The sequence below is a fragment of the Methylobacterium sp. P1-11 genome (assembly GCF_008329595.1).
Taxonomy (GTDB): domain Bacteria; phylum Pseudomonadota; class Alphaproteobacteria; order Rhizobiales; family Beijerinckiaceae; genus Methylobacterium.
In genome coordinates, this window is sequence record NZ_NPKS01000004.1 from 169,885 (window position 1) to 225,520 (window position 55,636).

Annotated in this window: 58 protein-coding genes, 1 tRNA gene and 1 pseudogene; 40 read left to right on the top strand and 20 right to left on the bottom strand. The window is 67.7% G+C overall.

Going from position 1 to position 55,636, the window contains the following annotated elements; translation table 11 throughout:
• The first annotated feature begins 14 nt into the window (after positions 1-14).
• Positions 15-830, top strand: coding sequence for a universal stress protein (locus CIW48_RS06095; RefSeq protein WP_149309979.1), 816 nt, complete (start codon positions 15-17; stop codon positions 828-830).
• A 176-nt stretch (positions 831-1,006) separates the two neighbouring features.
• Here CIW48_RS06095 and CIW48_RS06100 read toward each other — a convergent pair whose 3' ends face one another.
• The 10 genes and pseudogenes from CIW48_RS06100 to CIW48_RS06150 form a co-directional block, all read right to left on the bottom strand.
• Complete coding sequence (locus CIW48_RS06100) at positions 1,007-2,440, bottom strand: GGDEF domain-containing protein (protein ID WP_173009188.1); 1,434 nt, start codon at positions 2,438-2,440, stop codon at positions 1,007-1,009.
• A gap of 387 nt (positions 2,441-2,827) precedes the next feature.
• Positions 2,828-3,181: a hypothetical protein gene (locus CIW48_RS06105; protein ID WP_149309984.1), complete on the bottom strand. Its 354-nt coding sequence runs from the start codon at positions 3,179-3,181 to the stop codon at positions 2,828-2,830.
• Between the two features lie 59 nt (positions 3,182-3,240).
• A complete protein-coding gene (locus CIW48_RS06110; protein ID WP_149309986.1) occupies positions 3,241-4,050 on the bottom strand; it encodes a universal stress protein in 810 nt (269 codons plus the stop codon).
• Between the two features lie 116 nt (positions 4,051-4,166).
• Positions 4,167-4,256: pseudogene (locus CIW48_RS34695) on the bottom strand (ornithine aminotransferase); the annotation flags it as partial.
• Between the two features lie 478 nt (positions 4,257-4,734).
• Positions 4,735-4,950 carry a hypothetical protein gene (locus tag CIW48_RS06125; protein ID WP_149309988.1) on the bottom strand — a complete coding sequence of 72 codons (216 nt, stop codon included), beginning with the start codon at positions 4,948-4,950 and terminating at the stop codon, positions 4,735-4,737.
• A gap of 83 nt (positions 4,951-5,033) precedes the next feature.
• Complete coding sequence (locus CIW48_RS06130; RefSeq protein WP_149309990.1) at positions 5,034-5,552, bottom strand: potassium channel family protein; 519 nt, start codon at positions 5,550-5,552, stop codon at positions 5,034-5,036.
• A gap of 307 nt (positions 5,553-5,859) precedes the next feature.
• A complete protein-coding gene (gene aqpZ / locus CIW48_RS06135) occupies positions 5,860-6,600 on the bottom strand; it encodes an aquaporin Z (RefSeq protein ID WP_149309992.1) in 741 nt (246 codons plus the stop codon).
• 482 nt (positions 6,601-7,082) lie between these two features.
• Positions 7,083-8,108 (bottom strand): HlyD family efflux transporter periplasmic adaptor subunit, encoded by a 1,026-nt coding sequence (locus CIW48_RS06140; RefSeq protein WP_149309994.1) that lies wholly within the window; start codon positions 8,106-8,108, stop codon positions 7,083-7,085.
• Entirely contained in the window at positions 8,092-9,792 is a 1,701-nt protein-coding gene (locus CIW48_RS06145; protein WP_149309997.1) for an ABC transporter ATP-binding protein, read from the bottom strand. Before CIW48_RS06145 ends, CIW48_RS06140 begins: the two co-directional genes overlap by 17 nt.
• Positions 9,793-10,135: 343 nt before the next feature.
• On the bottom strand, positions 10,136-10,414 hold the full coding sequence (locus CIW48_RS06150) for a hypothetical protein (protein WP_149309999.1): 279 nt from the start codon (positions 10,412-10,414) through the stop codon (positions 10,136-10,138).
• Positions 10,415-10,753: 339 nt separating this feature from the next.
• Between CIW48_RS06150 and CIW48_RS06155 the strand changes: the two genes are divergently transcribed.
• Entirely contained in the window at positions 10,754-11,641 is an 888-nt protein-coding gene (locus CIW48_RS06155; RefSeq protein ID WP_149310002.1) for a LysR substrate-binding domain-containing protein, read from the top strand.
• Between the two features lie 621 nt (positions 11,642-12,262).
• Positions 12,263-12,496, top strand: a complete 234-nt coding sequence (locus CIW48_RS06160) for a hypothetical protein (protein WP_149310004.1) — start codon at positions 12,263-12,265, stop codon at positions 12,494-12,496.
• A gap of 2,246 nt (positions 12,497-14,742) precedes the next feature.
• Here the strand turns inward: CIW48_RS06160 and CIW48_RS06175 are convergent.
• Positions 14,743-14,991, bottom strand: coding sequence for a hypothetical protein (locus tag CIW48_RS06175; RefSeq protein ID WP_149310006.1), 249 nt, complete (start codon positions 14,989-14,991; stop codon positions 14,743-14,745).
• Between the two features lie 532 nt (positions 14,992-15,523).
• Positions 15,524-16,159, bottom strand: a complete 636-nt coding sequence (locus CIW48_RS06180) for a hemerythrin domain-containing protein (RefSeq protein WP_149310008.1) — start codon at positions 16,157-16,159, stop codon at positions 15,524-15,526.
• A 645-nt stretch (positions 16,160-16,804) separates the two neighbouring features.
• On the opposite strand from CIW48_RS06180, the gene CIW48_RS06185 reads away from it, so the two are divergent.
• The 4 genes from CIW48_RS06185 (at position 16,805) to CIW48_RS06195 (ending at position 18,744) form a co-directional block, all read left to right on the top strand.
• Entirely contained in the window at positions 16,805-17,065 is a 261-nt protein-coding gene (locus CIW48_RS06185) for a hypothetical protein (RefSeq protein WP_149310010.1), read from the top strand.
• 86 nt (positions 17,066-17,151) lie between these two features.
• Positions 17,152-17,385 carry a hypothetical protein gene (locus CIW48_RS06190; RefSeq protein ID WP_149310012.1) on the top strand — a complete coding sequence of 78 codons (234 nt, stop codon included), beginning with the start codon at positions 17,152-17,154 and terminating at the stop codon, positions 17,383-17,385.
• A gap of 535 nt (positions 17,386-17,920) precedes the next feature.
• The gene (locus CIW48_RS33155; protein ID WP_173009189.1) at positions 17,921-18,076 is read left to right on the top strand and encodes a hypothetical protein; all 156 of its coding nucleotides are present in this window, start codon (positions 17,921-17,923) and stop codon (positions 18,074-18,076) included.
• A 461-nt stretch (positions 18,077-18,537) separates the two neighbouring features.
• On the top strand, positions 18,538-18,744 hold the full coding sequence (locus CIW48_RS06195) for a hypothetical protein (protein WP_091777655.1): 207 nt from the start codon (positions 18,538-18,540) through the stop codon (positions 18,742-18,744).
• Positions 18,745-18,860: 116 nt separating this feature from the next.
• Here the strand turns inward: CIW48_RS06195 and CIW48_RS06200 are convergent, their stop codons facing one another.
• The 4 genes from CIW48_RS06200 to CIW48_RS06215 form a co-directional block, all read right to left on the bottom strand.
• Entirely contained in the window at positions 18,861-19,082 is a 222-nt protein-coding gene (locus tag CIW48_RS06200; RefSeq protein ID WP_149310014.1) for a hypothetical protein, read from the bottom strand.
• Positions 19,083-19,185: 103 nt separating this feature from the next.
• Positions 19,186-20,013 (bottom strand): cobalamin B12-binding domain-containing protein, encoded by an 828-nt coding sequence (locus tag CIW48_RS06205; protein ID WP_149310016.1) that lies wholly within the window; start codon positions 20,011-20,013, stop codon positions 19,186-19,188.
• Between the two features lie 714 nt (positions 20,014-20,727).
• A complete protein-coding gene (locus tag CIW48_RS06210) occupies positions 20,728-20,937 on the bottom strand; it encodes a cold-shock protein (protein ID WP_149310018.1) in 210 nt (69 codons plus the stop codon).
• Between the two features lie 642 nt (positions 20,938-21,579).
• A tRNA-Met gene (locus tag CIW48_RS06215) sits at positions 21,580-21,656 on the bottom strand.
• Between the two features lie 257 nt (positions 21,657-21,913).
• Here CIW48_RS06215 and CIW48_RS06220 point away from each other — a divergent pair.
• From CIW48_RS06220 to guaA, 8 genes are all read left to right on the top strand, one after another.
• Positions 21,914-22,369 carry a CHRD domain-containing protein gene (locus CIW48_RS06220; protein ID WP_149310020.1) on the top strand — a complete coding sequence of 152 codons (456 nt, stop codon included), beginning with the start codon at positions 21,914-21,916 and terminating at the stop codon, positions 22,367-22,369.
• Between the two features lie 75 nt (positions 22,370-22,444).
• Positions 22,445-22,783: a hypothetical protein gene (locus CIW48_RS06225; protein ID WP_149310022.1), complete on the top strand. Its 339-nt coding sequence runs from the start codon at positions 22,445-22,447 to the stop codon at positions 22,781-22,783.
• A gap of 115 nt (positions 22,784-22,898) precedes the next feature.
• The gene (locus CIW48_RS06230) at positions 22,899-23,804 is read left to right on the top strand and encodes an aldo/keto reductase (RefSeq protein ID WP_149310024.1); all 906 of its coding nucleotides are present in this window, start codon (positions 22,899-22,901) and stop codon (positions 23,802-23,804) included.
• Positions 23,794-24,537, top strand: a complete 744-nt coding sequence (locus tag CIW48_RS06235; RefSeq protein ID WP_149310026.1) for an NAD(P)-binding domain-containing protein — start codon at positions 23,794-23,796, stop codon at positions 24,535-24,537. The genes CIW48_RS06230 and CIW48_RS06235 overlap by 11 nt, the downstream gene beginning before the upstream one ends.
• A gap of 90 nt (positions 24,538-24,627) precedes the next feature.
• Positions 24,628-26,016 (top strand): MFS transporter, encoded by a 1,389-nt coding sequence (locus CIW48_RS06240; RefSeq protein WP_246695148.1) that lies wholly within the window; start codon positions 24,628-24,630, stop codon positions 26,014-26,016.
• A 407-nt stretch (positions 26,017-26,423) separates the two neighbouring features.
• Entirely contained in the window at positions 26,424-26,810 is a 387-nt protein-coding gene (locus tag CIW48_RS06245) for a hypothetical protein (RefSeq protein ID WP_149310028.1), read from the top strand.
• Complete coding sequence (locus CIW48_RS06250; RefSeq protein ID WP_091777497.1) at positions 26,807-27,226, top strand: hypothetical protein; 420 nt, start codon at positions 26,807-26,809, stop codon at positions 27,224-27,226. The genes CIW48_RS06245 and CIW48_RS06250 overlap by 4 nt, the downstream gene beginning before the upstream one ends.
• Before the next feature lie 281 nt (positions 27,227-27,507).
• The gene (gene guaA / locus CIW48_RS06255) at positions 27,508-29,064 is read left to right on the top strand and encodes a glutamine-hydrolyzing GMP synthase (RefSeq protein WP_149310030.1); all 1,557 of its coding nucleotides are present in this window, start codon (positions 27,508-27,510) and stop codon (positions 29,062-29,064) included.
• Between the two features lie 136 nt (positions 29,065-29,200).
• Here the strand turns inward: guaA and CIW48_RS06260 are convergent, their stop codons facing one another.
• Both CIW48_RS06260 and tsaA read right to left on the bottom strand, forming a co-directional pair.
• Positions 29,201-29,893, bottom strand: coding sequence for a GDSL-type esterase/lipase family protein (locus CIW48_RS06260; protein WP_149310032.1), 693 nt, complete (start codon positions 29,891-29,893; stop codon positions 29,201-29,203).
• A complete protein-coding gene (gene tsaA / locus CIW48_RS06265; RefSeq protein WP_149310035.1) occupies positions 29,890-30,387 on the bottom strand; it encodes a tRNA (N6-threonylcarbamoyladenosine(37)-N6)-methyltransferase TrmO in 498 nt (165 codons plus the stop codon). Before tsaA ends, CIW48_RS06260 begins: the two co-directional genes overlap by 4 nt.
• Before the next feature lie 113 nt (positions 30,388-30,500).
• Here tsaA and CIW48_RS06270 point away from each other — a divergent pair, with 113 nt between their 5' ends.
• From CIW48_RS06270 to dprA, 21 genes are all read left to right on the top strand, one after another.
• Positions 30,501-31,994: an AMP nucleosidase gene (locus CIW48_RS06270; protein ID WP_149310036.1), complete on the top strand. Its 1,494-nt coding sequence runs from the start codon at positions 30,501-30,503 to the stop codon at positions 31,992-31,994.
• Positions 31,995-32,143: 149 nt separating this feature from the next.
• On the top strand, positions 32,144-32,740 hold the full coding sequence (locus CIW48_RS06275; protein ID WP_149310037.1) for a hypothetical protein: 597 nt from the start codon (positions 32,144-32,146) through the stop codon (positions 32,738-32,740).
• Positions 32,741-33,173: 433 nt separating this feature from the next.
• A complete protein-coding gene (locus CIW48_RS06280; protein WP_149310104.1) occupies positions 33,174-34,475 on the top strand; it encodes an SLC13 family permease in 1,302 nt (433 codons plus the stop codon).
• Positions 34,476-34,604: 129 nt separating this feature from the next.
• The gene (sdhC, locus tag CIW48_RS06285) at positions 34,605-35,006 is read left to right on the top strand and encodes a succinate dehydrogenase, cytochrome b556 subunit (protein ID WP_149310038.1); all 402 of its coding nucleotides are present in this window, start codon (positions 34,605-34,607) and stop codon (positions 35,004-35,006) included.
• A 10-nt stretch (positions 35,007-35,016) separates the two neighbouring features.
• The gene (gene sdhD, locus CIW48_RS06290; protein ID WP_149310039.1) at positions 35,017-35,436 is read left to right on the top strand and encodes a succinate dehydrogenase, hydrophobic membrane anchor protein; all 420 of its coding nucleotides are present in this window, start codon (positions 35,017-35,019) and stop codon (positions 35,434-35,436) included.
• Between the two features lie 31 nt (positions 35,437-35,467).
• Positions 35,468-37,285, top strand: coding sequence for a succinate dehydrogenase flavoprotein subunit (gene sdhA / locus CIW48_RS06295; RefSeq protein WP_149310040.1), 1,818 nt, complete (start codon positions 35,468-35,470; stop codon positions 37,283-37,285).
• An 85-nt stretch (positions 37,286-37,370) separates the two neighbouring features.
• On the top strand, positions 37,371-38,195 hold the full coding sequence (locus CIW48_RS06300; protein WP_091777513.1) for a succinate dehydrogenase iron-sulfur subunit: 825 nt from the start codon (positions 37,371-37,373) through the stop codon (positions 38,193-38,195).
• Positions 38,196-38,366: 171 nt separating this feature from the next.
• Positions 38,367-38,951: a protease inhibitor Inh/omp19 family protein gene (locus CIW48_RS06305; RefSeq protein WP_091777515.1), complete on the top strand. Its 585-nt coding sequence runs from the start codon at positions 38,367-38,369 to the stop codon at positions 38,949-38,951.
• Between the two features lie 88 nt (positions 38,952-39,039).
• On the top strand, positions 39,040-40,905 hold the full coding sequence (locus tag CIW48_RS06310; protein WP_149310041.1) for an ABC transporter ATP-binding protein: 1,866 nt from the start codon (positions 39,040-39,042) through the stop codon (positions 40,903-40,905).
• A gap of 182 nt (positions 40,906-41,087) precedes the next feature.
• On the top strand, positions 41,088-41,672 hold the full coding sequence (gene petA / locus CIW48_RS06315; protein ID WP_173009191.1) for a ubiquinol-cytochrome c reductase iron-sulfur subunit: 585 nt from the start codon (positions 41,088-41,090) through the stop codon (positions 41,670-41,672).
• Between the two features lie 14 nt (positions 41,673-41,686).
• Positions 41,687-42,973, top strand: coding sequence for a cytochrome b N-terminal domain-containing protein (locus tag CIW48_RS06320; RefSeq protein ID WP_091777520.1), 1,287 nt, complete (start codon positions 41,687-41,689; stop codon positions 42,971-42,973).
• Between the two features lie 18 nt (positions 42,974-42,991).
• A complete protein-coding gene (locus CIW48_RS06325) occupies positions 42,992-43,903 on the top strand; it encodes a cytochrome c1 (RefSeq protein ID WP_149310042.1) in 912 nt (303 codons plus the stop codon).
• A gap of 296 nt (positions 43,904-44,199) precedes the next feature.
• A complete protein-coding gene (locus tag CIW48_RS06335; protein WP_149310043.1) occupies positions 44,200-45,075 on the top strand; it encodes an S-methyl-5'-thioadenosine phosphorylase in 876 nt (291 codons plus the stop codon).
• An 84-nt stretch (positions 45,076-45,159) separates the two neighbouring features.
• Positions 45,160-45,747 (top strand): imidazoleglycerol-phosphate dehydratase HisB, encoded by a 588-nt coding sequence (gene hisB, locus CIW48_RS06340; protein ID WP_149310044.1) that lies wholly within the window; start codon positions 45,160-45,162, stop codon positions 45,745-45,747.
• A 67-nt stretch (positions 45,748-45,814) separates the two neighbouring features.
• Entirely contained in the window at positions 45,815-46,300 is a 486-nt protein-coding gene (locus CIW48_RS06345) for a DUF2628 domain-containing protein (protein ID WP_149310045.1), read from the top strand.
• Between the two features lie 19 nt (positions 46,301-46,319).
• On the top strand, positions 46,320-46,979 hold the full coding sequence (gene hisH / locus CIW48_RS06350; RefSeq protein ID WP_149310046.1) for an imidazole glycerol phosphate synthase subunit HisH: 660 nt from the start codon (positions 46,320-46,322) through the stop codon (positions 46,977-46,979).
• Positions 46,980-47,016: 37 nt separating this feature from the next.
• Positions 47,017-47,760 carry a 1-(5-phosphoribosyl)-5-[(5-phosphoribosylamino)methylideneamino]imidazole-4-carboxamide isomerase gene (gene hisA, locus CIW48_RS06355; RefSeq protein WP_149310047.1) on the top strand — a complete coding sequence of 248 codons (744 nt, stop codon included), beginning with the start codon at positions 47,017-47,019 and terminating at the stop codon, positions 47,758-47,760.
• A gap of 32 nt (positions 47,761-47,792) precedes the next feature.
• Positions 47,793-48,596: an imidazole glycerol phosphate synthase subunit HisF gene (gene hisF / locus CIW48_RS06360; RefSeq protein WP_149310048.1), complete on the top strand. Its 804-nt coding sequence runs from the start codon at positions 47,793-47,795 to the stop codon at positions 48,594-48,596.
• Positions 48,593-49,897, top strand: coding sequence for a dihydroorotase (locus CIW48_RS06365; RefSeq protein ID WP_149310049.1), 1,305 nt, complete (start codon positions 48,593-48,595; stop codon positions 49,895-49,897). The genes hisF and CIW48_RS06365 overlap by 4 nt, the downstream gene beginning before the upstream one ends.
• On the top strand, positions 49,897-50,499 hold the full coding sequence (gene plsY, locus CIW48_RS06370) for a glycerol-3-phosphate 1-O-acyltransferase PlsY (RefSeq protein ID WP_149310105.1): 603 nt from the start codon (positions 49,897-49,899) through the stop codon (positions 50,497-50,499). Before CIW48_RS06365 ends, plsY begins: the two co-directional genes overlap by 1 nt.
• Before the next feature lie 36 nt (positions 50,500-50,535).
• A complete protein-coding gene (gene dprA, locus CIW48_RS06375; protein WP_149310050.1) occupies positions 50,536-51,747 on the top strand; it encodes a DNA-processing protein DprA in 1,212 nt (403 codons plus the stop codon).
• Here dprA and ruvX read toward each other — a convergent pair.
• Positions 51,737-52,243: a Holliday junction resolvase RuvX gene (gene ruvX, locus CIW48_RS06380; protein ID WP_091777541.1), complete on the bottom strand. Its 507-nt coding sequence runs from the start codon at positions 52,241-52,243 to the stop codon at positions 51,737-51,739. The two genes, dprA and ruvX, sit on opposite strands and share 11 nt — an antisense overlap.
• Positions 52,240-52,809 carry an SMI1/KNR4 family protein gene (locus CIW48_RS06385; protein WP_149310051.1) on the bottom strand — a complete coding sequence of 190 codons (570 nt, stop codon included), beginning with the start codon at positions 52,807-52,809 and terminating at the stop codon, positions 52,240-52,242. The genes ruvX and CIW48_RS06385 overlap by 4 nt, the downstream gene beginning before the upstream one ends.
• 173 nt (positions 52,810-52,982) lie before the next feature.
• Here CIW48_RS06385 and CIW48_RS33160 point away from each other — a divergent pair, with 173 nt between their 5' ends.
• From CIW48_RS33160 to CIW48_RS06400, 4 genes are all read left to right on the top strand, one after another.
• Positions 52,983-53,123, top strand: coding sequence for a hypothetical protein (locus CIW48_RS33160; RefSeq protein WP_173009192.1), 141 nt, complete (start codon positions 52,983-52,985; stop codon positions 53,121-53,123).
• Between the two features lie 193 nt (positions 53,124-53,316).
• Positions 53,317-53,604, top strand: coding sequence for an Asp-tRNA(Asn)/Glu-tRNA(Gln) amidotransferase subunit GatC (gene gatC / locus CIW48_RS06390; protein WP_149310052.1), 288 nt, complete (start codon positions 53,317-53,319; stop codon positions 53,602-53,604).
• A gap of 85 nt (positions 53,605-53,689) precedes the next feature.
• Positions 53,690-55,168 (top strand): Asp-tRNA(Asn)/Glu-tRNA(Gln) amidotransferase subunit GatA, encoded by a 1,479-nt coding sequence (gene gatA, locus CIW48_RS06395; protein WP_149310053.1) that lies wholly within the window; start codon positions 53,690-53,692, stop codon positions 55,166-55,168.
• Positions 55,165-55,464 carry a hypothetical protein gene (locus CIW48_RS06400; RefSeq protein ID WP_149310054.1) on the top strand — a complete coding sequence of 100 codons (300 nt, stop codon included), beginning with the start codon at positions 55,165-55,167 and terminating at the stop codon, positions 55,462-55,464. Before gatA ends, CIW48_RS06400 begins: the two co-directional genes overlap by 4 nt.
• Positions 55,465-55,636 lie beyond the last annotated feature (172 nt).

Here is a 55,636-nt window from a genome sequence, read left to right on the forward strand (position 1 = left end):
GACGGGAGGCGACCATGCGGATATCGAACATCTTGGTCTCGGTCGATCTCGGGGCAGCGGCCAAGGATCGTGTCCGACTCGCCACCGACATCGCAGCGCGCTTCGACGCCACTCTGACCGGCATCGCCGCGCGGCAGCTCGTCACCATGATCCCGGTCGACAGTCCCGATGTGTCGGAGCGCATCGTCGAGATCGAGGAGACGCGGGCGAAGGAGGAACTGGCCGAGGCGCACGCGCTGTTCCTGCGCGAGACCGGCGGCCGGGTCAGGACCGCCTGGCGGGGAGCGCTGGCCGAACCTCTGGCCTATTTGGTGGAACAGGCGCGCGCCGCCGACCTCGTCGTGGTCGGCCGCCTGGGACCGGCGGACGGCGATCCCGGGCTCATGGGTGTCGCCCCGGGGAGCGTGCTGATGGAGGTGGGTCGTCCCGTCCTCGTCGCACCACCCGGCGTCGAGAGCCTTGCGGCCAAGCGGGTCGTCGTGGCCTGGAAGGATAACCGTGAGGCGCGCCGGGCCGTTCACGACGCCCTGCCGCTCCTGGTGCGAGCCGATCAGGTCCATGTCGCGGTGGCGGGACCGGAGGCGAGGCGGGAGGGTGCGGCCGACGTCGCCGCGTATCTGTCGGGCCACGGCGTCACCGTCACCACCCATCTGCTGAACAAACCCGAGATCGGCGCCGCGGACGAGATCCTCCGGTTCGCCCGGCGGGAGGACGCGGACCTCATCGTCATGGGCGCCTACGGGCATTCCAGGCTGCGCGAGTGGATCTTCGGTGGCGCCACCCGCGACATGCTGCAGGGCACGTCCCTCTGCTGCCTCATGAGCCATTGACGCGCCCGGCAGCGATCCGTCTCGCCGGCGCTCCGGCTGGTCCTCACCGGCGCGCCCGCGGCACCTCGGGAGGGACATGTGCGACAAGGCGAAACCGTCGCCCGGACCAACTGCCTGCGATGCCATACGGTCGGGTGCGTCGGGGAACGGCTCGCCACAGGCCGGCATGGCCGCGATCAGGCAGCCCATCGGATCGTATTCCGACCCGCCTCCTTCGCATCGTACATCGCGCGATCGGCGCGCTCCATCAACAATTCATAGGCTTCGCCCGGACGTGCCGAAGCCACCCCCATGCTCAGGCTGATGAACGCTACGGATCTGGCATCGATCGTGAGCGGCGAACCGTGGGCGCTGGCACGGATCCGCTCGCATACCGCTTTTACGAGTTCGAGATCGCTGTTCAGAAGAAGGACCACGAACTCGTCGCCACCAAGACGTGCGACAAGATCTCCCGCGCGGACATGGGATGTGAGCAGCGATGCCAGGTGCTGAAGCGCCCGATCACCGGCCAGGTGCCCCCAACGGTCGTTGATCTGCTTGAAATGATCGAAGTCTATAGCGATCAGGCTATGCGATGGCGGAGCCTGTCTCGGCAATAGCCTCCTGATTTCTGCCTCGAAACCTCTCCGGTTCAGGATCCCCGTCAACGGATCCGTGAGGGCACGCGCCGTCATCTCAAGGTCATGGGCGGCCAGAGCCGCCGTCAGCCGCGCCCGAGCGGAGACTTCGGCAGCGACAGGCAGACAGGTCAGCAGTATGACGGCGAGGAAGACTTGAAAGGCCCGAGCCTGCGTGGCGGCATCCGCGGCAATCAACACCATCGGTCCCTGGCCATGCATCGTGGCGATGCCTCCGATAATCGCCACGACCATGACGGCAGCCTTCGCACCCAGCCGTCCGAGTCGGAAGCTGACGAACATCAACGGCGGAAAGATCGCGAATAGCAACGGACGATCCGTGCCGAAGAAAACGAAATACGTGACGCCGCCTGCGAGAACGAGCACGGCAACCGCCTCCACCCTCTCCAGCCAAGTCATGCCGGCGAAGCAGGTCACGAAGTCGCCGCGAAATGCGGCCGCGAGAAAGGGCGTAAAAACGACGAGGCCGAGCCCGTCGCTTGCAGCCCAGGCACCGAAAGACTTCAGCAGCGGCTCGCCGAAAACGAAGAAGGCGGTCGAAGCGCCTACGACGCCGCTTATCGCCGGCGCCAGCAACCCTGCGATGAAGAGGAAGCGGACGACGGACCGCGTGGATTGGAGAATGCCGTCCCTCCCACCCGATCTTCGCAAGAAGAATACCGCCAACGATACCTCTGCGAGATTCGCGCATCCGTAAAGAAGCGGACCGACGACGGTACCTCGCATGATCAGGTTTGCTGAAACATTGGCAACGAAGCCGGCGCTCAGCACGGTGATCCATCGCGGTCGAGCATCCGCCAGCAGCAGGGCCACCAAGATCGCATTGGCTGGCCATATGCAGGCTATGTCTCGCCCATTGCTTGTTAGATAAATCGTCAAGGCAGCGGCACCGAAACAAAGTGACGCTGCCGTGAGCCACAAACGGCTATCTTCTTTCGCTTCGTTGTAACGGCCGAGACTGTCGCTGCTCATGACCATATCATGAACCGACGTCTGTAAATTAGTCGTTAACTGTAGTCAACTAATAGTTAGTAATATATATTGGAAACAGCCGCAGGTGAGCAACTCATCGACAACTACCGATTGAATGCACACAACCAGCCGCACGCAGTTGAGCGATGATGCGATCGAAATCGACGCATCATTTTTTCGCAGCTCATGGACCGCGCGGTGTCGAAGACTGCGCATCGACGTCAAAGCGAATCGACAAGAGCTCAATACCAATCCCAGAGGGCAGGCGGATGAACGCCTAAAATCCGGCCTGAACCAACGGGAACGCATCGGACCTTCGGGCGGGTTGGAGCATGGCTCTGTGCAGCGGTACGAGGCTGGGCAGCCTTGTCCGCGAGGCCAAAGATTTCAGCGTGGCTCTTCGTTGCGCAGTGCATCCTGAGCTTTGCCGCCGTCGAGAACGATCAGGGCGCGGCCATGGGCCGCTGTGCTCCGGCAGTCCAGGCTTTCGAGCAGGTCCGTAATGACGTCGTCTAGCTCAGATGCAGCCGTACCGTAGAGCTCGAACGCGTATTGGTGGCATGCACGCTCTTTCGGGTCGAGCGCGGCCGCCACCGCGATCATCTCATCCGACCCTCTCCGGCGCAGGTCCGCCGCCAGTTTCCGATACTGTGCCAGGATGTCGGCGCCGACCTGCGCGGCTTTGGCTTCCACAGCCGCATCGGCCGCCCCCAGCAGGTGCGCAATGCCCGGTCCTTCCATCGTCAGCCTCCCGCAAGTTGACGTCCGCGATGCCGCGGGATGTGAGAGCCAGCGTTCGGTCAATGGCTCATCAGGCAACAGACGGGACTGCCCGCGAGCAGCGCGCGGGTCACGCCGCCGAAGACCCACTCGCGCAGGCGGCCGTGGCCGTATGCGCCCGTGACGATCAGGTCGGCGCCGTGCTGCACGGCCGCCTCAACAAGCGCCTCGGCGGCCCCGATCCCCTGGGCTTCCGCCCGAACCGACGTTGCGCAGACGTCATGGGCCTGGAGAAAGGCGATGACGTCCCGTGTGTCGTCGGTGCCGTGTCCCGTATCGACGGTCACCACCACAGCCTCGGATGCCCGCTTCAGAAATGGCAGGGCATCCCGGACAGCACGGCGCGCCTCGCACGTATTCGTCCATCCGACGGCCACCCGCTTCGCTGCGAGACGGCCGACCTCGGGCGGGACGATCAGTGCCGGACGGCCGAGGCCCATCAGGATGTTACCGGGATCGACGCACAGACATGGGTTCCCGTCGCCGCCCCGACCAAGGATTACGAGGTCAGCGGCGGCGGCCTGTGACGCCAGAAACGCCGAGGGAAAATCGAGGTTCGAGCGCCATTCGACCCGGCTCTGCCCACCTGCAGCCGCCTGGAATACGGCTTGGGCGCGCTTGAGGTCGTCCAGCACGGCCTCTTGGATCGAAGGGATGCAATACGCACCGCCCGGCGTCGGTCCCACGGGGCAGCCGCCGTAATCCGGCATCTCCGCCGCGACGCCGATGAGGCGGGCCTGGAAATCGTCGGCGAGCTGTGCGGCAAGACGGACGCGGTCGCGCGCAGGCTCACCCAGGTCGACCGCAACCATGATGTTCGCGATGGTCATGCAGGCACTCCGGAAAGCGGTGACGGAGCCGGGACGGGCGCGGGGCGGTGCCCGCCCCCGGCGGCAACCCGCTGCGCGCAGGCCCCGACAGACCCCGTGAGGGTGACGATGCCCTAGTCGACCGCGACGCCGATATGGGCCGCATCCACGCCCGGCTCGACGTCGAGTTCGTCGATGACGTTCTGGCGGATCAGCTTGTCACACACCGTGGCACTCCTCGAAGGACCCAGGTCTCGCCAGGTCGAAGCCGACGCTAAAACCGGCACGCGGCCCGACATTGATCCAGCGCAAACAGCGCCGGTGATCAGGCCGGGCCCGAGGACCCACAGCAGGCGCGGCTTCGACATGCTGGCGGCGGGGCTGGGAACCTCAGGGCTGCCTTCATCCCCGAGGACCGGAAGAATCGGACTTGGGCCGCTGACGGCGCCGGCCGCGACGAAGGGCCCCGGCATCGGGCGGAGGGTGCGCGTGATCTTCAGGGCGGCGAGCAGATCCTCGCGGTCCGTCCCGTAGCCTCGGTGAAGGGCATCGAGCCGCGGTGAGGGTCCATCGCCCGCGCTTCGGATCTCGACGAACGGCACGTGGTAAATGCCGTCCAGCGCCTTGATGGCGTGGCCGGTGACGGCCTATTGCCATCCCTTCCAGTGAACCGGCTGGGCCGGATGACGACTCATCGGGATGTTCTCAGGCGACCAGTTCGGCGAGTTCGACGACCTCGCAGCTGTCGGCCCGCAATCGCCAGTCGATGATGCTGGCAGCCTCACAGAACATCGCCTTGGCGGCGAGGGCGGCCGAGCTTTCGCAGCCGGCGATGACGACGGCCTGCCGCTGCACCGCATCGTGTTCGTGCCCGCTGTCATCGGGAACGAGTTTGCGGAAGGTGACGAGGTACTTGCGCATCGCGTGCCTCCGTCTCTGCACCGTCGGACGATAAGGACCGTCAGAACCGACAGCCTTGATCCAGCGCAACGAAGACTGCGCGTTCACGCGCCCGGCGCCGGCGGGTACAGGCGCGCCCGGCCCGGCTTGGCCGCGCGTCCTGGGCGAAGCTCGGCCGGCATGGGCGCCCGTGTGGTGCCATGGAGCGGCCAGTATCGTTCCATGGCAAGATAGGTGAACGAAGCCGACCATCCGATCAGGAGCAGGCCGTTCAGTGCCTCGACGCCGGCGAGCAGCCGGGTGTGCGAGGTCGGAAAGTGATCGCCGAAGCCGAGGGAGGTATAAGCCACCACCGAGAAGTACAGGCAATCCTCGAATGACGTCACTGGCGCGCCCGCGAAGGCGCCGACGCCGAGACGGAGCACGAGCAGCCAGTAGGCGCCGGCGTAGATCCAGACCGCGACGGTGTGGCCCACGAACGTCATGAGCACGACGGCCAGGATGCGGAAGCGCGGCGGGACCGGCAGCTCCGACAGGTGCTCGGAGGTCAGCCGCAGCGTCTCGTAGAGCACCAGGATGGTGGACATGACGAGGACGACGCTGGCCGTCATGGCGAGGATCATGGCGTTGTCCCGGATGGATGTTACCGGGGGGCGAGCCTGCCGGTTGGCGCGGATGTGTCATTGACCTGGCTCAAGACGCCGATCGCCCGGAGTGATCCGGATCAATGCGATCTCCGGCTCGGCTGGACCTGCCGCAGGGCGGTGGAGAACTCGTCCGTGACGGGTGAGCCTCCGGTTGCATGCGGGACGACCGGCCGGCATTCGCGGCCGGTGGACGTCGTTCGCGCCGCGCCGACTCCGCGGCGCGGGCGCGATGACCTGGATAGGAATCCGACCCTGGGGCTTCTCCGTTCCGGGAATGCGCGAATTACACCGCAGCCCGCTTCTCGACTACGCTCGTCTCGGCGATGTCCGCAGGCTCGTACAACCACCGAGCCAAGGCCCCCGCCGCCATGGCTCCCATGATCGGCGCGACCCAGAACAGCCAGAGCTGCGCCATGGAATCGCCGCCTGCGATCAGAGCCGGCCCAGTACTGCGGGCCGGATTGACCGAGGTGTTGGTCACCGGGATGGAGATCAGGTGGATCAGCACTAGGGCAAAGCCGATCGGGATGCCGGCAAAGCCCACAGCGGCGCCCTTCGACGTGGTACCGATGATGATGAACAGGAAGAAGAACGTCGTCAGGCATTCGGTGATCAGACAGGCGGTCAGGCCGTACTTGCCGGGGCTGAGTTCGCCGTAGCCGTTCGAAGCGAAGCCGTTCGGCACCCAGCCCGGCTTCCCGGATGCGATGCTGTAGAGGACACCCGCCGCGAAGACGGCCCCGATCACCTGCGCGACGATGTAGGGCAGGACGTGCCGGTTCGCACAGCGATGGGCCGACCAGAGCCCGAGCGTGACAGCTGGGTTGAAGTGGCCACCCGAGATATGGCCCACGGCATAGGCCATTGTCAGCACGGTGAGACCGAAGGCGAACGCGACACCCAGAAAACCGACCCCGAGTTCGGGAAATGCGGCGGAGAGTACGGCGGCGCCGCAGCCGCCGAAGGTCAGCCAGAAGGTGCCGAAGAACTCGGCTGTCGCTCGGCGCATCGTATCGTGGTCCATATCGACACCTTCCGTTGCTGGCCTCACCCGCCGTCCAGGGTCGACGGTGAGGCTCCCTCCTTGCGCACATCGCGAGACCGGATTGACTGCATCAAGACAATAATACGGACCCGAACAGCGCGCTAGCACTGAACATATCGGGTCAATAAGCAACATTCGGCGCACAATATATTCTGAATACGCCGGAGCAGGCTGGCCGAGCCGGTCCGAGGCTAGGATCGGTATGCGCCCGGGAATGGAGACAGCTCGGCCCTATCGGCGCGTGGCGGACGACGAGGTCGCGAGGAGTGCTGACAGTGTTGAACCGACAAACAAGCGTGAAGCGACGGGCCCAGACTGGGGGACAGCGACCGGTCCGCTTGCGAGCGACGGAGGCAGAACAGCGGGCCGTCGCTGTCGACCAGACGCGACCAGGCGGTGCGCGGGCTTCTCAACTGGATCGGCAACAAGCGAGCTCGCGCGAAAGAGCGCGCGACATCAGTTCACGAGCCCGGTTCCGGGCCCGACCGGCGAAATTCCGGGGGAAAATTGTTGAGGATTCGCCAGAGTTCATAGCCGGCCGAAACGGTCTCCATCCGGATCCAGCCGCGCACTTTGGCCCCCAGCGGAATGAACGCGACGTCGGGCCATGCGGGTTTGCCTGGATCCTGCTCGACCAGGACCCGGAACAGGCCGCTCGTTTGCGCCGAGGGGTCGACCGCGCGCACGCGCCCGTCGAACATGCCATGGGCCACCGATGGCCAGCCGCTGAACTGAATGGCGGGCCAAGCTTCGAAGGCGAGGCGCACGGGCTGGCCAGCGTGGATCAGAGCGACGTCGCGCCCATCGACCATCAATTCCACGACGCGGGCCGGTGCCAGGGGTGCGAGGGTGGCCAGGATATCTCCCGCATTCACCAGGGTGCCGCCGGCGGCCGCATTGATGTGCAGGATCCGGCCGTCGCGCGGAGCGCGGACGAGCTGCGCCGATTGGCGGTTCACGGACACTTCGAGCCGGCTCAGCTTAGCCTTGGCCGCGGCCAAGCGCGCGCGCTTCTCCGCCACACGGATCTGAGCGGCCTCGAAGTTACGCCGGGTCACGAAGCCTTTCTCGGCGGCCTCGCGAGTCTGGCTGACCTGACTTTCAGCAACCTTCACCGCCTGTTCGGCCGCCGCGATCTCGGCCTCGATCTGCTCGCGCTCGGCGGCGAGCCGCTGCAGCAGGAAGGGGTCGTTGTCGGCGAGGCGCGCGATCGGATCTCCCGCACGAACTCGCTGGCCATCCTCGACATACCAATGCTCGACCCGCCCCTGGACAAGCGCCGTGATCGCCTGGACGCGATCGGCCGGGTTCGGTGCGATGACGCGCCCCGCGCCGGCCGCGGTCTGCACCCAGGGTACGTACAGGAGGATCAGCACGGCGAGGCATGTCCCGAGGCCGAGCATCCAGCCGAGGGCGACCGCTGCCCGAGGCGGCCTGAGGGTCCGCAGCGTCGCAAAGTGATGCAGATGTTCAGGCCGCGACAGCATGATCCCTCTCCGGCTGCGTGGCTTGATCACGCCGCCCGTCGCGGTCGGCGGCGCGCACTTGCTCGCGCGGGTCGAGCCGGATCCGGCCATCGTGGAGCGATTGTCCAGGTCGCCGCGTGAGATGCAGCACCGTCGTGCCCGCATCGCGGAGCCGTGCGAGCGCTGCCGCCACGCGGTCCGGGGGCAGCAAATCGTAGAGCGGCGACAAGATGAGAAGCTTCGGCGGGTCCAGAAGGGCGGCGCCGAGCTTGAGAGCCATGATTTCGCCTGTCGAGAGCGGCCGGCCGGATGACGACAGCGGCGTGTCGAGCCCGAGGGGCAGGCGCAGGATGCGCTCGAACAGCCCGACACGCTCCAGGCTGTCGTGAATCGCCGCCGCGCTCTCGTCGCCGGCCGCCGACAGGTAAGCGCGGATCACTATCTCGGGGAGCACCGGACGATCCAGGATCAGGATCCCGGAACGCAGGCTGTCCGGATCGTACGCGGCAATGTCGGCTCCGCCGATCATCACCGATCCCCGCTGCGGCCGAAGCTCCTGCCGGAGCAGCGCGATGATCGTCCGCTCGATCTCCACGTCAGCGGTCGCGGCCAGGACTTCGCCGCTCCCGACCGCGAAGTCGAAGCGATAGCCCTCTGCCTCGATGTCGCGCAGGCGCAGGGCCCCATCGCCCAGAGGCGCACCGCCTCGTCGGCCCGGGTCCTCCTGCTCGATCCCGTCGAACAGCGACAATTCGTGGAGCGCTGCGACAAGCTTGTAGAAGGTCTCCGCGTGGGAGCCCAGTTGCGAAATGCCGTAGAACGCCCCGGACAGCACGAGTTCCGCCGCCACGAGCTGGCCGTGCGACAGCTGGCCCTGCAGGATCAACCATCCGCCCATCGCCAGCAGCGCGGCGCTCGCTACGGCGTAAACCAAGAGGAATCCGACGGTCTGCGCGAAGGTGTGGCGGAAGTGGCGGCGATGCGCCCGCACATAGGCCGCCGTCATCGTCTCGGAGCGCGCGATCGCGAACCCGAGCTGATGGCCGTCTCTGTAGAAGCCGTTCGCGCAGCCGACGCTCTGGAGCCAGCAGGCGGTCTCATGCTTGGCGTGGCTCAGCGCCGCGGCCGACCGGAGCGCCGGTCCAGCCCAGAGGAACCCGATGCCGAGCAGCAGGAGGGCGACGGCGACATTGAAGGCGAGAAAGAAGGGGTGGTAGAAGCTCGTCAGGACAAGGCCGATCCCGGATTGCAGGAGGATTGCAAAACCGCCGATCAGGATCTGTGGCACGGCCTTCTGTACGGTGACGAGATCGAAGAAGCGATTGAACAGTGCCTTGTGCTGAACGTCATCGACATGCGGATTCTTGGCGTGGACGGTGCGCACCGTGACGTCCGCGACGATCCTGGCGAAGACACGCCGTTCGAACAGCGCCAGCACGTGGATGCGGGCTGCGCTAAGGATCACCGCGCAGAGCAGGAGCCCGAGCAGCAGCCCGGACAGGACAAACAAGGGGGCCGGCAGCGCCGTATTCGCGACTGAATTGATCAGGATCTGGACCGAGACCGGAGTTGCAAGGCCCAGGAGCGCGACGACGCCCCCGTAGATGATCGCCAGCCAAAGGAAGCCGGCCTCCGGCTTCAGGAAGCGCGCGGTGAGCCTCCACGCTTCCGGGACGGTCAGAGGCTTGTGTCGAATCGCATTCATGGGTCGCAGGCTTTCCAAAGCAGGCCGAACTTGTGCGCGCGGCATCACGGCTTCGGCCGGCTGCGGTGCACCGCCCTCAGGAGACGGGTCGCATGTCGAAGTCCGGCGACCCGGATCGCGCCACGGATCGGCACTCCCGAGACACCGGTCTCGGCCGGGCTGTGATCTGCCACGGGGCGCAAAGTGGATGGAACGGACGATCCGCAGACGGCCCACGGCGGAGGCTGCGGGGACACGCCCGCCGCGGAGGGATCGGGAGGCCGGTCTGCCACGACGTCTTGGTGGGGCGGACCGGCCGGTTGTCGTCCTGTGCCGGGGAAGCGGGTCGAGGGTCTCGCTTCGCTCAGCAGCGGTAGCCGCCCGATGTCTGGCCGTATTGCTGCGTCGGGAAATGCTGCTGATCAGCATTGCCCTCCTGGGCCGAGCTTCTCCGGCAGCCACCCGCGGACAGAAGCGGTGCGTCCGGGAAGGCGACCGCGCCGGTCGTCAACCCGTCCCAGGTCGTGTGCGGCAGCGGACGCGTCCGGGAACCGACCGGTTGATCGGCGAAGGCGGCGATCGGCGCAGTCGCGCAGAGGGCGATTGCAAGGACCAGACGCGTTGTGTTCTTCGAAATGCTCATGGTTCGTCTCCGTTCCAATTCTTGACGATATCGGTACGCGTGGGGATGAGACGAGTATGAACGCCGGATAGATCGACAAATCATTCCGCCTCATCCACGTAGAGGATCTGGCGACGACCAGATCGGCGAACAATGCCACGAAGCCAATGATGGCCATTGCCAAAATAAATAGGCATCCAGCAGATGCCTGGCGCAAATACGATTTAATCCCGAAGACCCGCAGTTCGACTGCTCAGAAATGTGCGCTTCCTCACGCGCGCGCACCGACGCGACCCTTGATGAATCAGGCGCACAGCAGGGGTACTTGCGGGACCACCGGCGAGATTTGATGTCTCGGCCATGCCGGGTCCGCTGCTCCCCTTCGACCTCGACTTGCTGCGCACGTTCGTCGCCATCGTCGACAACGGCAGCTTCACGCGTGCGGCCCAACGACTGAGCCTGACCCAATCGACCGTGTCGCTGCAGATCAAGCGCCTGGAGGACGGTCTCGCTCGCCGCCTTTTCGACCGGGACGGCCGGGAGTTGAGAGTGACACCCGATGGCGAGATTCTGCTCACCTATGCGCGGCAGATCCTCGGGCTCGGAGCCGAGGTGCTTTCACGCTTGGTCGAGTCGGAGGTGTCGGGCGTCGTCAGGCTCGGGACGCCCGAGGATTTCGCGACCACGCACCTGTCGGAGGTGCTGGCATGTTTCGCGAGGTCCCATCCCCAGGTCGCACTTCAGGTAAATTGCGACTTCACCCTCAATCTGCTCGATGATTTCGGCAAGGGCCGCTACGATTTGATCTTGTTCAAGCGCGAGCCGCAGGGACCGACCGGCGGGACCAAGGTCTGGCGGGAAGTGCTCGATTGGGTCGCCTCACCACGCGTAGTCGTGGAGACCGGGAGCCCGATTCCCCTCGTTCTCGCGCCAGCTCCCGATGTCTATCGTAAGCGCGCCCTGTCGGCGCTCGATGCCGCCGGACGCGAGTGGCGTATCGTCTACACCAGTCCGAGCTTGGCCGGATTGCAAGCTGCCGTCCAGGCAGGCCTCGGCGTGACGGTTCTGCCGACGGAGATGATCCCAGCGAACATGATCTCCGTCTCTGCCGGGCTACAGCTTCCGAAGCTGCCAGACACCGAGATCGTCCTCTATCGAGCACCCGGCCACGTCTCGCCGGCCGCCGAGCTGCTGTCCTCGACCATTGTCGCCGCCCTGGAGCAGGTCCGACCTGGCGGAAAACCTTGATTGCTGCTTTCAAGCCAGGCTGATCACCGGAAACGGCAGGCTGTGTCGAGATCGGAATCGTTTGCAATGCTGAGATCAGCCGGCCTGAGTGCGGCAAGGGTCGAGGCGAACAGAAACCGGATCGGGCCCTGGTCACCGGCACACGACCGCTCGGCCGCATCGATGCGGGTTCGTCGTCGACGAAGGCTGGTCCAGATGCGTGGCGGATCGGGATTCGAAAAGCCTGCCATCGATGGCGATCGAAACCGAGAGGTTTCCGGAAGCGAGAGGACCGTCCGCAAGCGGGACGAGCAGGAACCCACCCGCGTTGACCACGCCGGCATGCGGAGAGCGGGGCCCCTTCGAAACCGCCTGCGGTGTCTCTTAATCCCGCACGCTGCGCATGGGTCTCCCGCAGTATTGCTGCTGGGGCAGAACGAGCATGAATGCCGCCAATGTGCATCCCTTTCCCGGGTCTGTGCGTTTCAGAGACGAGCAAACCGGTGTTCGGTATGTTTTCTGACACATAGGAGGCAATGATGCTGCGCGGTGGATTGCTGTGGCTTTTAGGGATTCCGCTGCCGATCATTCTGCTGTTGTGGTTCTTCGGCGTATTCCACTAGGCACGGGCGGGCTGGATTCATGCCCTACACGGTCGAAATCACAACGCCTCCGGCGCAGACCGATGGCGGCGAGCAGGCTGCGCGAATGTACCAGCTGCCGGACCCGTTCAGTACGCTGGCCGAAGCCAAGGATGCGGCCATCGCGCACATAACGGGGCTCGGGCTCGATCCAGCTTGTGTCCTCTACAACGTGTTCGATCGCGAGGGCTTCACGGTCGCATCGAATGCGCAAGAGCCAGCTGAAACCGGATGACCTGCGGCCATGGGCCAGCGCTCTGCGGTCTCCAGTGTCCCCGCCGCGCCGATCCTAGCGCGGCCGCTCCGGCGGAGCGGCCCGAGGTTGTGGGAGGAATTGCCCGCCGGAAGGGCTGAAGAAGCGCGACGCCGTCGCGGTTCTACACAACCGATCAAAGCGCCCACCCTGCAGCGCATAACGACCAAAGGGGTGTGCGCGGGTGCATGGATGATGCTGCGCTTCTGCTGAGGAGCGTTTTCACGCGGCAACTCAGCCTCCCGCAACATCGCGCCGCTGCGATCAGGCTCGCTCACTCTGAACAACAGGCTTATTCCATCAACTGAACGAGCCGACCGCCGGCAGATCACGCTCAGCTGTGAGCCGCCGCTTGGTAATCTGTACAGGCGGGAGCCGCGCCATCGCATCTTTATAGCGGGGCGCAACGGGCTCGGGTACCGGGGCGACGTCCGTCGGGACGCGGTCCTTCGTATTCGACAGAGGTACTCCGAGCGGTACGGGGCGGGCCCCGAATGTGCGACGCAACAGATATAGGGTGCGATGCGGTAGATCGCGCGTTCGCGCCGCGTTGGTTCAGCGTTCCGTGAGACAATCGCTCATTGAGGGGAGCACCCGATGCAGATACCCCTGCTGATCGCGTCGTCTCGCCGATCGCTGGGGGTACGCCGCTGGATGCTGCCGGTTTCGTTGGGCCCCAGTACGTTCGGGTGGGGCACCCGCCGTCCTGCATGCGCACCGCTCGAGACGCCTGCGGCCGAGGCACGTCCTCGACCAGACCCGGTCTGATCCATATCCTGCGCGAGGGCGGAATAGGAGGCTACGCCCAAAAGAGCGGCCATTGAGGCGCGAAGCCATATGCGCATGTAAAGCTCCGACAGCCGAGCATATGAAAATGGAATCGTGAAAATTAGACCGATCAAGAACAGTGAAGTTCCTGGCAGATGGTGCGACAAATATTACTGCCTCTGAAGCGTTGCCGTGAGATATTGTTGGATTTCGCACCGTCGGGGCGGCATGCGAGCGGGTCGGGATCTTCGCTCAACCCTAGCTCCGTAAGCTCGGCCGGAGCCTACAACCCGAGCGGGAAAAATCGTCTGAACCTTTGACGTCAAGAGCTATTAACCCAGATCAAGGGCGGTTCGAAGGCCGCTCATCCCTGAGATGCTCAGATCCGTATCCGGCATGCGCACCATCGCCTCGCACACCCCATCTTACGGCTCCTCGCATGACCCGGTCCTTCATGGAGTCGCCGACGGCTTGGCGGACCTTTTCCCGCTGGTCGAACAGCCAGACCGCTTTGTAGACGACGCTGACTCGACGACTGCGCCCTCTCATGCGCCGGAATGTGCATCAGAGGCAGAGGCCTGACGGCGACGCTATCTTCAGGGCCCACACGCTCCTGTCCGACGCCAACCTGCCTGCGCACGACTTTCCGCGCCACTAGCATATGCGCCGCGGCGCCGACTGGGCGGCAGAGCAGATCAACGGCCCATTAACCATCAGGGCCCAGATCTACAGGTCGGCGGAACGCGAAGGAGGCCGAGGCCTCTGAATCACCCGTCTGTTGCCCGAGCCATCGCAGTGGAAGAGATGACAGCGACGATCCTGACCGAGAGGGTGCGGGCGATGAAAGCGTCGGGCACCGCCAAGGCCTCTGACGAGATGGTTGCCGACCATCGAGCTTGCGCGGCATGGGCCGGGGCTCGAAACGCATCGCGGCGTTCGTCATGACGGCGCATCCAGCCCCGCTCTGCGAAGTGAAGGTGGATGCCATCTGGCGCACATTCAGTGTCAACGAGGCACAATTGCACTTCCGGGACGCGATCAAGCGCTGCCCGGCCTGCCACGGTCGGGTGACCATTCTCGGCACCTATGGCCTCCAGCCGCGCCTGGCGCTCTCGCACCGTCGATCGCATGATGGGTGCCCCTCGAACATACGACACTACCGAGGCGTGCAGAGTCGGCATCCGCAGCCAGTCGACTAGGTTCAGTAATACCGCCCGACGCAAGACTGGGTCTTCTCACGCTCGCGACCACGGCCTGGCCAGGGTCGATTAGGGCGTCGGCAGGATCAGGGTCACGGCCCTCCGGGACTCGATCGCGGGCGGCGACGCGCCCGGCGGCCGACACAACAGCAAGAACGCACAAGACCACGCTGCCGCGTCGCCACGATCACCGCTGCGGCCTTCCGCACACCGGTCGCGGGCTATCCTCTATCTAGGCGCGAGCCTGCGCGGTGCTATCAATCAGCGTTGCGGAGACGGCTCCGCGGCTGCCGCACCCGGCTCCGGCTTTGGGCCGCCGGCCGGCGGGCTGCCATGCGCAACGGCCTGAGCCACCAGCCACTCACCGAGCCTGAGCGCGGCACTCCAATCGAAATCTGCGTAGGCATGCTCCTCGTCGCCGTGCATCGTCAGCGTGATCCCGTCCCTGCCGGCCTCAGCCTGAATGTCGCCCGAGCGAAAGCGAGCTTCTACGTGGATGCTCTCCCTCATCGCCTCACTCCCATCTCAGCCGCGCTGCTAAATTGTTGCAGCCTGTCTTGTACGTCCATTCGGCGCAGGTCCAGTTATCCGGACAGGCTGTGGAGACGACATGCTCTGGATCAAGAGGGGGCGAAAACTTGACGATCAAGTTCCTGCCTCGTCGGCGCGGCGGAGGCCGACCGACCCCGCGATGCGCGAGGTCACGGGTGGCAAGCATTCTAGGGGTTAGGCGTCCCGCTGATCGAACGTCGTCCGGTCCCGGAGGACCACCCCGGCGACATCGTCACGTGTTTCAATGATTAACTCGGCCGCTGTGTGGATCGGGCTATGCCGCTTGGGTCCGAGCAGAACCTGGATGCACCGCTGCCGCCAGCGCCCAGCATCCTCAAAGGCGCCGCCGCAGCCTTGCCACCTGCGCTCCGGCACCCTGAAACCCGATGCACGTACGGATCCTGCGCCGTGAAAATAGACGCCAAGACCCGCCGCCCGCGCAAAGCGGGCAGCGGGCCGAGCGTGCGTTGCACCTCGCTGCAGACGAATGTCAGCGCGGCATAGAGCGCATCGCCTCGCGGGGCGTACGCTCCACGGCCTTGGCGGTTCGGTTCGACTGCGATCTGGCAAAGCGTCCGCTATTCCAGACCAGGTAGCCGAGGCCGGCCGCCACCCCTGCGAGCGTGGTGATAAGAGCGACCTCGCTCGACATGACCCCGGCTGCAGCGCCCCGCCGACGGGACTGAAGGGCGTTCGTCTTCGCCCGCACGAAAGCCCGTGTGGCAGCCGACACCTCCTGAGGCGCGAGAAGCCTCTGGGCTGCCGGGATCAACTCATGAACGTGGCGGTGCAGGTGCTGATCCACGAGGAAGGTGACATCCTCGAAGGTGTCAAGCCAACCGGCCGTCCCGGTCCTGCGACGGGCGAGCTGCCGGAGCTGCCGCCTGAACTCCGCGTGGCCCCCGTGCAAGTCTTCGATCAGCGCGCGTGTCTGACTTTCCCGGCTCAAGGGGCCGTAGAGGCTTGCCTCGAGTCCGATCGCATGCAGCTCAAGCTCATCCATGAGATCGGCGAGCATCTGCTCCCGGCTGCCGACCGCGCGGGGATCGTTGAGAGCGTAAGGGATCTCGCGGATCAGGCCACCGATATTTTCGTGGTCGCGCTCGATGAGCTGCCAAATGTCCATGCATATCCTCCTTGCCGGCGGTTCAACTACCAGCTTCGAACCCCCTTCTCCGGCTGAGCGTTCCTGATCGAGGTCGCGCCGGCCCGAACCGCCTCTCGGGAAGGCGCCTCCGGATGCGGCGAGGACGGGCCGAACGACCCTTCTCGACCCGTCTCGTCATCCGGCATCCACCCTATGTTGCCCCGCTTTCCGGCGGCCGTTCCCGGGTCGGGATACCGGGCACATAATCGCCCCGTGCCCGAATGGGCGACGGTTCGGCGCCGCCACGGACGCTCCCCGCGCCGCGGCGGTGCTGATCCGACGCCGGGCGCTCGCGATCCGTCCGTCACAGATCCGATCATTCGAGGCGGCCATGCCTGTAAGATGGCACGCTGGAGCGAGCGGCAGCACCAAGCTTGGCGGTTGCATGCTCCCGGAGCGTTCCTGGCATGCCAAGCTGATGGTCGTGAGAGCGATCCGTCTGCGCTAGGCAGGCCCCTCTCTCCCAAGACGACCCCTCTGAGCCCGCTCGGCACCCGCTGGAGCGGGTTCTTTTTCGTTAAGCGCGCCGCCGTACCCCACATTCGCGGCGCATGCCGCTCCGGATCCAACCGATTTCCCGGCCGCCGTGCGACCCCACGACGGCAGCAAGCCGAGACTTCACGGATGAAGACGCTTTCCCTCCTCGCCGCGGCGATGATCGTGTGTGCAGCCCCAGCGCTCGCCCAGGATGACCGGTCCGGTGACGGCTGCGAAGACCCGCAGACCACAGGCGCTCTGCCCGCGCAGCTGCGCAAGCCGGCCTTCATGGGACCCTTGTCGAACAGAGTGCAGGTGACTCCACCTGAGGAAAGTTGGCAGGAGCAGGCTCAGGAAGGAGCCGAGCGACGCCGGCGGGAAGAAGCTGAGGGCTGTCCGGTGGATTGAGGATCGGGCCCGGGTTTCACAGCATCGATCTGCGCGAGTCGGCCGAACTGGACGAACCCAGGGCGAGCGCGTGCGAATCTGGCAGCATGATCATCGAGCCGAGCGCGCCGATCCGCGTGGTGTTCAAGCGCGGCTCGGGCCGCCGCACCGAGGCCGGTCAGGTCTGGGGTTTGCCAGTCTGGACGTGCGCCAGGACGGGCGCGGGCCGGTCAGCGACCGACGTCCATGGCGTGCGTGACCGCGTGCTCCTCGCCGGAGCGCGTCGATCAGGTCGGCTGAGCGCGCCAGCTGAACTGCGGCTGCCGCCTGTGCTGCCCTGAAGGGCGGAACGGGCCTGTGCCCGCGATCCAGAATCTCCGAGAACGGCACTTCGATCAGGAACGCGTCGCTGTCGTCCGAGATCTGGAAGGCCTGGCGGGCGGAGTTCACCGTCATGCGGACCAGTTCGGCGCCCATCTCCGGAACGGTGTGGCGGGCCTCAGGATAGGCCGCTTCGAGGCTGGGGAACTCCAATCCCGCGCTGTCCCGGTCCAGTTTCTTCGGCCCGCGCAGATGAAAGTAGAACCACGGCGTCGGCTGCTCACTTTGAAACGGCCGCCTTTGGCAAAACGGCGCGGATGCGTTCGGACCGCCGCTGTCGCTTGGTCGATGCGTAGTTCATCGGCCGTGCAGGTCGCCCACCCAGCGCGCTTCTTTCGCCCTGCTGAAGATCTATTGCGCCAGATCCCGAGCGCCCGCCGATGCATCGGCCGGGCTGCATCACCCGGCTCGTATTAGCGCCCGCTCCAGGAAGGCCCATATAAGGAGCATCCCTCCGCGCAATCCTGTGCCTTGGGCCACGAAGCAGAGGCCGAGATGGCACGCGAACTCACGACCGGCAAAGCGCAGGCTGTCACGCCTGAGGATTTCAACGCGCGCGTGAAGCGCCTCCTCGCCGACAAGCCGGATCCGCGGAAGGCGGAGCCGAGGACGAAGGGCTTCAAGAACAGCAAGCCGCCTACGAACGACTGACGCATCGCCTTCAGGTCCATCCCAGGGGACCGGGCAGCCAAATCATCGTGGCGCGCCCGGTCCGCCCCAACCAGATCGCGTCGCTGGGCAAGTGTCGGACCGACGCCCGACGATCGGGTGAGGACCTGCCGTCGAACCCCGTCGGTCGCGGTGGGCGACCATCACGGCCCTTCCGATTCACCCGCGGCGGGCTTCCTGCGCTGCGTGATTGTGGTCGACCATAACGAACCTGCGAGAGACGCGGCGGCATTTCGCAATCCCTGGGTACCCGCCTTTCCCTTCGACCAGGCTGACGGAACGCCGGACAGCTTGTATTTCGGCTGCGTAGGTCCGGGGACGGAGCTTCGTCAGGCTCGCGCGGCGCCACACCGGAGCGATCGCCGCACGCCCACGATGAGATTGGCGGCGCTGGCGGGTGCAGGTGGCTGGCATCGTCCGGACAAGACTGGCATAGCATGGCGATGACCGACAAAGTTCCCCATCCCTACTCCATCGAGGTCTCGCCGCTGGCTAAACCGGAGGGCCACTTCCAGTGGGCAATCCGCAAGAGCGGCAAGCTGATCGAGCGGTCCGACCGGCCGCATCGCAGCGAGGCGAAGGCCTTCGAGAGCGCGATGGAAGCCGTTGAGCGAGCCTTGAAGCCGGGCGCCGACGGCGGACGCCGCTGAGCGCGGACGCCGTCAATCCAGGTCGACCGGGCAGACCTGCCATACGGACGTGATTCGCTTCGGGGTGGCGGCGGGCAGGCACGCCGCCCACACGCCGCACGCCCCCGCGTCGCTGCCTATGACTTCACCGCGGTCAGTTCGGCCAGGGCGAGATCGATCGCCTGGATAAGCCGCGTGGTGGCCTCAGCGACGGCAGGATCCGGCGTCATCGCGATGACCGCGTGCTGCAGGGTGCGGAACTGTTCAAGACGAACAGCCGGATCGAGCCCTCGAGCAACCGCTGATTGCACGAGCCCCTGGACAAATTCGCGTGCGAGATGCTCGTCGAAATCCCGCAACGTCCTCATCTCCGCGGGCCACTAGCACCTGCCCCTCGCACGCTCGGCCCGCGTGGAGACGCCCGCCTGCCAACGCGCCAGGATTAACGAGAAACCGATCCTGTCAGCGCGCAAACAGGGCCTCCGCGATCTTAACAGCAGAGCGCCCGTCCTCGGCCACGGCATCCGCGCCGACCGCTGTCGCACAGGCAGGCTCCCGCAGGAACTTCGGACCACCGACCATAACACGAACGCCCGCGTTGCAGGACGCCACGCGCAGCTTACCCACCAGATCGGTCAAAGCCGGCAGGAGCGCATCGCAAGACAGTGAGATACCGATCAGATCGAATCGTTCGGTCTGGACCAGGGCAGCGGGATCGCAATCCTCTCCGCTCGACAAAACCACGCTCCAGCCTGCTTCGCGGAAGAAACTTGCGACGAGCGCGAGGCTGAAGAGGTGGGTCTCTCCGGGGGAGGGCATCAGCAGGACGCGGCGTCCGTTCGCCGGCACGTCCACACCTTCCAGGCGGGTGCACAACACGCGGGTGAGGCTTTGCAGACGGCCAAGCGCGACAGCGACATCGAGGAAGTTGGCTTCATCCTCCTCCCAGAGCCGTCCGAGGTGACGCGCGGCTGGGGCAAACAGGTCGAGCAGGAGAGCCTCCAACGTGAGATCCTCCTCCAAGAGTGCGCGAACCCACTCTCCGTCGGGATCGCTCCCTATCAGAGCCTGAGCGAAGGCGACGACGCGTTCAGGCGAGGGCGCTTCTGATGCCGGTGCGCGCCGCCCCTCTTGGTGTGCGAGCACGAGGCGCGGAAGGATCTCAGCCTCGATGACCCGGGCGAGGCCGGCATGGATGTATGCCATGTTGCGCCAAGCCGTTGCCTGGCCAGGGCGATAGCGTCGGTCGAGGCTCGCACTTGCACCGTCGAACCCAGCCGCATCCAGCATCGGAACCCTCCAACTGCTGACGCACTATAGATCTCTGCGCGACGGCAAGGCAACTTGGGTTACGAAATATAACGCCACTTCGCAGCGCTAGCTTTTCGCTCCGGCCGGGCGGCCGTATCGGCACGGTTCGCTCGGACACGCACGTTCCGAACGCGCGCCAGTGGGGGATCTTGGTGAGCGCGTGCAGGCTTCACCACCGACTCGGGAATTGGACAGTCCTGAAAGCTTTGCGATCCGCAATTGACGACTGGCGCTAGTGTATTCTAACCATAGATAAACTGCTTCAATAGTCCTGAGACGCTATGATTTTCAGCTCAACCGATCGGCTTCCGCCGTCATCGGAATCAGAGAGGCAGTCGAGCCTTCGGCCCGCCGTCTGAGTCAGAGCGAGTCCTGTGCCGCGCTGCCCCCCGAGCATTCGCAATCGTGCTAGGCAGTCCCACAGACAGAATGCAGGTTCGTGGCGCGAGGCCCCCTCGGGCGGCCTGTGAAGCGGGGACAGCAGGATCGTCAGGTGGCAGGTGCGCCTGGAACAGTGCAGGCGTGGTCTGCCGCGCCTTGGCGGGCGCCTGGACACGATAAGCGAGCTGGTTCGTTTTGGAGCGACCGACGAATATTCCTTGCACGCGGCTCGGCTCAGCCAAGACGTTGAACGCAGAGAAGCCGCTCCCTGGGGAACGGCCTCGAAGCTCGTCAGAGGCAAATGAGCGAGGCTCAAGCGGCCTGCAGGCTGCCCGCGGATTGCTTGCCGCTGCGACGGTCCGTTTCCATCTCGTAGGAGACCTTCTGGCCCTCGACCAGGTTGCGCATGCCGGCGCGCTCGACAGCGGAAATATGGACAAATACATCGTTGCCGCCGTCATCCGGCTGGATGAAGCCGAAACCCTTGGTGTCGTTGAACCACTTAACGGTGCCGATGCTCATAGGTATTCCGTATCTATATAGGCGAACGAAAAATTCGAACGCATGCATCACATGCGTCCGGTCTCTGGTCGTCGAAGATGGGAGAGATGCAGAGCGCTCGCCCTGTTGAGGCGATACGGCCGAATGTCTGGCCAAAAATCGATCTGTGACTTCTACGCTCACCAAGGCTCAAGCACAACTCGAAATCCGACTCTCCGAAAATCAGGCCCGGAGAGGACGCCTTAAGCGTACGAGCTACGCTGTCTCGGAGGATGTTTCAGTCAACCCGTTCGGCGCAATGTGCGCATTCATACGCGCAGGGGCGCTGGGAACGGGGCAGCCGCTCTTGAGATGATGGGCATCATTCAGATGGTTGGCTCATGCCGGAGGGCGATCGAAGCCGCCGCGCAGGCCTTCAGCAGCGGCGCTGCCGTGGAGGATCTGGCCCATCGCGCCACCCTCACAACATGGCGCTCAATCGTCCGAGCAGACCGCGGGATCAAACACCTGGAAGCGCGCCAGGATGCTCCGTGGTCCCCGGCAAACCATTACGCCCGCACGACGATTTTTAGGCTGCGCTGTTCCAGGACTTGAAGCCGAAAACCGCCGAGAGCAAGGCAAACAAAAAGCCCCGCTCAATGCTTGGCGGGGCTTCGAAAACTTTGGTAGCGAGGGAGGGATTTGAACCCCCGACACAAGGATTATGATTCCTCTGCTCTAACCAGCTGAGCTACCCCGCCCCGTGCCGCGCGTCCGCAAGGACGATGCGTGCAACGGCGGCGGTATAGGGAGAGCGGATGCACCGTGTCAACGGTTCTGCGTGCGCAAATCGCGCATCCGTACCCGGCGCGATTGAGGTCCGGCCGATCGCGGGAGGGAAAGGCCCGGCTGTCACCGGAATCGACCGGTGCCGATGCGCGGGCCGTGCCGGGTTCCTCTGAGCCCGCTACGCTACGGCGCGGGCCGCCCGACGGCCCGTCAGATCGTGGAGCGTTCGATGACAGCGCGTAAGAGCCATCGCTGGAGCACCAGCCTCGTCGCCCTTCTCGTCCTCGGAGTGCCGCTCGTCGCAGGCCCGGCGATCGCGGCCGGTGAAGGGGTCACCTATCGTGCGGCCCTCAACGGGAGCAGCGAAGTCCCGGCGACCACGTCCCCCGGCACGGGCGAGATCACCGCAACCTTCGATCCCGGCACGAAGCGCCTCAGCTGGTCGGGCCGCTACAGCAATCTCTCCGGCCCGGTCACTGCCGCCCATTTTCACGGCCCGGCCAAGGCCGGCGAGAATGCCGGCGTGCTGGTTCCGGTGACGGCGGCGAGCAGCCCCTTCTCCGGCGAAGCCACACTCGATGAGGCCAAGGCTGCCGATCTCGCCGCCGGCAAAATCTACTTCAATCTCCACACTGCCGCGAACCCGAAGGGTGAACTCCGCGGCCAGCTGGAGCGCGCACCCTGATCCGGACAGGCGAGAAGCCTCGACGTTCGCCATCGCGCCCGGTAGGCGGATCACAACCTCCTGCCGGAGCATTCGATGAAGCAGATCGACGCCATCATCGCCTGGACGCCCGCACGCTGGGCTGAGCTGAAGCCGGACACCGCCGGGCAGGTCGTCGTCCTGCCCGCACCCGACACGGCCGGAGAGGCGAAACGGTACATGATGCGCGCCGGCGCCAGCTCGTCGGCCATGGCAGCCCTGTCGGAGGAGGCGCGGATCGCCCGCCTGTTCATCGATTTCCAGACACTCGTGGTGCGCGACGGGATCGACCCACAGGCGGCGCATCGCGCGTTCCTGGCGATCGACGAATACCGGTTCCGCATCGCCCCCGACACCGAAGGCGCGGAATTCGAGGATCCCCCGGAGGAAGATTAGGCGTCCGCCAGGACGCGCCGTTTCACGATGCTCGCGCAAGCGTGATAATAAAGAATACACAACGGCAGATGGTGCCCTATCTCCCGCGGTGTCCTGTTCCCGTCGGAGGCCGGCCATGCCCGTATCCCGTCGCGCCATCGTCGCCGCAGCGGCACTCGCTCCGCTCGCGGGCCGCCTCGCCGCGGCTGCGGATCCGCTGATCCGTCGGCCGATCCCCTCCACCGGTGAGATGATCCCGGCGATCGGGATCGGCACGTCCCGGCGCTACGAGGTCGAGTCGACCCCCGAGGCGGTTTCCCCCCTGAAGGAAGCCGTGCGGACTTTCGTCGCCCTCGGAGGGTCGGTGATCGACACGGCCCCGAGCTACGGGACCGCGGAGGACGTCCTCGGATTGATCCTGTCGGAGCCCGGCCTGCGCCAGAAGGTCTTCCTCGCCAGCAAGGTCGACACGACCGGCCGTGACGCCACGCTTGGGGAGTTCGAGCGGTCGCTCAAGCGGATGGGGGTCGACAGCCTCGATCTCGTCGCCGTCCACAACCTGATCGACGTGCCCGACAATCTCGCCGTGCTGCGCGACCTGAAGAACCGCAAGCGCATCCGCTATGTCGGCGTCACGGTCTGGCGCGACAATCAGCTCGACGCGCTCGAAAGCGTCATGAAGCGCGAGAGCCTCGACTTCATCCAAGTGAACTACGCCATCGACAACCGCGCCGCGGCCGAGCGGGTGATCCCGCTTGCGGCGGACCGCGGCATGGCGGTGATGACGAACGTGCCCTTCGGCCGTGACCGCCTGTTCAAGGCGGTCCAGGGCAAGGAGTTGCCGGCGGTGGCCAAGGACCTCGGCTGCACGAGCTGGCCGCAGTTCTTCCTGAAATACGTACTCGGCAACCCGGCCGTCACCTGCCCGATCCCCGGCATGGCGAAGGCCGCCTATGTCGAGGACAACCTCGGCGCCGCGCGCGGCAAGCTCCCGGATGCGGCGCAGCGCAAGCAGATGGAGACGTTCATCGATGCGGTCTGATCTCACCTCGCGCCGTGCGGCGCTCGCCCTCGCGGCCGCACTCGCCGTTGTCGCTGCCGCGCCCGCCCTGGCCCAGGATGCACCGAAGAAGATCCGGATCGGGATCATCGGCGCCGGGAATATCGGCGGCACCATCGGGACGCTCTGGGTCAAGGACGGCCACGAGGTAATGTTCGCCTCCCGCCACCCGGAGACGCTGGCCGCCATGGTCTCGGAACTCGGGCCGAAGGCGAAGGCGGGCACGCCCGAGGAGGCGATTGCCTTCGGCGACGCCGTGTTCTTCGCGGTCCCCTACAAGGCCTATCCGGACCTCGCGAAGGAGATCGGCCCGTCCCTCAGGGGCAAGGTCGTGCTCGACGCCGGCAACGCCACGCAGAAGCGCGACGGCGCGCTCTACGACGAGGTCCAGGCCAGCGGGATCGGCACGACGTCAGCCAAGTACTTCCCTGGGGCCAAGCTCGTGCGCGCCTTCAACGCCGCCAATTACAAGGTCTTCGCCAAGGAAGGCGCCGAGGGCGGCAAGGGCCGTGCCGGCGGCCGGATGGCGATCCCGATCGCCGGGGACGATCCGGAGGCGCTGAAGGTCGCCGAAGGGCTTGTCCGCGATGCCGGCTTCGATCCGGTGGTGGTCGGCCCGCTCAAGGAGGCCGACAAGTTCGCCATGGGCTCTCCGGGCTTCGGCCACGACGTTACCGCGCCGGAGCTGCGCGAGAAGCTCGGACTGGCCAAGTAGGCGCTGCGCGGCCCGCCGCCTCTGGATGGGACGTGCGGGTCGGAGCGAGGCTTCGCGAGGAAGACGTGCCCATGCCGGTGAGATCGGCCGATGCCTGAATCCGCCCGCGCCCGCGGCCGGCTCGCCCGCCTTATCGACGTCCAGCCCGGCGAGGGCCGGGCGCTCGCGTGGTCGTGGGCCTACATCTTTTCGATCCTGGCCGCCTACTACGTGCTGCGCCCGATCCGCGACCAGATGGGTGTCGCCGGCGGCATCGAGAACCTGCCCTGGCTGTTCACCGCAACGCTGGTCGGCATGCTCGCCCTGAACCTACCCTTCGCCTACTTGGTGAAGCGGATGCCGCGGGCCCGGTTCGTGCCGATCACCTACCGGTTCTTCGCGGCCAACATCCTGGCCTTCGCACTGACGCTCTATCTCGCGCCGGCGGAGTGGGGCGTGTGGATCGGCCGGGTGTTCTTCGTCTGGCTGTCGATCTTCAATCTGTTCGTCGTCTCCATCTTCTGGGCGACGATCGTCGACGTGTTCTCGAATGCCCAGGGCAAGCGCCTGTTCGGGTTCATCGCGGCCGGCGCGACGCTCGGCGCGATCGCGGGCTCGGCCACCACGGCGATCCTTGCCAAGAACGTCCCGACCTGGGGGCTGATGCTCTGCGCCGTGGCGCTCCTCGAGATCGCCGTGTTCTGCATGCGCGGGCTCGCGGCTCTGTCGACCCGCCTGCACGAGGTGCCGGGCAGCGGCACGGGCGCCGATGACGGGCAGGACCGGACGATCGGCGGCAGCGTGCTGGCGGGCGTCACGCGGACCCTGGCATCACCTTACCTGCTCAACATCTCCCTGTTCCTGCTCCTGTTCTCGGTCACCTCGACCTTCCTGTATTTCGAGCAGGCGGGCATCGCGAAGCGGAGCTTCCCGGACCGTGGTGCCCAGACCGCCTTCTTCGCCAGCGTCGATCTGGCGGTGAATGTCCTGACGCTGGGGATCCAGCTGTTCCTGACCGGTCGGATCGTGAACCGGATCGGCGTCGCCCTGACACTGGCGATCCTGCCGGCCTTCAGCATCCTCGGCTTCGCGGCGCTCGCCGTCTGGCCGACGATCGGCGTGATCGTCGCGTTCCAGGTGCTGCGCCGGGCTGGCAACTTCGCCATTGCCCGGCCGATCCGAGAGGTGCTGTTCACCGTGGTGCCCCGGGAGGACCGCTACAAGGCCAAGAGCTTCATCGATACGGTGGTCTACCGGCTGGGCGATCAGGTCGGCGCGTGGTCGTTCACCGGGATCCAGGGCGTCGGGCTCGGCAGCGCCAGCGTTGCCGGCGCCGCGATTCCGCTGTCGCTGGCGTGGCTGTTCAACAGTCTCTGGCTCGGACGGGCACAGGAGCGGCGCCGGATTGCGCAGGAGGGATCCGTCGACGGGTCCGGCCTCACAAGCGGCTCGACCGAACGCCCCGGTCCGGTCGGCCAGGCGGCGTCGCTGCGCGGGTGAACACGCCGGACAACGGCAGGCGCGGCCCTCGTCCTTCGCGGACGAGACGCTGCGGCTTCTCGAACGCCGCGCTGGACCAGGGCATGCCGGCATCCTGGGGCAGGAAGACCGGCCCGGCGCCTCATCGGGCCTTGCCCTGCTTCGGGCTACGGACCCGAGCGCCGCGCAGGCACCACCGGGGCTATCGGTGGCGCATCCAGTCCCAGACCAGGAAGGCCGGGAAGGGGAGCATGATGGCGAAGAAGATCCAGTCGAACATCTGAGGCATCGGCCAGCCTTTTGCTCAGTCCGCCTTAGGGTCTACCGGCGTGACGGATCAAAGTTCCTCAGGCGCCTTCGGCGAGCCGTTAAGACCCGATTTACCCTGACCGGCGACGTATCGGGCTCGTTCCGGGCGGGAGGCAGACATGGCGGGGATCGCGCCGTCGGTGCAGGGTCGAGCGGGTCGCGCCGCACGCCCCGTCCTGACCCTGCTCGGGCTCCTCGTCATGACACCGGCTCCGACTTCCGCACAGGAGCCGCTCTACATCCGCGTCCGGCCGCTGTCGGACGCCGAGGCCGCGCGCGCGGCCCGGGAGATGCTGTGGGCGCGCCGCCAGGCCCATGCCCGGACCGTGATCGAATCGGTCTGCACCGGCTGTCTCGGCGCATGGAAGACCGAGCCGGTCAAGGTTCCGGCTCCGCCGGATGACAGGATTGCGAACCTCACCGTCCCGATAGGGGTTGAACTCGACCCCGGCTCCGGGGCATCCGACCAGCAACCCGATTCATCGACTCTCGAGAGGCATCCATGACCCAAGCGCATCCGACCAGCGGCGCCGAGCCGGAAGTCGATTGCCCGGTGAGCCTCGAGGTCCTGGGCTCGGTCTATCGCGCCGACGATTTCGACCTGCCGCTGATCCTGGAGCAGATCCCGCCGCTGAAGCGCGCCCAGCTCGCCGCCTACCTGTACGGCAAGAGCCACATGCACAAGCTCGGGCTGAAGGTCGCCCGCTCGTGCGAGCGCGACGACTTGGTCCGCGCGGCCGGCGAGATCGGCTCGGTGATCCACGGACAGGCGCATCTGAAGCCCTCACGGCCGACGCCCGAGCCGGCTCCGCAGCTGCGCGCCAAGACCCCGCCCGGCCAGAAGAAGGTGAGCCTCGCCGGCGCTGCCGCGAAGCCCGCGATCAGCCTCGGCGGCTCGGCCAAGGTCCGCAATTTCGACTGAGCGTGGGTCTGCGTGAGGCGCCCCGTCGCGCCTCGCATGGCTGGCATGCCGTCATTCCGAGAGTCCGCAGCAGGGCCGGGAAGCCGGACGCGCCGGTGGTGCTGGTGCCGGCGTGGCCGGTGGATCTGAATCCCGGGCTCCGCTGCGCGGCCCCGGAGACGCCTGAATCGATCACAACAAAAGGGCCGGTTCCGAAATTCCGTCGGGGACTCCATCTCTCAAGGCCTGCCGACCGGGACTTGTGCGTTGCACGCGTCGCAGCCTTCGGATAATCGCCCGCGATGAACACCGACCACGACAAGATCCTGATCGTCGATTTCGGCTCTCAGGTGACGCAGCTCATCGCACGCCGAGTGCGCGAGGAGGGCGTCTATTGCGAGATCGTGCCCTTCACGAAGGCTGAGGCCGCGTTCCGCGAGCAGAAACCGAAGGGTGTGATCCTCTCCGGCGGCCCCGAATCGGTCACTGTCGAGGCCTCGCCCCGCGCGCCGCAAGCGGTGTTCGATTCGGGCGTCCCGGTCTTCGGGATCTGCTACGGCCAGCAGACCATGGCGGCCCAGCTCGGCGGCGCAGTCGAGGGCGGGCACCATGCGGAATTCGGGCGGGCCGAAGTCGAGATCCTGGCCGATTGCCCGCTGTTCAACGGCGTCTGGCACAAGGGCGAAACGTATCCGGTCTGGATGAGCCACGGCGACCGGGTGACCAAGCTGCCCGACGGCTTCACCACCGTGGCGATCTCGAAGAATGCTCCCTTCGCGGCGGTGGCCGACGAGGCGCGCAACTACTACGCGGTGCAATTCCACCCGGAGGTGGCACACACGCCCCACGGCGCCCTGCTGATCCGCAACTTCGTGCGCGACGTCGCCGGCTGCTCGGGCGACTGGACGATGGGCACCTATCGCGAGGAGGCCATCGCCAAGATCCGCGAGCAGGTCGGTTCCGAGAAGGTGATCTGCGGTCTGTCGGGCGGGGTGGATTCGGCCGTGGCGGCCGTGCTGATCCACGAGGCGATCGGCGATCAGCTGACCTGCGTGTTCGTCGATCACGGGCTGCTGCGCCTCGGCGAGGCCGAGCAGGTCGTGGCTCTGTTCCGCGACCATTACAACATCCCGCTGGTCCACGTTGAGGCGTCGGCGATGTTCCTCGCGGCGCTCGAGGGCGTCAGCGACCCAGAGGTCAAGCGCAAGACCATCGGCCGCCTGTTCATCGATGTGTTCGAGGCCGAATCGAGGAAGATCGGCGGGGCGAAGTTCCTGGCGCAGGGGACGCTCTACCCGGACGTGATCGAGAGCGTGTCGTTTACCGGCGGGCCCTCGGTGACGATCAAGAGCCACCACAATGTCGGCGGCCTGCCCGAGCGCATGAACATGACGCTCGTGGAGCCGCTGCGCGAGCTGTTCAAGGATGAGGTTCGGGTGCTCGGCAAGGAACTCGGCCTGCCCGAGGGTTTCGTCGGCCGTCATCCCTTCCCGGGGCCGGGCCTGGCGATCCGCTGCCCCGGCACGATCACCGCCGAGAAGCTCGAGGCTCTGCGCAAGGCGGACGCGATCTATCTCGACGAGATCCGGCAGGCCGGGCTTTACGACACGATCTGGCAGGCCTTCGCGGTGATCCTTCCGGTGAAGACGGTCGGCGTGATGGGCGACGGCCGCACCTACGATCATGTCTGTGCGCTGCGCGCCGTCACGTCGGTGGATGGCATGACCGCCGATTTCTACCCGTTCGATATGGCCTTCCTGGGCCGCGTCGCGACCCGGATCATCAACGAGGTGAAGGGGATCAACCGGGTGACCTACGACATCACCTCGAAGCCCCCGGGCACGATCGAGTGGGAGTGAGCGGCCGCTGAGTCGGTATCGCGAGCGCAGCGAAGCGCCCTGAGGCAGCGCGGCGGCCATAGGCGTGACACCGCCGGGATCCGATCGCGCGCCTCGCAACGTCGGTGCGGAGACAGCGGCGGCGCATCAAGCCCTTTCACGGTGCGCAGAGCGCCGGCTCGACCGCCTTCAGGGCCGGCCGGAACGCCGCGAGATGCAGCCCATCGCGCAGCGCACCGGGCTTGGCGTAGCCGGTGTCGCCGTCGCGCAATGCCACGAACGGGTCCGCGAAGACGCAACCCAGGCGCCCGCAGAGTTTCTGTAGCCGCTGCGAATAATCCGCCACCGCGCCCGCATCGACGAGCTTGCCGATCTCGCGTCCCACCGGGGGTAGGGCGGTCACGACGACCCGCGGACTCATGCTCTGGAGCCGCTTGATGATCGCCTCGGCGGCGGATTCGAACTGCTCCGTCGGCTTATGCAGCTGCGGATTGTTCTTCACCAGGATGTCGTTGGTCCCGACCGTCAGAACAGCGAGCCGGGGAGGGACCTTGAAGCGCAGGCGGGCGAGATAATCCGCGTAGCTGCCGGCGGTCGCGCCGCTGATCCCGCCGTTGAGGAATTCGAGGCCGCAGGGCCGTTGGCTGCCGGGCTGCAATTCCACCTGGGAATCGCCGGCCCAGAACACGTAATCCGGCGGCGCCTCGTCGAGGCTGACCTGCACGGCGATCAGGCGCATCTCCGCATAGGCCCGCGCGTCGGCGCCCGGCCGATGCAGACGCCACCCGGCAAAGCCGCCGATCGCCAGCAGGACGAGGCCACCGACAATCAGAAGGGCGCGGCGCCTCACGGCTCGGCCCCGGCCCGGTCGACCTGCGCATCGGGCCGCGCGTCCGTGGAGGCGTAATAGGGCTTGATGTCGAGGAGCGGGGTGCCGTCGAGGCAGTCGAGCCCGCGCACGCGCAGCGTGTCGCCGGCGCGGCCGTGCAACTCCACCACCGACAGGGCGATCGGGTTGGGGCGAGCGGGCGAGCGCAGGGAGAAGGTGCCGCGCGGGCCGTCGGCATGGCGGGGGCGCTGGGTCACGAGGCCGCGGGTCGCCCGGTCCATCCAGTAGAGCAGGATCAGGTGCGTGCAGCCCGTGACGTTGCGCAGCCCGGGGACGTAGGCCGGATCGACCTCCACGGTGCAGATCGCGTCGGTCTGCAGGCCGTTCTTCGGACAGTCGGATCGCGTCTGCCAGGGCGTCCGCAGTCGGCCGATGAAGTGGAGGCCCGCGTCGAAGGTCGCGGGCAGCGATGCCCGTTCTTCACCGGGCCGGGTCCCGAACTCGTCCGCGTCCATGCCGCCTCGCTCCGCGTCGGCGGGCTTGTCGGCCAAGCGTCGGCGGCCCGCAACCCCGCATCTCGCACCCGGATGGCGCGGGGTGTAGAGCCAGCGCCAGGAACGGAGGCGACATGATCGAGCGGGAATTGCGGCCGATGCAGGCGGTGGCCGATGCCGAAACCGCCATCGACCGGCTGGTCGAACTCTACGACGGTGCGGCCGGCGCCCTGCGGACCGCGCTGGAGCGCTACCTTGCCGGAGGGCCGCCACCGGACGCCACCGAGCGGCTCGCCTTCCGCTATCCCGAGCTGCGGATCAGCTACCGCCCGGACGGGCCCCTGCCGCGGGTCCGGCGCGCCACAGCCAAGCTTCAGGCTGCGGGAACCTACGCCACCACGGTCACGCATCCGGGCTTCTTCCGGACCTATCTGACCCGGCAGCTGGAGCCGCTGATCGCCGATTACGGGATCGCCATCGAGGTCGGCCTCAGCGCACAGGAAATTCCCTATCCCTATATTCTGGAAGCGGGGCTCGACGCGGGCGGCCGGGCCGTCGACGGCGCGGATCTCGCCACCTATTTCCCCGTCCCGCTCCTGTCGCTCGTCGGCGACGAGATCGCCGACGGGACCTTCGATCAGGTGGCGGGCGAGCCGCTGCCCCTGGCGCTGTTCGACGCAGTGCGAGTCGATTACTCGCTTCGGCGCCTCGTCCATTACACAGGCTGCGACTGGCGCGACGTCCAGCCCTGGATCCTGCTCACCAACTATCACCGCTACGTTGACCAGTTCGTCCGCCACGGGCTTGAGCGGCTGGCTTCGGGCGCGGAGGGCTTCGAGCGGCTGGTCCTGCCGGGCGGCGTATCCGTGAGCCGCGCTGAAGCGGCCGATGCCGATCCAGCGGCTGTGATCGCCGCCTCGCCCTGGCACCGGCACCAGATGCCGGCCTACCACTTGGTGGCGCGCGATTCTGGCGGGACCCAGCAGGGTACGACGCTGGTCAATATCGGCGTCGGTCCCTCGAACGCGAAGACGATCACCGACCATCTCGCCGTGCTGCGCCCCGATTGCTGGCTGATGGTCGGCCATTGCGGTGGCCTGCGGCAATCGCAGACCATCGGCGACTACGTGCTGGCGCACGCCTATCTCCGCCGCGACCGGATCCTCGACGAACTCGTGCCACCGGACGTGCCGGTGCCGGCCCTCGCCGAGGTGCAGGTCGCCCTCCAGAGCGCCGCCGCCTCGGTGACGGGCGAACAGGCCGACGCCCTCAAACGGCGCCTGCGCACCGGCACGGTGGTGACCTACGACGATCGCAACTGGGAGCTACGCTTCAGCCAGGAACGGCGGCGGATCAACCAGTCCCGCGCGGTCGCGGTCGACATGGAGAGCGGCACCGTCGCCGCGCAGGGTTTTCGCCTGCGCGTGCCTTACGGCGCGCTACTCTGCGTGTCGGACAAGCCGCTCCACGGCGAGATCAAGCTGCCGGGCGCCGCCAACGCGTTCTACGACCGGGCCGTCTCGGAGCACCTTCAGGTGGGGCTCGCGGCGCTCGACGCGCTTCGCGCCGACCGGCAGGGTCTCCATTCGCGCAAGCTCCGCAGCTTCGACGAGCCGCCTTTCCGGTGAAGCGATCCCGGCGCCGTATCCGTCAGCAACGAGGTGAGTCTCGGCCTCAGCGACCGACTGCGACTCCAGCGACAATACTCAAGCTTGGATACGGCTGCGTAGAGCGGTGTTGGGAGGTTAAGACACCACGCAACAAGCTGAGCTTTCACATGACTCGTCTAGCACTTGTTTCCACGGCGCTTCTGGCGGCCGTCGCTTTCGCTCCGAACAATGCCGATGCGCGCGGCTTCGGCGGCGGAGGCTTCCACGGCGGCGGATTCGGCGGGGGCGGATTCCATGGCGGTGGCTTTGGAGGCGGTTTCCGCGGCGGCAGCGTCGGCGGCGGAGGTTTCCGGAACGGGGGCTTCGGCGGCGGCGCCTTTCAGAATGGGGGCGCCGGCGGCGCGCGTGCCGGCGGCCTGGGCGGCGGCTTCCGGGGCACAGGGTTCGGCTCTGCCGGCGTGACCGGCGCCGGCGTCGGAGGGCTGCAGGGCGGCGGCTTGCGGACGGGGGGGTACAACAACGCCGGCCGGTACGGCGGGATCGGGAACCGGGGCATCGTCGGCCGCGGAGCCGTCAACCGCGGCTATTACGGCCGGCGCTATGGACGCGGCCTGGGTTACGGGCTCGCGGGCGTCGGGCTTGGCCTGGGGGTCGGCTATGGCCTCGGCGGCCTGGATTACGGTTACGACAACTGCGCATACACCGACGGCTACGGCGCCTATGACCCGGCCGCCTGCAACGGCTTTTACGGCTACGGCTACTGAGCCGCGCGGCGCGGGACTCGTGCCCGCGCCTCGTCTCGGAGACGTCTTCGCGCCCGGCCCTCCTGGGCGCGTGCTTCGCTCCGGATGATCTCCGCAGGTGGTGCCTCGGACGACGGATCGGCGCGTCGATCCCGGCCGTCATTCCGGGGCGCCGATGGCGAGCCCGGAATCCACAGCCGCCCCGGTGCAAGGCCCTGCCGCGTCGGCGCGTCTCGATCCCGCGCTCCGCTGCTCGGCCTCGGGCGCACGGGGGAAGCGGCGATCTCGTTCCGAAACAGGAAGGCAGATCGCCACTCGCCCTGCGCAACCGATGATGGCGGCGTCCACAGGCTTCGTCTGGGACGAAGGCTCTCTCCACAACTCCCGAATTGCGAACCGTTCCAATCCGATGAGGATGCCGCTTCCGGCGGGCAGCGGTGTGGGGGCCATTACGGTGAGCGGTGTGGGCTTGGTTGCGGCAACGGCAGCGCTGCTCGTGCTGTGCATGGGCCTCTGGGCGACCGCACTGCTGCCCGAGATCGTTACGGCGCTCGCCTTCTTCGGGCTCGCAATGCTGCTGCGGCTCGGCTCCGCCGCCACGGTGTTCTCGGGCTTCTCGTCCTCCGCTTTCTGGCTGGTCCTGTCCGGCATGGTCGTGGGCCAGGGGATGACCCGAACCGGTCTCGGCGCCCGCATGGCGCGGACGCTCGCCCTGCGCCTGTCGGGATCCTACGGGCGGTTCATCGGCGGGCTGGTGACGCTGAGCTTCCTCATCGCCTTCGTCATGCCGTCAAATCTCGGCCGCATCGCCCTGATGATCCCCGTGACCCTGGCGCTCTGCGACGCCTTCGGCCTCACGGCCGGCCGTCCGGGACGGACGGGGGCGGTTCTGGCCGTCGGTCTGGCCACGCCGATCCTGTCGGCGGCGATCCTGCCCGCCAACGTGCCGAACCTCGTGATGGCCGGCTCGGCGGAACACCTGCTCGGCCTGCACCTGTCTTACCTGTCCTATTTCATCCTGCACGCTCCGGTCCTGGCCGTGGCCAAGGGCGCTCTGCTCGTGGCCCTCATCGTCCGGATGTTCCCGGACGATCTCGGCCCGACCGCGCCGATCCTGCCGGTGCTGCCGCCGGTCTCCGCACCCGAAAAGCGCCTCGCGGTGATCCTGGCCTGCACCCTGATCCTCTGGATGACCGACAGCCTCCACGGCCTCGCCCCCGCCTGGGTCGGCCTCGCCGCCGCGGTGATCTGCCTGCTGCCGCGGGTCGGAGTGCTTCCGCCGGAGTCGTTCCAGCAGGTGAACCTGCGGACCTGCTTCTACATCGCGGCGCTGCTCGGTCTGGTCGCCCTGGTCAACGAGACGGGCCTCGGCGAGCGCCTCGGTCATCTCCTCCTGACGGTCGCGCCCCTGGCGCACGACGCGCCGACGCAGAACTTCGCGGTGCTCACCGGCATCGCGACGGTGTTGACCCTCCTCGTCACCGCCAACGGCGCTCCGGCCCTCTACACCGCCCTGGCCGGCGAGATGACGGAGGCGAGCGGCCTGTCAGCCCTCGCGGTCGTCTCCTTGCAGGTGATCGGCTACTCAACCGTGTTCTTCCCCTATCAGGCGCCCCCGATCGTGTTCGCCAGCGAACTCGGGCGCGTCACTCTCCGGGACGCGACGCGGCTCACCGTAAGCTTCGGCTTCCTGTCGCTGACGGTGGTCGCGCCCCTTGATTATGCGTGGTGGCGGCTGCTGGGGCAGCTGAGGTGACAGAAACGGCAAAGTGTCGCCTCAGACGGCACATTGCGCCGCACCATGACGGATTGCGGGTTGCCCGCTCAGGTTCTAGCGCTACCAGATTAGAGACGGTCCAGTTCGCAGCTGCGAGGCTTCAACCCGATGGCACCCACCGCCCGCCCGACTGTGGCACAGCCGATGTCGCCCCATCTCCAGATCTACCGCTGGACCTGGACGATGGCGATGTCGGTGTTTCACCGGATCACCGGCACCGCGCTCTACGGCGGGACTGCTTTGGTGGCGATCTGGCTCGTGGCTCTGGCTTCCGGCCCCGTCGGCTACTCTTACGTGGCCGGATTCTTCGGTTCTCTGGTCGGGCGGCTGGTCCTGTTCGTCTATACCTGGGTCCTGATGCACCACATGCTCGGCGGCATCCGGCACCTGATCTGGGACACCGGCGTCGGGTTCGACCGGGCGAAGCGTCTCTCGATGGCCCGGCTGACGCTGATCGGCTCGGTGGCCCTCACCCTCGTCATCTGGGCAGTCGCCCTTCTGGTCCGCTGAGGAGGCCGATATGGCTAAGGAAGAGGTCCGGCAGGACACGCGCGTCTCGATCCGCACCCCGCGCGCCCGCGTGCGCGGCCTCGGCGTGTCCCATCACGGTGCCGGCCATTGGTGGCTGCAGCGGCTCACCGCCGTCGCCAACGTCGTGCTGATGCTGAGCTTCGTGGTGATCATCGCCAAGATGGCGGGCCGCGGCTACGGGGAGGCGCGGCTCCTCGTCGCGACCCCCCTGGTCTCGATCCTCCTGATCCTGGCGCTGCTGTCGGTGACGGTCCACATGCGCCTCGGCATGCAGGTGATCATCGAGGACTACGTGCACGCGCCGGGGACGAAGATCGCGGCGGTGTTCGCCAACAACGCCTACGCGGTGGTCGTGGCCGTCGCCTGCCTCTACGCGGTCCTGCGCATCGGCTTCGGACAGCCGGCCTGACCCCGCCAACACGTATCTCGAGGAGCCGAACATGGCCGCCAACGGCACCAACGGCAGCGGGCCTGCCTACACCATCCACGATCACGCCTTCGACGTGGTGATCGTCGGCGCGGGCGGCGCAGGCCTGCGCGCCACGGTAGGCTGCTCGGAAGCGGGCCTGCGCACCGCCTGCATCACGAAGGTGTTCCCGACGCGCTCGCACACCGTGGCGGCGCAGGGCGGCATCTCGGCCTCGCTCGGCAACATGGGTCCGGACGATTGGCGCTGGCACATGTACGACACCGTGAAGGGGTCGGACTGGCTCGGCGATCAGGACGCGATCGAGTATCTCGTGCGCAACGCCCCCGCGGCGGTCTACGAGCTGGAGCACTGGGGCGTCCCCTTCTCCCGAACGGAAGAGGGCAAGATCTATCAGCGCCCGTTCGGCGGCATGACCACCGATTACGGCAAGGGCACGGCCCAGCGCACCTGCGCTGCCGCCGACCGCACCGGCCACGCCATGCTGCACACCCTCTACGGGCAGGCAGTGAAGAACAAGACCGACTTCTTCATCGAGTATTTCGCCCTCGACCTGATCATGGATGACGAGGGCCGCTGCCGCGGCGTCATCGCCCTTGATCAGGCCACCGGCGAGATCCACCGCTTCCGCGCACAGACGACCATCCTGGCCACCGGCGGTTACGGCCGTGCCTACTTCTCGGCGACCTCCGCCCATACCTGCACCGGCGACGGTAACGCCATGGTGCTGCGCGCCGGCCTGCCGCTGCAGGACATGGAGTTCGTGCAGTTCCACCCGACCGGCATCTACGGCGCCGGCTGCCTGATCACGGAGGGGTCCCGCGGCGAGGGCGGCTACCTGACGAATTCCGAGGGCGAGCGCTTCATGGAGCGCTACGCGCCGTCGGCGAAGGACCTCGCCTCGCGCGACGTGGTCTCGCGCTCCATGACCATGGAGATCCGCGACGGCCGTGGCGTCGGCAAGAACAAGGACCACATCTACCTGCACCTCGACCACCTCGACCCGAAGATCCTGCACGAGCGCCTGCCGGGCATCTCGGAGAGCGCGAAGATCTTTGCGGGCGTCGACGTGACCAAGGAGCCGATCCCGGTCATTCCGACCGTCCACTACAACATGGGCGGCATCCCCACGAACTATCACGGCGAGGTCCTGACCCTGCGCGACGGCAACCCCGACACGGTGGTTCCGGGCCTTATGGCGATCGGCGAGGCGGCCTGCGTCTCCGTCCACGGCGCCAACCGCCTGGGCTCGAACTCGCTGATCGACCTCGTGGTCTTCGGTCGCGCCGCCGGCAAGCGCTGCGCCGAGATCGTCGAGCCGAACGGCCGGGCCATGGAGCTGCCGAAGGGGGCGACCGACAAGGCCCTCGAGCGCCTCGACCGGTTCCGCTACGCCAACGGCTCGACGCCGACCGCGGAGCTGCGCGCCGAGATGCAGAAGACGATGCAGAACAACTGCGCCGTGTTCCGCACCGGCGAGGTCCTCGAGGAGGGCAAGGGCCTTATCCACAAGGTCTGGAATGCCGCAGCGGACGTGAGGATCACCGACCGGTCGCTGGTCTGGAACACCGACCTCCTGGAAACCCTGGAATTCGACAACCTGATCGGCCAGGCGGTGGTAACGATGGAATCGGCCGCCAACCGCACGGAATCCCGTGGCGCCCACGCCCGCGAGGACTTCCCGGACCGTGACGACAAGGATTGGATGAAGCACACCCTGTCCTGGCTGGACGAGAGCCAGCACCAGGTGAACATCGATTACCGCCCGGTCCACACCTACACGATGTCCAACGAGATCCAGTACATCGAGCCGAAAGCGCGCGTGTACTGATCTGCAATTCTGCACAACGACTGCGGCGGCGGGGCCCTGCTCCTCCGGCCGCCGCGTCCTGCTCTAGCGGAAGCCGTCGAGAACCATGGCTCAGTTCAACCTTCCGAAAAATTCTCAGATCACGCCGGGCAAGGCCTGGCCGGCCCCTCCGGGCGCCAGGAACCTGCAGACCTTCAAGATCTACCGGTGGAACCCGGATGACGGGGCCAATCCGCGGATCGACACCTATCAGGTCGATCGCGAGGATTGCGGTCCGATGGTCCTCGATGCGCTCCTGTGGATCAAGAACAAGGTCGATTCGACCCTGGTCTTCCGCCGCTCCTGCCGCGAGGGCATCTGCGGCTCCTGCGCGATGAACATCGAGGGCCAGAACGCGCTCGCGTGCACGATGGGCATCGACGAGTGCAAGAGCCCCGACAACGCCTTGCCGGTCTTGACCCGCAAGGACAAGGACGGCGCGATCCGGATCTATCCGCTGCCGCACATGCCGGTCCTCAAGGACCTCGTGCCGGATCTCACGAATTTCTACGCCCAGCACGCCGCCATCGAGCCCTGGCTCCAGACCGAGACGCCCGCGCCCGAGAAGGAGTGGCGCCAGACGCCGGAGGACCGCTCCCGCCTCGACGGGCTGTACGAATGCATCCTGTGCGCGTGCTGCACCACGTCGTGCCCGAGCTACTGGTGGAACGGCGACAAGTTCCTCGGGCCGGCAGCCCTGCTCCAGGCCTATCGCTGGCTGATCGATTCCCGCGACGAGAACACCGGCCACCGCCTCGACGGGCTGCACGACCCGTTCCGGCTGTACCGCTGCCACACGATCATGAACTGCGCCAACACCTGCCCGAAGAGCCTCAACCCGGCGAAGGCCATCGCCGAGATCAAGAAGATGATGGTGGAGCGCACGCTCTGATTGCAGAGTTGTGCCGCGCGTTGAGGCCTGAGGGCCACACCGGGCTGAAAAGGCCGGCTCTCCGCTGCGGAGTCGTCTCAGGCTGACTGCGCCGCCTTGCGGTCAGCGCAATTGCCACGGAGTCAGGGCTCAAGCGCGTTCGCGCCTTGAAGCCTGACCCGAAGTGGACCGATGCTGCGCTCGAACCTGTCGACGTTCGCCGTTCTCTGTCTGAGCGCCAGCCTCGGCGCCTGCGCCTCGAGCCGCTTGGACGGGCCGCGGACCCGTGGCCCATCTCCTCAGGCGTCGCTGGACACCGTGCCGGCGATGCCGTCGGGTACCGTGACCGCGGCGCCCCTGGCGCCTCCGCCCGGCGTGGCGGCGAGCCCCGATGCACCGCCCCCGCCCGGCGCCCAGGCGGCCGTGCCGCCCGCCGGCCCGACCGTGATCGCCGAGCCGGTCGCCCCGCCGGCGCCGCCGCCGCCGGTCGCCACGGGCGGCCGATCGGCCGTGGTCGGAAGCTGGGATGCCCGGGATGCCACCGGGGCGAATTGCAAGGTCACGCTCTCGAGCACACCGGCCCTCGACCTCTACCGGGCGACGGCCTCGGGCTGCGCCAACAAGGATCTGGCCCGGGTCTCAGCCTGGGATTTCCGGGACGGCGAGGTCTACCTCTACCAGCCGGGCGGCTCGGTGGCGGCGCGGCTGCGGCAGGGCGGCGGCGGCCTGGAAGGTGCGCTGACCAAGTCCGGGGCCGCGCTGGCTCTGAACCGCTGAGGCGGCGCGGCGCGACCACGCCGCACGGTTGGCACCCGGCGAGAGGCACTTACATGAGGCGCTCCCGCCGCATCACGCACCCGTAGACATGTTCCTCGATTGGCTTGAGCGCCGCGTCGATCCTTTCGCGTCCTTCGATGAGGCGCGGATGCCGCCGCGGTCGATCCTCGGTTTCGCCTGGTTCTACCTGCGCCCGATCCGCACCGCCCTGGTGGCTCTATTCGTCATCGCGGTCGTCGCCGGCACGGTCGAAGCCTCGCTCTACCTCGTGATGCGCTGGTTCATCGATCTGCTCGGCTCGGCCGACCGGGCATCCGTGCTTTCGGACCATTCGGTCGAACTCGGTCTGGTAATCCTGCTGATCGCCGTGGTGCGACCGCTGTCGATCTGGGCCCACGAGGTGCTGTCCAACCAGCTCGTCGTCCCGCAATCCACGAGTCAGATCCGCTGGCGGGCCCATCTCTACACCCTCGGGCATGCGCTTTCGTATTTTCAGGGCGACTTCTCGGGACGGCTCGCTAACCGGGTCGTGCAGGTGGGCCCGGCGGTTCGGGAACTCGCCGTCGTCTTCATCGATACGCTGCTTTACGTGGCGATCTACGCGATTACCGCCGTCGGGCTGTTCAGCGCGATCTCGCCGTGGCTGGCCGTTCCGGTGCTGCTTTGGATCGTCGCCTATGCGGGCCTGACCGCGTGGTTCGTGCCCCGGGCCCGCGCCCGCTCCCACAAGACTGCCGATACCCGCTCGACGCTCATCGGCCGCATCGTCGACAGCTACACCAACATCCTGACGGTGAAGCTCTTCGCCCGCGATCGCGAGGAGCGCGCCGCGGTACAGGACGCCGTCGAGGTCCACACCGCCGCCTATCTCCACCAGTTCCGTCTGGTGACGCTGACAACCAGCCTCCTCGGTCTCCTCAACAGCGCGCTCCTGATCGCCACCGGCGCGGCGTGCCTCGTCCTCTGGCGCGATGGCGGCATGACCACCGGCGAGGCGTCGGCGGGTCTCGCCCTGGTGCTCCGGCTGATCGCCATGTCCGGCTGGGTCATGCAGACCGTGCGCGGCGTCTTCGAGAATGTCGGCGTGGTCCAGGAGAGCATGCAGACCATGGCGCGGCCGCACGCCCTGATCGACGCGCCGGACGCCAAGCCTCTGGTCGTGACCGGCGGTGAGATCCGGTTCGAGGCGGTCGGCTTCCACTACGGCCGCGGCGACGCCACCGTCATCGAGGATTTCTGCCTGACGATCCGCCCGGGCGAGAAGGTCGGGCTGGTCGGCGTCAGCGGCGCCGGCAAATCGACGCTGGCGGGCCTGCTCCTGCGCCTCTACGACGTGGAGAGCGGCCGTATCCTGGTGGACGGCCAGGATATCGCGACGGTAACCCAGCAATCCCTGCGCGAGGCCATCGCGATGGTCAGCCAGGACACGTCGCTGCTGCACCGCTCCATCCGCGACAACATCGCCTATGGCCGCCCCGGCGCCACCCAAGCCGAGATCGAGCGGGCGGCCCGGCTGGCGCATGCCGACGCGTTCATCGCCGATCTCGTCGACCACAAGGGGCGGCGCGGCTATGACGCCCAGGTCGGCGAGCGCGGCGTCAAGCTGTCCGGCGGGCAGCGTCAGCGCATCGCGATCGCCCGGGTCATGCTGAAGGACGCGCCGATCCTGATTCTCGACGAGGCGACCTCGGCCCTGGACAGCCAGGTCGAGGCGGCGATCCAGGAATCGCTCGACACGCTGATGGCCGGGAAGACCGTTCTGGCGATCGCGCACCGCCTGTCGACCATCGCGGCCCTCGACCGGCTGGTCGTGATCGACCGCGGCCGGATCATCGAGGAGGGGACGCATGCCGAGCTGGTGGCAGCCGGCGGCGTCTACGCCGGCCTCTGGTCGCGCCAGTCGGGCGGATTCCTGGACGACGGGACGGCTCGGTACGACAGCGCGGTCGCCTGAGAGGCGGACCGGCGCGATTGCCGGCAACTTACCGCGATGATCGAGGCTCGACCTTATCGCCGCGCCGCACACAGCCGCTTGACTCAGGGGCGGCAGACGGTCTCATTGCTCAGATTAGAACCATAATGCTTTGTTCCCGGATCGAGCCGGAACGAGGGCACCTGCGGCCCTGACGCCGACGCATGGAGTTCCGAACCTTGGCGAATACATCAGCCGCCGCTCCCGCGGCCCCTGGGCATGAGGGCAGCCGACGCGACTTCCTGTTCTTGGCGACCGGCGCGGGACTCGCGGTCGGGGCCGCCGCCGCAGCCTGGCCGCTGATCTCCTCCATGGCGCCGGATGCCGACACGATCGCGGCCGGCGCACCGATCGAGGTCGATCTCTCCCCGATCCAGGACGGGCAGATCGTCAACGTCTTCTGGCGCGGCAAGCTGATCTTCGTACGCAAGCTCACCGCCAAAGAGGTCGGTGACATGCAGGCGGTCCCGCTCTCGGCGATGATCGATCCGGCCGCCTTCCCGACCCGGGTCAAGAGCGGCCACGACCAGTGGCTCGTGGTCTACGGCAACTGCACGCATCTCGGCTGCGTGCCGATCGGTCACCAGGGCAATTTCGAGGGCTGGGCCTGCCCGTGCCACGGCTCGCAATTCGACGCGGTGGGCCGCGTGCGCCACGGACCGGCGCCGATCAACCTGCCAATCCCGCCCTACGCCTTCGAGACGGATACCAAGATCCGGATCGGCGAGGGTGGCAAGGAAGCGGCCTGAGGGAGGACGGAAGCATGAGCGGAACGGCCAGCACCTACGTCCCCAAGAGCCGGGTAGCCAAATGGTTCGAGGCGCGCCTGCCCATCGTCGGGCTGATGCATTCCTCGTTCGTGGCCTTCCCGGTCCCCCGCAACCTCAATTATTTCTGGACCTTCGGGGCGATCCTGATCGCCTTCCTGGGCATCCAGATCGTCACCGGCGTCTGGCTGGCGATGCACTACGAGCCCTCCGCGACGGGTGCCTTCAACTCCGTCGAGAAGATCATGCGCGACGTCAATTACGGCTGGCTGCTGCGCTACGCGCACGCCAACGGCGCGTCGATGTTCTTCGTCGCCGTGTACCTGCACATGTTCCGCAACCTCTATTACGGGTCCTACAAGGCTCCGCGTGAGGTGCTCTACATCCTCGGCGTCGTCATCTACCTGCTGATGATGGCCACGGCCTTCCTCGGCTACACGCTGCCCTGGGGCCAGATGAGCTTCTGGGGCGCCACCGTCATCACCAACATCCTGGCGGCGATCCCGGTGGTGGGCGACACGATCCAGACCCTGCTCTGGGGTGGATACTCGGTCGGCAACCCGACGGTGAACCGCTTCTTCTCGCTGCACTACCTGCTGCCGTGGATGATCGCCGGCGTGGTCGTGCTGCACGTCTGGGCGCTGCATGTCACCGGTCAGAACAACCCCGTGGGCATCCCGATCAAGTCGGGCAAGGACGCGGTGCCGTTCACGCCCTACGCGACGATCAAGGATGTGTTCGCGGTCTGCGTGTTCATGATCCTGTTCTCCTGGTTCCTGTTCTACCAGCCGAACTATCTCGGCCACGCCGACAACTACATCCAGGCGAACCCGGCAGTGACGCCCGCGCACATCGTCCCGGAATGGTATTTCCTGCCGTTCTACGCGATCCTGCGTGCGGTCCCGAGCAAGCTCGGCGGCGTCATCCTGATGTTTTCGGCCGTGATCATCCTGGCCTTCGCGCCGTGGCTCGACACGTCGCGGATCCGCTCGTGCAACTACCGGCCGCTGTACCGCCAGTTCTTCTGGGTCTTCGTCGGCGCCACGCTGCTGCTCGGCTGGCTCGGCTCGCAGCCCCCGGAGGGCGGCTACGTGCTCGCCGCGCAGGTCTGCACCGCCTACTACTTCGCGCACTTCCTGATCGTCATGCCGCTCTGCGGCCTGTTCGAGACGCCGAAGAAGCTGCCGGGCTCGATCCTCGAGAGCGTGACCGGGCCGGGCAAGCAGGTGAGCGGGTCCGGCATGCCGGCCGGCGCCGCCGCCGCTCCGACCACCAAAGGCTGACGGGCTGACGACAGGACCATGAAGATGACGCGCGTCCTCTCGACGACCGCCGCGGCCGCCCTGGCGGCCCTGCTGATCGGCGCCGTGCCGGTCTCTGCCCAGGAAGGGCATGGCGGGCCGATCCCGGCCCGCGTGAACTGGAGCTTCGCCGGCGTGTTCGGCCGCTTCGACACCGCGCAGCTTCAGCGCGGCTTCCAAGTCTACAAGGAGGTCTGCTCCGCCTGCCACTCGATGAAGCTGGTCTCCTTCCGCAACCTGGCGCAGGAGGGCGGTCCGGACTTTTCAGCCGCGCAGGTCAAGGCGCTGGCCGCGACCTACCAGGTGAAGGATGGGCCGAACGACGCCGGCGATATGTTCGAGCGGCCCGGCCGGCCGGCCGACACCTTCCCGCCGCCCTTCCCGAACGATCAGGCGGCGGCCGCGGCCAACGGCGGCAAGGCGCCGCCGGACTTCTCGGTGATCGCCAAGGCGCGGACCTACTCCCGCGGCTCGCTCTACTTCCTGACCGACTGGCTGCCCTTCGTCGGCTACTCGGAGCACGGGCCCGACTACATCCACGCGCTGCTCAACGGGTACGAGGAGGCGCCGAAGGATTTCGCGGTGCCGGAGGGCGGCCACTACAACAAGTACTATCCCGGCCACATCATCGCGATGCCGCCGCCGATCACCGACGGGCAGGTCTCCTACCCGAAGAACGATCAGGGCCAGCCGGTCGTCCCCGAGACGGTCGACCAGTACGGCAAGGATGTCTCTGCCTTCCTGATGTGGGCAGCCGAGCCGCACATGATGGACCGCAAGGCCCTGGGCTTCCGGGTGATCCTGTTCCTGATCATCCTGTCGGGGCTGCTCTACTACGTGAAGAAGAAGGTCTGGGCCGATGTCGGCGGCGAGGTCCATGGCCTCCAGCCGGAGCTGCACAAGACCTACTGACACGGGACCTCGGATCGACGAACCCGGTGGGCCTCCCTCGCGGAGGCCCATCTTTTTTGGGCTGGATCGCCATGTTAACCCGTGCTCGCCGCGACGATCGGCCGGGCGGAAGCGGATTGATCCATCCCTCGCCCTCATCCTGAGGTGCTGCGCAGCAGCCTCGAAGGAGGGCGCCAGAGATCGCTGCGGATTCTGGAGCCCTCCTTCGAGGCCTCCGCTTTGCTCCGGCACCTCAGGATGAGGCGGGGGATGGATCAGGCGGCCAATATGCGCTGCGCGACCTAGGGGATACCTTCATGACGGCAGCAATCCTCGGGGTGATGGGCGGGTCCGGCGTCTACGACCTGCCGGGTCTCCAGGACGTGCGCGAGGAGCGCGTGGCCTCGCCGTGGGGCGAGCCCTCGGACGCCCTGCGCGTCGGGCGGATCGGCGACACCAAGGTCGTGTTCCTGGCACGGCACGGGCGGGGACACCGGCTCTCGCCGTCGGGCATCAACTACCGCGCCAATATCGATGTCCTGAAGCGCGCCGGCGTCACCGACCTCGTCGCCCTCTCGGCCTGCGGCTCGTTCCGCGAGGATCTGCCGCCGGGCCTCTTCGTGCTCGTCGACCAGTTCGTCGACCGCACCCACGGGCGCGCCTCCTCGTTCTTCGGCGACGGTTGCGTCGCCCACGTCTCGCTCGCCCATCCGGTCGGCCCCGGCCTGCAGGCGCGGATCGCTCAGGCCGCGAAGGCCGAGAACATCGCGGTCCATCGCGGCGGCACCTATGTCTGCATGGAGGGGCCGCAATTCTCGTCGCTCGCCGAGTCCCGGACCTACAAAGCACAGGGCTTCGACGTGATCGGCATGACCAACATGCCCGAGGCCAAGCTCGCCCGCGAGGCGGAGATCACCTACGCGACCATCGCGATGGTGACCGACTACGATTGCTGGCACCCTGGCCACGATGCCGTGGACGTCGCCGCGGTGATCGCGGTCGCCCGGGCCAATGCCGACAAGGCGGCGCGGCTCGTCGCCCGTCTCGCCCGCGACTTCCCGGCCGAGCGCGAGGCTTGCCCGGCCGGCTCCCACCGGGCGCTCGACGGCGCGATCATGACCGCGCCCGCCGTCCGGGATCCGGCTTTGCTCGCCAAGCTCGACGCCGTCGCGGGCCGGGTGCTCAACGGGTAGCCGGACGCCCTTTCCATTCCGCGACGAGTCCCTCTAGAAGGCGCGGGCGGCCGAAGCCGCCCCAGCCGCGAAGTCCAGATCGAAATGCGCAGCGCCTCCATCAGCCGGAAGACGGCGGAAACCGATATCGCGGTTACCGTCAATCTCGACGGGACCGGGCGATCGACGATCGCCACCGGCATCGGCTTCCTCGACCACATGCTGGACCTGCTGGCGCGGCACGCCCTGTTCGATCTGGACGTGAAGGTCGACGGCGACCTGCATATCGACCAGCACCACTCGGCCGAGGATTGCGGCATCGCCCTCGGCCAGGCCTTCGCGAAGGCGCTCGGCGACAAGCGCGGCGTCACGCGCTACGCCGACATCCACCTTCCGATGGACGAGGCGCTGACCCGGGTCTGCGTCGACATCTCGGGCCGTCCGTTCCTGGTGTTCCGCACCGCGTTTCGGGTGGAGAAGATCGGAACCTTCGACACCGAGCTGGTGCGCGAGTGGTTCCAGGCCTTCGCGATGAATGCCGGCCTGACCCTCCACGTGGAGACGCTCTACGGCGACAACGCCCACCACATCGCGGAGAGCTGCTACAAGGGGCTGGCCCGGGCCTTGCGGAAGGCCGTGGCGATCGATCCGCGAGAGGAGGGGCGCGTTCCCTCCACCAAGGGCTCCCTGTAGACCTGTTGTCATCGGGCGTCCGGATCGGCCACGCGGCCGTCGCGGCGCACGCTCTCGGAGTTTCGCGATGCGGATGCGCAGCTACACGCTCCACCTGCCGGCCGATGCGCGGCCCGGCGAGTCGATCGGGCTCGACCGGGCTCTGCTGGTGCGGGACGGCTTCTCCTGGCCGGCCTTCGCCTTCACGGTGCTGTGGTTCCTGTTCCACCGCCTCTGGCTGGCCGCCCTGCTCGTGCTCGTCGGTCTGGTGGCGCTGGGCGTGGCGGGCATCGCCCTCGGGCTCCCGGCCGGTGCCGCCCTCATCGTCACCCTGCTGGCCGCTTGGCTGATCGGCCTCGAAGCCTCGAGCCTGCGCCGCTGGACGTTGGCGCGGCGCGGCTGGCCGGCGCGCGACGCCGTGATCGCCGCGACGCACGAGGAGGCCGAAGCCCGGGCCCTGAACCGCTGGATCGAGGCGGCTCCGAATGCGCCCCGTGCGCCGTTCCCGAGCGGTTCCAGCCGGCGGACCGAGCCGGTGATCGGGTTGTTCCCAGCCCAGGAAGGCGCCCGGTGAATTCCCGGGCGAGACGCGCATGAGCACCGAGACCGTCGCGATCATCGATTACGGGTCGGGCAACCTGCATTCCGCCGCCAAGGCCTTCGAGCGCGCCGCACGTGAGACCGGATCCAACGCGCGGATCTGCCTGACCTCGGACCCGGACGTGGTGGCCTCCGCCGACCGTGTCGTCCTGCCCGGTGTCGGCGCGTTCGCAGATTGCCGCCGCGGGCTCGATTCCGTCCCCGGCATGGTCGAGGCGATGACGCAGGTCGCGCACGGGGCCGGACGCCCGTTCCTCGGGATCTGCGTGGGGATGCAGCTCCTGGCCAGCCGGGGGCTCGAATACACCACCACGCCGGGGCTCGGCTGGATTCCCGGTGATGTCGGCCCGATCCGGCCGTCCGATCCGGCCCTCAAGGTCCCCCATATGGGCTGGAACACCCTGCGGACCGAGCGCGACCACGCGCTGCTCGCCGGCATTCCCACCGGCGAGGACGGGCTGCACGCCTACTTCGTCCATAGCTACGCGCTGGATGCGGAGCGCCCTGACGACGTGGTGGCGCGCGCCGAGTACGGCGGCCCGGTCACCGCCCTCGTCGCCCGCGACAACGTCGCCGGCACGCAGTTCCACCCCGAGAAGAGCCAGCGGCTGGGCCTCGCGCTCATCGCCAACTTCCTGAACTGGCGCCCGTGAGCGCCGTTCGGCCCAGGCAAGAAGGACGGAAGCGCCCGTGATCCTGTACCCGGCGATCGACCTGAAAGAGGGGCGGTGCGTCCGCCTCATCCAGGGGGACATGGCGCAGGCCAAGGTCTTCGGCGACGATCCGGCCGCGCAGGCCGCGATCTTCGAGGCGCAGGGCTTCTCCTGGCTCCACGTGGTCGATCTCGACGGCGCCTTCGCGGGCGCGCCGCGGAATGCGGAGGCCGTCGACGCGATCCTCGCGCGGGTGAAGATCCCGGTCCAGCTCGGCGGCGGCATCCGCGAGATGAAGACTCTCGAGGGCTGGCTGAGCAAGGGCGTCGCCCGAGCGATCATCGGCACCGCCGCGGTGCGCGATCCCGGCTTCGTCCGGGAGGCCGCCCGCAAGTATCCCGGGAAGATCGCGGTCGGGATCGACGCCAAGGACGGCCGCGTCGCGGTCGAGGGCTGGGCCCAGACCTCCAGCATGACCGCGGAGGAGCTGGGGCGCCGGTTCGAAGACGCCGGTGTCGCGGCGATCATCTACACCGACATCGCTCGGGACGGGATCCTGAAGGGCCTCAACGTCGAGATGACCCTGGCGCTCGCCCAGGCCGTACGTATTCCGGTGATCGCGTCGGGCGGCCTCGCCTCGATCGACGACGTGCACCGCCTGCTGCAGCCGGATTGCGCCCTGATCGCCGGCGCGATCACGGGGCGGGCGCTCTACGACGGCCGCATCGATCCGGAGGCGGCGCTGACCGCGATCGCTGCGGCGCGCGGCCCGGCGGCGTGATATCCAGAGGCTCGCGACATGAGACGCCGCCCGTGCTGAAGATCCGCATCATCCCCTGCCTCGACGTGAAGGACGGGCGCGTCGTGAAGGGCGTGCGCTTCGAGGGCCTGCGCGACGCCGGCGACCCCGTCGAGGCCGCCAAGGTTTACGACGCGGCCGGCGCCGACGAGCTGTGCTTCCTCGACATCACCGCGAGCCGCGAGGCCCGCGGCACCCTGCTCGACATCGTCAGCCGGACCGCCGAGGCCTGCTTCATGCCGCTCACCGTCGGCGGCGGCGTCCGGACCGTCGAGGACGTGCGCGCGCTGCTCCTCGCCGGCGCCGACAAGGTCGCAATCAACACCGCGGCCGTGAAGGATCCCGACCTCGTCGCCCGCGCCGCCGAGAAGTTCGGCGCCCAGTGCATCGTTGTGGCGATCGACGCCAAGCGCGTCTCGCCCCCCGGCGCGCCGGCCGCCTGGGAGATCTTCACCCATGGCGGCCGCGACCCGACGGGGATTGACGCCGTGGCCTTCGCGCAGCTGGTGGCCGGAAAGGGCGCCGGCGAGCTGCTCGTCACCTCCATGGACAAGGACGGGACCCGGTCCGGCTACGACCTCGCCCTGACGCGGGCGATCAGCGACGCCGTCACCGTGCCGGTGATCGCCTCGGGCGGAGTCGGCGGCCTCGACGACCTCGTGGCCGGCGTGGCCGAGGGCGGCGCCAGCGCCGTGCTGGCGGCCTCCATCTTCCATTTCGGGCAGGCAAGCGTCGCCGAGGCGAAGGCGCATATGGCGGCGGCCGGCCTCGCCATGCGCCTCGACGGCCCGGCCTCTTCCGCGAGGGCGCCCCTGTGAGCAGCTACCTTCTGGCGAACGCCAACCTCCTCGATCCCGCGACCGGTCGCGAGACCGCCGGCACGGTACTGGTGCGGGACGGCCGCATCGCCGACATCGCCGCCGGTGCGGCACCGGGCGCCCCCGCCGACGCGAAGCGCGTCGACTGCGCCGGCCGCGTCCTGACCCCCGGGCTGATCGACATGCGCGCCTTCGTGGGCGAGCCGGGGGCCGAGCACCGCGAGACCCTGGCCTCGGCGAGCGCCGCGGCGGCCGCGGGCGGCGTCACGACGCTCGTCTGCATGCCCGATACCAACCCGGTAATCGACGAGCCGGCCATCGTTGACTTCGTGCTCCGCCGCGCCCGCGACACGGCGAGCGTCAACGTCCTGCCGGCTGCCGCCATCACCAAGGGGCTGGCCGGCCGGGAGATGACCGAGTTCGGCCTCCTCAAGGAGGCCGGCGCTATCGCGTTCACGGACGGGCTCCGGTCCGTAGCGAACGCTCAGGTGCTGCGGCGCGCGCTCACTTACGCCCGGGATTTCGACGCCCTGATCATGCAGCACGTCGAGGATTCGGACCTCGTCGCCGAGGGCGTGATGAACGAGGGCGAGCTCGCCTCGCGCCTCGGTCTGATGGGGATTCCCCGCGAGGCCGAGACCGTGATGCTGGAGCGCGACATCCGCCTCGTGCGGCTCACCGGGGCGCGCTACCACGCCGCCATGATCTCCTGCGCCGATTCGGTGGAGATCGTACGACGGGCCAAGCAGGACGGCCTGCCGGTGACCTGCGGCGTCTCGGTGAACAACCTCGTGCTGAACGAGAACGACATCGGCCATTACCGGACTTTCTGCCGGCTCTCGCCGCCGCTGCGCCACGAGGTCGATCGCCAGGCCGTGGTGCAGGCGCTCGGCGAGGGCGTGATCGACGTCGTCGTCTCCGACCACAACCCGCAGGACGTGGAGACCAAGCGCCTGCCCTTCGCCGAGGCGGCGGACGGGGCGCTGGGCATCGAGACGCTGCTCGGGGCCTCGCTCCGCCTCGTCCATACCGGCGACCTGGCGCTGTCCAAGCTCATCGCGGCGCTCACGGTGAATCCGGCACGGATCCTCGGCCGCGAGGCCGGACGGCTGGCGGTCGGCGCTCCCGCCGACCTGGTCCTGATCGATCCCGATCTGCCCTACGTCCTCGACAAGCGCCGGCTGAAGTCGCGCTCGAAAAACTCCCCGTTCGACGAGGCGCGCCTCCAGGGCGCGGCGGTTCTCACGCTGGCCGGCGGCCGGATCGTCCATGCGGTCGACGACCTCGCGGCCGCCGCATGATGCTTCCGGACCTCGCGACTCCGGCCGTCCTCGGCGGCCTCGCCCTCGGCTACGCCCTGGGCTCGATCCCGTTCGGGCTGATCCTGACGAAATTCGCAGGCCTCGGCGACGTGCGGGCCATCGGCTCGGGTAATATCGGCGCCACCAACGTGCTGCGGACCGGTCGGAAAGGCCTCGCCGCGGCGACCCTGCTGGGCGACGCCCTCAAGGGGACGGCCGCCGTCCTGATCGCCCGCCAGCTGGGCGAAGGCCCGGCGCTGGCCGCCGGGCTCGGCGCCTTCCTCGGCCATCTTTTCCCGATCTGGCTGGGCTTCAAGGGCGGCAAGGGCGTCGCGACCTTCATCGGCGTGCTCCTCGCCTTCAGCCCGCCCGCCCTGGCGGTCTTCGCGGCGATCTGGCTGGGGCTCGCCTTCGCGGCCAAATACTCGTCGCTGGCAGCGCTCGCCGCATCCGCGGCCACGCCCCTGGCGCTGTGGGCACTCGGAGCTCCGGCGCAAGCGTTGCTGTTCCTGCTCCTCGGCCTTCTGCTATGGTGGAAGCACGCGCCCAACATCCGCCGACTCGCGTCCGGCACCGAGGGGCGCATCGGCCAGAAGGGCTGAGCGCGCGCCGACGGCGCGGACCTTTGGGGGTGGTGGATGCAGCTCACCGATGCCCAGCGGCTCGACTGGCTGCGGCTGATCCGAACCGAGGGCGTCGGGCCGCGAAGCTTCCGAAGACTCATCAACCGCTTCGGCGGCGCAGCCGCCGCCCTCGATGCCCTGCCGGACCTCACCGCCCGCCAGGGAAGACGAATCACGCCGCCGACGCGGAGTGAAGCCGAGGACGAGACCGCGGCGCTCGTCCGTCTTGGCGGTCGGCTGATTGCCACGGGCGAGGCGGATTACCCCAGGCTTCTCGCCCAGGTCGATGCGGCGCCGCCGCTCCTGGCCCTGCGCGGCGCTTCCATCCTCAACCGGCCCGCCGCCGCGCTCGTCGGCTCGCGCAACGCCTCGACGGCCGGGCTCGCCTTTACGGAGCGGCTGGCCCGGGGACTCGGTGAGGCCGGCCTGACGGTGGTCTCCGGCCTCGCCCGCGGGATCGACGCCCGGGCCCACAGGGCCAGCCTGCAAACCGGGACGATCGCCGTCATGGCCGGTGGTCAGGACCGGATCTATCCGGCGAGCCATGCCGCCCTGGTCGAGGCGATCCTGGGGGAGGGGGGCGCCGTCCTCGCCGAGATGCCCATGGGCTGGGAACCGCGTGGGCGCGACTTCCCCCGCCGCAACCGCATCATCTCCGGCCTGTCCTACGGGACCGTCGTGGTCGAAGCCGCCCGCCGCTCCGGGTCGCTGATCACGGCGCGCTATGCCCTGGAACAGAATCGGGAGGTCTTCGCGGTCCCGGGTTCGCCCCTCGACCCGCGCGCCGAGGGCACGAACGACCTGATCCGCCAGGGCGCTGCCCTCGTCTCCGAGGTCTCCCACATCCTCGATGTGCTCGGCCCGATCATCGAGCGCGGCCCGGACGCGGACGCGGCGCCCGCGCGCGGACGGCCGGACCTCGCCGAGCAGCCGGATTTCTGGGACGAGATCGAACTCGACGGGCCCTGCGGGGACCTCGACCCGACACCGCGCCGGCGCGCGCCCGCGCTCTTCGACCGCCCGACCTGCGCGGACGCGCCGCCCGAGCCCGAGGATGACCGGGCGCGGATCGTGGCGCTGCTCGGCCCGAGCCCGGTCGGCACCGACGAGCTGGCGCGGACCGCCGGCGTCGGCGCCCGGATCGTGCAGAGCGTGCTGCTGGAACTCGAACTCGACGGACGGATCGAGCGCCACGGCAGCGGCACGGTCTCCCTGGTCAGTCGTTGAGGAAGTCGTCGTCGGTGTCCGCGTCGGCGTCGGCGAGGTTGCGCATGACGTCGAGGCAGCCTTGGAGGATGTAGGCGGCGGCCAGCTTGTCCACGAGTTCGCCGCGCCGCGCCCGCGAGGCATCGGCCTCGATCAAGGCCCGCGTGACCACGGCGGTCGACAGGCGCTCGTCGAAGAAGACGTGGGGCAGGGGGCAGATCGGCGCTAGGTTGCGCATGAAGGCGCGGGTCGACTGCACCCGCGGCCCCTCGCTGCCATCCATGTTGAGCGGCAGCCCGACGACGAGGCCGCCGACCGCGTGCTGCCGGCACAGGGCGGCGAGCCGCTGCGCGTCGGGGGTGAACTTCACCCGCCGGATCGTTTCCAGAGGCGTCGCGATCTGCCGTCCGAGATCCGACAGGGCGAGTCCGATCGTCTTGGTGCCGAGATCGATGCCGATCAGCCGGGCGCCGCCGCGGGATTCGGCCGCAAAGGCCCGGATCGCGTCGAAGTTCATGACTCCGCCTGTACGGCGCGCGCCAGGGTGGCCTCGGTGATGCCCTCGAACCGGGCGGGCAGGGGCTCCGCGCCCGGTCCGAGAACCAGGGCCGCGGACGGCGCGGTGATCCGCGTGAAGAAATCGTCGAGGCTCTCGCCGCCGAACCGCACCGTTTCCAGGTCGGGCGCGAGCAGCCAGATATCGTACTCCCCGTCGGTCCCGGAGACGTCCCAGAACAGGAAGCTGCCATCCTCGCCCGCGCCGAAGAAGCAGGCGCGCTCGACCACGCTGGCCTCGCCGCCCTCGACGTCGAAGCGGTGCGGCTCCGATCCCTCCTCCAGCATCGCGACGGCGGCGCCGACGCTGTGGGCGATCAGGCCCGCCTGGCTCACCAGATCGCAGGCTTCGAACGGCGCCGGCACCGCGACGCGGAACTGTCCCGCCGCCAGGCCGACCCCGCAGGTCCCGCAGAAGGTGCGATAGGAGGCCGGCAGGGAAAAGCCCAGCGCCTCGGCCGCCCGGTCGAGGGCCGCCGCGTCCGGAACGAAGCCCGGCGCGAGATCCTCGAAAACCTGCTCCCACATCGCTCCCGCTCCACCGTCCACAGGCTTCAGCTCCTCAGCAGATCGCCCCCGGTGCGCGCGGAGCCGTTCGCGTCTAGGTAGGTTAATGATCCGTTAAACCACGCTCTTAGGGGCATGCCTTGTCGACGAACGGCCAGCTCTCCTGTTCCGCCCCGTCGGGATCCCGGCGGGCGATGCCGCGCAAGCATCGCTGGATGCTGCTCCTCGCCTTCGAGATCCTGATCGCGGGCTTCACCCAAGCCATGATCCAGCCGGTCCGGCAACAGGGAATCACCATCGAGATGTCGGTGACGCCCCACCACGTGGTCACCTGACGGGCCCTCGGGAGCCCGGTCCCCCTCCGACCCCGTTCGGCCGTCTCCGCGCGTGGCGGCGATCCCCGATGCCGGCACGCGGGCGGCGCAGGCCCCGTACCCGCCTCCGCCCGCGTTGCGGCGCGTCGAGAGCCGATGCTATAGCCCGACCGACTTCGGGAGCGTGATCCCGGGCAGGGGCGAACGGGACGGCATGTCGGTCGACGAGAAGACGGTTCGGCGCATCGCGCATCTGGCGCGGATCGCGGTCACCGACGACGAAGTCGGGCCGCTGCAGGGCGAGTTGAACGCGATCCTCGCCTTCGTCGAGCAGCTCGGCACGGTCGACGTCGCGGACGTCGAGCCGATGACCTCGGTCACGCCGATGGCGATGAAGAAGCGCGAGGACGTCGTGACCGAAGGCGGCCGCGCCGCCGACGTCGTCGCCAACGCGCCCGAGACCGAGGACAATTACTTCCTGGTCCCGAAGGTGGTCGAGTAGACCGGTCTCGACCTGCACCTTAGGCCCGGACCTTGCGGACCGGATTTCTGGCGGGCGCGCCGCGGCGCGCGGGGACGTGAACAGCGTGAATCCGAACGAACTGACCCTGGCCGAGGCGCGGGACGCCCTGAAGGCGAAGCGGATCTCGGCCCGCGAGCTGACCCAGGCGCATCTCGACGCCATGGCCAAAGCCCGCGTCCTGAACGCGTATATCCGGGAGACCCCGGACCGCGCGCTGAAGATGGCCGAGGCCTCCGACCAGAAGATCGCGTCCGGCGAGGCGCGGCCGCTCGAGGGCATTCCCCTCGGCATCAAGGACCTGTTCTGCACGCATGGCGTGACGACCACGGCCGGCTCCAAGATCCTCGAGACGTTCGAGCCGCATTACGAATCGGCCGTGTCGGCCAATCTGTGGCGCGACGGCGCCGTGATGCTCGGCAAGCTGAATCTCGATGAGTTCGCCATGGGCTCGTCCAACGAGACCAGCGCCTACGGCAACGTCGTATCGCCCTGGCGGCGGACCGGATCGGACGCGCAGATCGTGCCCGGCGGCTCATCGGGCGGCTCCGCCGCGGCGGTCGCGGCGCGGCTCTGCCTCGGCGCCACCGCGACCGATACCGGCGGTTCGATCCGCCAGCCCGCCGCCTTCACCGGCACGGTCGGGATCAAGCCGACCTACGGGCGCTGCTCGCGCTGGGGCACGGTGGCCTTCGCCTCCTCCCTCGACCAGGCCGGCCCGATCGCCCGGACGGTGCGCGACTGTGCAATCCTGCTCGGTTCCATGGCCGGCGCGGATGCCCGTGACACGACCTGCGCCGATCTGGCCGTGCCCGATTTCGAGGCTGCGGTCACCCGCGGCGTGAAGGGTCTGACCATCGGCATCCCGAAGGAGTACCGGGTCGACGGCATGCCCGCCGAGATCCAGAAGCTCTGGGACGAGGGAGCGGCCTGGCTGAAGGCGGCCGGGGCGACGATCAAGGAGATCTCGCTGCCGCACACCGCCTACGCGCTGCCGGCCTATTACATCGTGGCCCCGGCCGAGGCCTCCTCGAACCTCGCCCGCTACGACGGCGTCCGCTACGGACTGCGCGTGCCCGGCAAGGATATCGCCGGGATGTACGAGAACACCCGCGCCGCCGGCTTCGGCCGTGAGGTGAAGCGCCGGATCATGATTGGCACCTACGTGCTCTCGGCAGGCTACTACGACGCCTACTATGTCCGCGCGCAGAAGATCCGCACGCTGATCAAGCGCGACTTCGAGGTGGCCTACGCGGATGGCGTCGACGCCATCCTCACGCCGGCCACGCCGTCGGCCGCCTTCGGCATCGGCGAGAAGGCCTCGGCCGACCCTGTGGAGATGTACCTCAACGACGTGTTCACCGTGACGGTGAACATGGCAGGCTTGCCGGGCATCGCCGTACCGGCCGGGCTCGATGGCCAGGGCCTGCCGCTCGGCCTGCAGCTCATCGGCCGTCCCTTCGACGAGGAGACGCTGTTCGCGGTCGCGCAGGTGATCGAGGATTCGGCGGGTCGCACAACCCTGCCCGAGCCGTGGTGGTCATGACCGTCCCATACTACCCCTGGACGGTCTGGATCTGGGCCGGGTTCGATCCGGCGCTGATCGTGGTGGCGGTCTATCTCGGCTGGACCGCCAGCCAATTCGGCAAGGTGTTCATCGCGGCGATCGCGGCGCTCGGCTTCTCGGTGCTGTTCTCCTACGCGGTGAGCGCGGCCGGCATTCCGTGGCCGGCGCCGATCACCCATGACGGCCCGACCTTCTTCCCGGTGCGCGCCGTCGCGGCCCTGCTCTGGGCGATCGTCGGCTACGGCGCCCGGCAGGCGGTCCGACGCCGCGCTTGATCTTTTCGCGACGCCACCCGTAAGTGACCGGAAGACATCCACGCCCACCCGCGCCCTCATCCTGAGGCGCCCGCGTGAGCGGGCCTCGAAGGAGGCCTCCAGCTGGCCGCGCGATCCCTGGAGCGCTCCTTCGAGGCTGCTGCGCAGCACCTCAGGACGAGGCCGTGGGTGG

Bases quoted from the DNA above. Each gene is read 5' to 3' on its own strand.
- CIW48_RS06095 (WP_149309979.1), top strand. From the start codon at position 15: ATGCGGATATCGAACATCTTGGTCTCGGTCGATCTCGGGGCAGCGGCC.
- CIW48_RS06100 (WP_173009188.1), bottom strand. From the start codon at position 2,440: ATGAGCAGCGACAGTCTCGGCCGTTACAACGAAGCGAAAGAAGATAGC.
- CIW48_RS06105 (WP_149309984.1), bottom strand. From the start codon at position 3,181: ATGGAAGGACCGGGCATTGCGCACCTGCTGGGGGCGGCCGATGCGGCT.
- CIW48_RS06110 (WP_149309986.1), bottom strand. From the start codon at position 4,050: ATGACCATCGCGAACATCATGGTTGCGGTCGACCTGGGTGAGCCTGCG.
- CIW48_RS06125 (WP_149309988.1), bottom strand. From the start codon at position 4,950: ATGCGCAAGTACCTCGTCACCTTCCGCAAACTCGTTCCCGATGACAGC.
- CIW48_RS06130 (WP_149309990.1), bottom strand. From the start codon at position 5,552: ATGATCCTCGCCATGACGGCCAGCGTCGTCCTCGTCATGTCCACCATC.
- aqpZ (WP_149309992.1), bottom strand. From the start codon at position 6,600: ATGGACCACGATACGATGCGCCGAGCGACAGCCGAGTTCTTCGGCACC.
- CIW48_RS06140 (WP_149309994.1), bottom strand. From the start codon at position 8,108: ATGCTGTCGCGGCCTGAACATCTGCATCACTTTGCGACGCTGCGGACC.
- CIW48_RS06145 (WP_149309997.1), bottom strand. From the start codon at position 9,792: ATGAATGCGATTCGACACAAGCCTCTGACCGTCCCGGAAGCGTGGAGG.
- CIW48_RS06150 (WP_149309999.1), bottom strand. From the start codon at position 10,414: ATGAGCATTTCGAAGAACACAACGCGTCTGGTCCTTGCAATCGCCCTC.
- CIW48_RS06155 (WP_149310002.1), top strand. From the start codon at position 10,754: ATGCCGGGTCCGCTGCTCCCCTTCGACCTCGACTTGCTGCGCACGTTC.
- CIW48_RS06160 (WP_149310004.1), top strand. From the start codon at position 12,263: ATGCCCTACACGGTCGAAATCACAACGCCTCCGGCGCAGACCGATGGC.
- CIW48_RS06175 (WP_149310006.1), bottom strand. From the start codon at position 14,991: ATGAGGGAGAGCATCCACGTAGAAGCTCGCTTTCGCTCGGGCGACATT.
- CIW48_RS06180 (WP_149310008.1), bottom strand. From the start codon at position 16,159: ATGGACATTTGGCAGCTCATCGAGCGCGACCACGAAAATATCGGTGGC.
- CIW48_RS06185 (WP_149310010.1), top strand. From the start codon at position 16,805: ATGAAGACGCTTTCCCTCCTCGCCGCGGCGATGATCGTGTGTGCAGCC.
- CIW48_RS06190 (WP_149310012.1), top strand. From the start codon at position 17,152: ATGATCATCGAGCCGAGCGCGCCGATCCGCGTGGTGTTCAAGCGCGGC.
- CIW48_RS33155 (WP_173009189.1), top strand. From the start codon at position 17,921: ATGGCACGCGAACTCACGACCGGCAAAGCGCAGGCTGTCACGCCTGAG.
- CIW48_RS06195 (WP_091777655.1), top strand. From the start codon at position 18,538: ATGACCGACAAAGTTCCCCATCCCTACTCCATCGAGGTCTCGCCGCTG.
- CIW48_RS06205 (WP_149310016.1), bottom strand. From the start codon at position 20,013: ATGCTGGATGCGGCTGGGTTCGACGGTGCAAGTGCGAGCCTCGACCGA.
- CIW48_RS06210 (WP_149310018.1), bottom strand. From the start codon at position 20,937: ATGAGCATCGGCACCGTTAAGTGGTTCAACGACACCAAGGGTTTCGGC.
- CIW48_RS06220 (WP_149310020.1), top strand. From the start codon at position 21,914: ATGACAGCGCGTAAGAGCCATCGCTGGAGCACCAGCCTCGTCGCCCTT.
- CIW48_RS06225 (WP_149310022.1), top strand. From the start codon at position 22,445: ATGAAGCAGATCGACGCCATCATCGCCTGGACGCCCGCACGCTGGGCT.
- CIW48_RS06230 (WP_149310024.1), top strand. From the start codon at position 22,899: ATGCCCGTATCCCGTCGCGCCATCGTCGCCGCAGCGGCACTCGCTCCG.
- CIW48_RS06235 (WP_149310026.1), top strand. From the start codon at position 23,794: ATGCGGTCTGATCTCACCTCGCGCCGTGCGGCGCTCGCCCTCGCGGCC.
- CIW48_RS06240 (WP_246695148.1), top strand. From the start codon at position 24,628: ATGCCTGAATCCGCCCGCGCCCGCGGCCGGCTCGCCCGCCTTATCGAC.
- CIW48_RS06245 (WP_149310028.1), top strand. From the start codon at position 26,424: ATGGCGGGGATCGCGCCGTCGGTGCAGGGTCGAGCGGGTCGCGCCGCA.
- CIW48_RS06250 (WP_091777497.1), top strand. From the start codon at position 26,807: ATGACCCAAGCGCATCCGACCAGCGGCGCCGAGCCGGAAGTCGATTGC.
- guaA (WP_149310030.1), top strand. From the start codon at position 27,508: ATGAACACCGACCACGACAAGATCCTGATCGTCGATTTCGGCTCTCAG.
- tsaA (WP_149310035.1), bottom strand. From the start codon at position 30,387: ATGGACGCGGACGAGTTCGGGACCCGGCCCGGTGAAGAACGGGCATCG.
- CIW48_RS06270 (WP_149310036.1), top strand. From the start codon at position 30,501: ATGATCGAGCGGGAATTGCGGCCGATGCAGGCGGTGGCCGATGCCGAA.
- CIW48_RS06275 (WP_149310037.1), top strand. From the start codon at position 32,144: ATGACTCGTCTAGCACTTGTTTCCACGGCGCTTCTGGCGGCCGTCGCT.
- sdhC (WP_149310038.1), top strand. From the start codon at position 34,605: ATGGCACCCACCGCCCGCCCGACTGTGGCACAGCCGATGTCGCCCCAT.
- sdhD (WP_149310039.1), top strand. From the start codon at position 35,017: ATGGCTAAGGAAGAGGTCCGGCAGGACACGCGCGTCTCGATCCGCACC.
- sdhA (WP_149310040.1), top strand. From the start codon at position 35,468: ATGGCCGCCAACGGCACCAACGGCAGCGGGCCTGCCTACACCATCCAC.
- CIW48_RS06300 (WP_091777513.1), top strand. From the start codon at position 37,371: ATGGCTCAGTTCAACCTTCCGAAAAATTCTCAGATCACGCCGGGCAAG.
- CIW48_RS06305 (WP_091777515.1), top strand. From the start codon at position 38,367: ATGCTGCGCTCGAACCTGTCGACGTTCGCCGTTCTCTGTCTGAGCGCC.
- CIW48_RS06310 (WP_149310041.1), top strand. From the start codon at position 39,040: ATGTTCCTCGATTGGCTTGAGCGCCGCGTCGATCCTTTCGCGTCCTTC.
- petA (WP_173009191.1), top strand. From the start codon at position 41,088: ATGGAGTTCCGAACCTTGGCGAATACATCAGCCGCCGCTCCCGCGGCC.
- CIW48_RS06320 (WP_091777520.1), top strand. From the start codon at position 41,687: ATGAGCGGAACGGCCAGCACCTACGTCCCCAAGAGCCGGGTAGCCAAA.
- CIW48_RS06325 (WP_149310042.1), top strand. From the start codon at position 42,992: ATGAAGATGACGCGCGTCCTCTCGACGACCGCCGCGGCCGCCCTGGCG.
- CIW48_RS06335 (WP_149310043.1), top strand. From the start codon at position 44,200: ATGACGGCAGCAATCCTCGGGGTGATGGGCGGGTCCGGCGTCTACGAC.
- hisB (WP_149310044.1), top strand. From the start codon at position 45,160: ATGCGCAGCGCCTCCATCAGCCGGAAGACGGCGGAAACCGATATCGCG.
- CIW48_RS06345 (WP_149310045.1), top strand. From the start codon at position 45,815: ATGCGGATGCGCAGCTACACGCTCCACCTGCCGGCCGATGCGCGGCCC.
- hisH (WP_149310046.1), top strand. From the start codon at position 46,320: ATGAGCACCGAGACCGTCGCGATCATCGATTACGGGTCGGGCAACCTG.
- plsY (WP_149310105.1), top strand. From the start codon at position 49,897: ATGCTTCCGGACCTCGCGACTCCGGCCGTCCTCGGCGGCCTCGCCCTC.
- dprA (WP_149310050.1), top strand. From the start codon at position 50,536: ATGCAGCTCACCGATGCCCAGCGGCTCGACTGGCTGCGGCTGATCCGA.
- ruvX (WP_091777541.1), bottom strand. From the start codon at position 52,243: ATGAACTTCGACGCGATCCGGGCCTTTGCGGCCGAATCCCGCGGCGGC.
- CIW48_RS06385 (WP_149310051.1), bottom strand. From the start codon at position 52,809: ATGTGGGAGCAGGTTTTCGAGGATCTCGCGCCGGGCTTCGTTCCGGAC.
- CIW48_RS33160 (WP_173009192.1), top strand. From the start codon at position 52,983: ATGCCGCGCAAGCATCGCTGGATGCTGCTCCTCGCCTTCGAGATCCTG.
- gatC (WP_149310052.1), top strand. From the start codon at position 53,317: ATGTCGGTCGACGAGAAGACGGTTCGGCGCATCGCGCATCTGGCGCGG.
- CIW48_RS06400 (WP_149310054.1), top strand. From the start codon at position 55,165: ATGACCGTCCCATACTACCCCTGGACGGTCTGGATCTGGGCCGGGTTC.